Here is a 42,351-nt window from a genome sequence, read left to right as displayed (position 1 = left end):
GTCGACGGCGTGCTCGATGGCCGCGGAGACGACCCGGCCACGGGGCCTTGCGCAGGCGGGCCTTGGGCTCGGCGCCGCCGAGGAGGCCGGCGTCGAGCAACCCGGAGAGCAGGCCCGCCATGAAGGAGTCGCCGGCGCCGACGGTGTCGACGACGTCGACGCGGGGAGCGCGCAGCTGGATGCGGCGGCCCGAAGGGAGGATCGCCAGGGCCCCGGCCGCCCCCAGGGTGCACACCGCGAGGGAGGGGCCGAGGTCGCACCAGGAGCGCAGGACCTCGGCGATGTCGTTGTGGTCGAGGGGCCGCCCGAGGAGCCACTCGAGGTCCTCGTCGCTCGCCTTGACGACGTCGCTCACGGCGACCCGGCGCTCGATCTCGGCGCGAGCGGTCTCGGGGTCGGGGAAGAGCGCCGGACGGCAGTTGGGGTCGTAGGAGACCGTGTGGGTGCGGGCCGCGCCGGACATCGCCGAGAGCACGTCGACGCATCCCGGCCGCAGCAGCGCCCCGATCGACCCGGTGTGCACATGGCCCGGCACCTGCGGCAACGCGGGCAGGCGCCAGTCGATGTCGAAGTCGTAGGTCGCGGCGCCGCTCTCGTCGAGCGTGGCGGTCGCGACCGAGGTGTCCGCGGCGCGGTCGCTGCCGGGCACGAGGTCGACGCCGGCCTCGGCGAGGTGCTCGCCGATCGCGACGCCGTGGGCATCACGGCCGAAGTGGGTCGCGAGCGTCACCGGGTGGTCGAGGCGGGCCAACCCGACGGCGACGTTGAGGGGCTGCCGCCGACGTGCTCGCTGCGCTGCCCGTCCGCCCGACGACGACGTCGACGAGCGACTCGCCGATGACGAGCGTCGGGGCGGGCGGTGCGGAGCGGCGGCGGCGGGGCACGGGACCAGTCGGGTCAGGCGGTCGGGTAGGGGGAGACGCGCTGGACCTTCGTCAGGTTGTGGTGCGCCTCGACGGTGCGGATCGTGCCCGACTTGCTGCGCATGACGAGCGAGTGGGTCGTCGCGCCGCCGGCGCGGTAGCGCACGCCGCGCAGCAGCTCGCCGTCGGTGATGCCCGTCGCGACGAAGTAGCAGTTGTCGGTCTGGACGAGGTCGTCGGTCGTGAGGACCTGGTCGAGGTCGTGGCCGGCGCCGACCGCGTGCTGGCGCTCCTCGTCGTCGCGGGGCCACAAGCGGCCCTGGATGACTCCGCCGAGGCACTTGATCGCGCAGGCGGTGATGATGCCCTCGGGGGTGCCGCCGACGCCGAGCAGCAGGTCGATGCCGGTGTCCGGGCGGGCGGCCATGATCGCGCCCGCGACGTCGCCGTCGGAGATGAAGCGGATCCGCGCCCCGGCGGCGCGGACCTCGTCGGCGAGGTCGGTGTGCCGCGGGCGGTCGAGCATGACGACCGTGACGTCCTCGGGCTGCTGGCCCTTGGCCTTGGCGATGCGCTTGATGTTCTCCTTCACCGGCAGGCGGATGTCGACGACGTCGGCGGCCTCGGGCCCGGTGACGAGCTTGTCCATGTAGAAGACGGCGCTGGGGTCGTACATCGTGCCCCGGTCGGCGACGGCGAGGACGGAGACCGCATTGGTCATCCCCTTCGCCGTCAGTGTCGTGCCGTCGATGGGGTCGACCGCGACGTCGCAGGCGGGGCCGGTGCCGTCGCCGACCTCCTCGCCGTTGAAGAGCATCGGGGCCTCGTCCTTCTCGCCCTCGCCGATGATGACGACGCCGCGCATCTGGACGCTGGAGATCATCGAGCGCATCGCGTCGACGGCGGCGCCGTCGGCGGTGTTCTTGTCGCCGCGACCCACCCACCGGCCCCCGGCGAGGGCGGCGGCCTCGGTGACCCGCACGAGCTCCATCGCGAGGTTGCGGTCGGGGTGCATCACCCCGGCGCTCGGGGTGGACGTCTGGGCCTGGCTCATGCTTCTCCTCAGATACGGCTGGTCGTCGGGCCGAGCCTATCGGCCGGGCCGCCGACAGGTGTCCGGGCCGCGCTGTGGCGCGTGCGACCATGGAAGGCATGAGCTCAGCCCCCGGCGACCAGGCCGCGACCCCCTCCTCGTCGGCTCCCGATCGCGAGTCGACCCCCGAGGAGCTCGCCGCCCAGCAGGGGTCCCGGCACGCGGCGCGAGCCACTACGCCAAGGGCACGAGCGCCAACATGGTCCGCTCGATGGTCGTCATCGTCGGGCTCGCGCTCGCCCTCTTCCTCGTCACCGGGCGCCCCAACAGCGTCACGCCGCAGGCCGTCGACGTCTCCGCCGCCGCGCAGTACCGCGCCGCCGAGGCGGGTGAGCCCTTCGCCTACGCGGACCAGTTGCCCGACGGGTGGACCGCGACGAGCGTGCGCTACGTGCGCTCCAAGGGCGGCGTCATGGTGTGGAATGCCGGCTACACGACCCCCGACGGCGAGTTCGTCTCCGTGCAGCAGGCGGTCGACCCCGGGCAGGCCTGGATCGACACCCAGACCAACAACGGTCGACCCGTCGGCAGCGTCGAGACCTCCGACGGTCGCGAGTGGGCCAAGCGGGACCGCGAGGGCAAGGTCCAACGCAGCCTCGTCAACGTCCCCGACGCGAAGGGGGAGCTGACGACGCTCGTCACCGGCACGGGCAGCTGGGAGCAGCTGCAGGCCTTCGCCGAGCACCTGACCCCCGCGAAGGTGACGAAGGCCGGCGGCAGCGCGAGCTCGAGCGCGTCGCCGTCCTCATGATGTCCTGAGAGGTCCCTCGTTCAGCGGCCCAACGCCGCGGTGACGAGCGGGACCAGACCGGGGTGGGCGAGGTGGAGCCCGCTGATCTCGTCGAGCTGCCACCAGGCGAGGTCGTCGTGCTCCTCGGGCTCGAGGTTGGCCGGCGTGCCCTGCCAGCCGTCGACGACGAAGCTGTGCAGCTCCAGGTCGTCGCCGAGCCGGAGCACGAGCGGGTCGAGCGCCCGCCACCGGGTGACGGTCACGCCGATCTCCTCGCGGCACTCGCGCACGAGCGCCTCCTCGGGTGACTCGCCGGCCTCGATGTGGCCGCCCACCCCGTCCCAGCAGTCGGGATAGTGCTGACGAAGGGGGTGACGGTGCGCCAGCAGCACGCGGTCGCCGGCGACGAGAAGCCCCATCGCGACGCGGTGCAGGCGCCCCGTCACGGCAGCCCGCTCACTCGTCGGTGGTGTCCTGCGACCCCAGGCTCGCCTCGGCCTTGTCGAGCCATGCCTCGCAGTGGGCGGCGAGGGCCTCGCCCCGCTCCCACAGCCGCATCGACTCCTCGAGACCGGCCTGACCCCCTTCGAGCCGGGCGACGAGCTCGATGAGCTCCTGGCGCGCCTCCTCGTAGGACAGGTCGGCGACGTCGGGCTGCTCCTGCTCGGGCTGCGGGTCGGTGGCCATGGCGACCACTGTAGGCGGGGCTGCCGTCAGGAGTCCGTGACCCGCACGGCGAAGTCGCCGTCGGCCACGGTCACCCGCAGCAGGTCGTCGACGGCGAGGGCTGCGCGGGAGGCGACGACCTCCCCTTCGGGCCGCTGGACGATGGCATAGCCGCGCTCGAGGGTCGAGGCGGGGGAGAGGACCCTCGCCTGCGACCGCAGGTGGCCGATGCGGTCGCGCTCGCGGTGCAGCCGGGCCTCGAGGCGGCCATGCGCCCGTCGCCGCAGGGAGGTGACGACCTCGCGCTGCGCCCGGACGAAGGCGGTGCGGTCGGTGAGCACGGGCCGGCTCGTCAGGTGGACCAGGCCGCGGCGTTCGCGCTCGACGAGACGGCCAGCGCGGCTCGGGCCCGGGTGCGGGCGTCGACGACCCCGGCGCGTTCCTGCGCGGCGTCGGGGCAGATGAGCTTCGCGGCGTCGGTGGGGGTGGAGGCGCGCACGTCGGCGACGAGGTCGAGCAGGGGGCTGTCGACGTCGTGGCCGATGGCGCTGACGACCGGGGTGCGCGCGTCGGCGACGGCGCGCACCATCGTCTCGTTGCTGAAGGGCAGCAGGTCCTCGACCGACCCACCGCCGCGGGCGACGACGATGACGTCGACCTCGTCGACGGCGTCGAGCTCGGCGACGGCCGCGGTCACCTCGGTCACCGCGGTCGGTCCCTGCACGGCGACCTGACGGATCTCGAAGGGCAGGCCCGGCCAGCGACGCCGCGCATTTTCGACCACGTCACGCTCGGCGGCGCTCGCGCGGCCACAGACGAGGCCGACGCGGCGGGGGAGGAAGGGGAGCGGTCGCTTGCGCGAGGCCTCGAAGAGCCCCTCGGAGCGCAGGTGCTGCTTGAGGTACTCGATGCGGGCGAGCAGCTCACCGACGCCGACGGGGCGGATCTGCCGCACGTCCATCGACAGCGACCCGCGCTGGGTCCAGTAGCTCGGCTTGGCCTGCACGACGACCCGCGCGCCCTCGCCGAGCGGCGCCGCCATCGCGTCGAGCGCGGTGACCCGCACCATGCACGACAGCGACATGTCGACGTCGGGGTCGCGCAGGGTCAGCCAGGCGGTGCGCGCCCCCGGGCGCCGGGTCAGCTGCACGACCTGACCCTCGACCCAGGTCACCGACATCTTGTCGACGTAGTCGGCGATCTTCATGCTCAGCAGGCGCACCGGCCACGGCTGCTCGGCCGTCGTGTCGGCTGCCTTGTCGGGAAGGGGGGTGCTCACGGCCCACAGTCAAGCAGCCCGTGCCGACGGCCGGACCCCGGCTCGCTGCGAGGCGCGAGCCGGGGTCCGGGGCGAAGGGAGCGTGTGCCCGTGGGTGGGTCAGGGAGCGGTGGTACCGGCCGGGCAGTTGACGCGGTAGTCCCACGCCGTGCCGTCGGGGCCGGTGACGACGACGGTCACCTCAGTGCTCGTCCCCGCGGGCAGGGTGAGCGTGGCCGAGCCGGTGCCTTCGTTGATGTCGTCGCCGACGACACCGGTGTCGTGGATCAGGGCACCCTCGTAGAAGACCTGGAACTGGTCAGGTACGCCATAGGCCTCCCACTCGAAGAGGAAGGAGGTCGGGCCCGCGGCCCCGATGCCGTGGACGGTGGTCGTGACCCCCGCGCCGCCGGACGAGGTCGAGGCATTGCACGGCGTCACCGGCGTCGGGTCGGTGGTGGTCACCGAGTAGAGGACGAGGTAGGAGATGTCCTGGGTCCTGCCCTGCTTGTTGGTGCTGCTGCTGACGCCGGAGGTGCCGCTGCCGTCGTGCGCGAGGGTGGCGGACTTCAGGCACCACGAGGCGTCCTCGAGGGTGAGGTCGGGGTCGCCGCTGGCGAGGGTGAAGCTCGTCCCGGTGATGGTCACGACGACGTCGATCGGGTCGCCGGTGCGGGTGTCGGTGACGGTCACGGTCGTCGGCCCGGCGAGGTCGGCGTCGATCTTCGTCGCGGTCGTGTGGTCGGTGCAGTGCTGGGTGGCGGCCCCGGCCGGTGGCGCGAGGGCGAGGGCGGCGAGGACGAGCGCGAGGGCGGCGAGCAGGGCCGTGCCGACGCGCAGTGGTCGAAGGGGGTCGAGCGTGTGCATGGTGGTTCCTCCCGAGAGCCTCGTCGTCGTCGACGAGGTCCCCGCCAGTGTCGGTCCGCGACGACGGCGCCCGATACCGGTCGAATCTGCCCATTGACACCGGCCCCCGGCCGTGGGATGGGCCACGATCAGGGGCCGTCCAGCCCACTCACCTACGATGGGTGGCATGACGACGAGCGTGACCCCTCCCGCCGAGACCGACGCCCCGCAGGACGCCAAGCGCGTCCTGCTCGCCGCCCCCCGCGGCTACTGCGCCGGCGTCGACCGGGCCGTCGTGACGGTCGAGAAGGCCCTCGAGCTCTACGGTCCCCCCGTCTACGTGCGCAAGGAGATCGTGCACAACAAGCACGTCGTGACGACCCTCGAGAAGCGCGGCGCGATCTTCGTCGAGGAGACCGACGAGGTCCCCGAGGGTGCGACCGTCGTCTTCTCGGCGCACGGTGTCGCCCCGGTCGTGCACGACGAGGCCAAGGCCCTGAGCCTCAAGACGATCGACGCGACCTGCCCCCTCGTCACCAAGGTGCACCGCGAGGCCGTGCGCTTCGCCGACGACGACTTCGACATCCTGCTCATCGGCCACGAGGGGCACGAGGAGGTCATCGGCACCTCCGGCGAGGCGCCCGAGCACATCACCCTCGTCGAGGGCCCCGACGACGTCGCCAACGTCGAGGTCCGTGACCCCGACAAGGTCGTGTGGCTGTCGCAGACCACCCTGTCGGTCGACGAGACGATGGAGACGGTGCGCCGGCTGCGCGAGAAGTTCCCCAAGCTGCAGGACCCGCCGTCCGACGACATCTGCTACGCGACGCAGAACCGTCAGCTCGCCGTCAAGCAGATGGCCAAGGACTGCGACCTGATGATCGTCGTCGGCTCGCGCAACTCGTCCAACTCGGTGCGCCTCGTCGAGGTCGCCATCGAGCACGGCTCGCGCGACGGGCACCTCGTCGACTACGCCGACGAGATCGACGAGTCCTGGCTCGACGGCGTGCGCACCGTCGGCGTCACCTCCGGTGCCTCGGTCCCCGAGATCCTCGTGCGCGGGGTCCTCGACTTCCTCGCCGAGCGTGGCTACGGCGAGCCTCAGCCGGTGACCGCGGCCGAGGAGTCGCTCCTCTTCGCGCTGCCCAAGGAGCTGCGCCGCGACCTCAAGGCCGCAGGCATGAGCGACCAGATGAAGCACGACGCGCGCGCTCGGCGACGCGGGCCAGCTGCACTAGCCCTTCGAGACGGCCGCGGGCGGCCTCCTCAGGGAGCGGCTAGAGCCGCTGGCTGATCCGCGCGGCGGTGTCGGCGCCGACTGCGCGAGGTGGGCGGCGCCCCCTTCGTCGACGTCGGCGGTGCGATAGGTGACCGCCACGGCGGCCACGGGGTGACCGTCGCGGTCGAGGACGGCCGAGGCGACGGATGACAGGTCGGGCGAGACGCTGCCCGCCTCGACGGCGTGGCCACGAGCGCGCACGTCGACGAGGAGCCGGCGCAGCGCCGACGGGGTCGCCGGACCACCCCCGACCATGACCGCTGCGACGGGTAGAGCGCGGTGACCTGCCGCCGGGGAGCGCGGCGAGCATCGCCAGGCCGCTCGCGGTGAGCGTCGCCGGCAGCCGCACCCCGACGTCGGTGACGAGCGAAGGGCGTCCCGCGGCACGTTCCTCGATGACGTAGAGGACGTCGCGACCCGAGAGCACCGCGAGGTGGGCGTTGTGGGTCGTCGCGTCGACGAGGCGCTCGACGAGGGGCCGGGGCGAGCCGCTGCAGCGGGTCCTGGCGTTGGTAGCCGGCGCCGAGCTCGTGCACCGCGGCGCCGATGCCATAGGTGCGTTCCTCCGCGTAGTGCACGACGTAGCCGTGCTCCACGAGCACCGCGAGCAGGTGGTAGGTGCTGCTGCGCGGCAGGTCGAGGGCTCGCGCGAGGTGCGCAGCGGGGATCGGCTCGGCCCGGCTCGCGAGGTGGGTCAGCGCGCGCAGGGCGTGACCGGCGGAGGTGGCATTGGGCATGGGGCTCCTGTCTTGTATCCGAGACACTATCGCCTGCGCGGGCCTCACGAGCCGGGGCGAAGGGGGGTTGCATGGACCCATGAGCACCGACACCACCACCGTCGTCCTCGGCGACCGGCCCCTCACCATCGACGAGGTCGTCGCCGTCGCCCGCCACCACGCCCCCGTCGAGATCAGTGTCGGCGCCTGGGAGCGGGTGCGGGCCGCGCGCACCGTCATCGAGGGCCTCGCGGAGGACACCGTCGCCCACTACGGCGTCTCGACCGGGTTCGGCGCGCTCGCCACGACCCACATCCCCCATGAGAAGCGCGCCCAGCTGCAGCGCTCGCTCGTGCGCAGCCACGCCGCCGGCGCGGGCGCCGAGGTCGAGGAGGAGGTCGTGCGCGCGCTCATGCTGCTGCGTGTGCAGACGCTCGCGACCGGCCGCACCGGCATCCGCGAGGAGACGCTGCGCCTCTACCTCGCCCTGCTGCAGCAGCGGATCACGCCGGTCGTCCACGAGTACGGCTCGCTCGGCTGCTCCGGCGACCTCTCGCCGCTCAGCCACTGCGCGCTCACGCTCATGGGAGAGGGCCGCGTGCGCGTCGACGGCGGCGACGAGGTCGACGCCGCAGGCGCGCTCGCCGACGCCGGCCTGACGCCCGTCGAGCTCCACGAGAAGGAGGGCCTGGCCCTCATCAACGGCACCGACGGCATGCTCGGCATGCTGTGCCTCGCCGTCCACGACCTGCGCCGACTGCTCGCCACCGCCGACATCGCCACCGCGATGAGCGTCGAGGGCCTGCTCGGCACCGACGACGTTTTCGCCGCCGACCTGCAGGCGCTGCGCCCCCAGCCCGGCCAGGCGCTCTCGGCCGCCAACATGCGCGCGGTGCTCGCCGACAGCCCGATCCGTGACAGCCACCGCGACCCGGCCGCCTGCACACGGGTCCAGGACGCCTACTCCCTTCGCTGCGCGCCGCAGGTGCACGGTGGCGCCCGCGACACCGTCGAGCACGCCGCGACCATCGCCGGCCACGAGCTCGCCTCGGCCATCGACAACCCCGTCGTCACCCTCGACGGACGCGTGGAGTCCAACGGCAACTTCCACGGGGCGCCCGTGGCCTACGTCCTCGACTTCCTCGCGATCGTCGCCGCCGACGTCGCGAGCATGAGCGAGCGGCGTACCGACCGCTTCCTCGACGTCAAGCGGTCCAACGGGCTGCCGCCCTTCCTCGCTGACGACCCCGGCACCGACTCCGGTCTGATGATCGCGCAGTACACCGCCGCCGGGATGGTCTCGGAGATGAAGCGCCTGGCCACCCCCGCCAGCGTCGACTCGATCCCGAGCAGCGCCATGCAGGAGGACCACGTCTCGATGGGCTGGGGTGCCGCCCGCAAGCTGCGCCGCAGCGTCGACGCGCTCGCCCGGGTCATCGCCATCGAGCTGCACACCGCCGCGCGGGGGATCGCGCTGCGCGCCCCCCTTCGTCCCGCGCCGCGACGGGTGCCGTCATCGACGCCCTCGCCGAGCACGGGCAGACCGGGCCCGGCCCGGACCGCTTCACCTCGCCCGACCTCACCGCCGCCCACCTCGCCGTCGTCGACGGGTCGGTCCTCGCGGCCGCCCAGTCGGTCACCGGTCCGCTCAACTGAAGGAGCAAGTGATCACCATGGACGGAGCCCGTCCCGTGCGTGCCCCCCGAGGCACCGACCTGACCGCCCGCAGCTGGCAGACCGAGGCGCCGCTGCGGATGCTGATGAACAACCTCGACCCCGAGGTCGCCGAGCGCCCCGACGACCTCGTCGTCTACGGCGGCACCGGCCGGGCCGCGCGGTCGTGGGAGGCCTTCGACGCGATCGTCGAGACGCTCACCGACCTCGCCGACGACGAGACCCTGCTCGTGCAGTCGGGCAAGCCGGTCGGCGTGCTGCGGACCAACCCGTGGGCGCCGCGCGTGCTCCTCGCCAACTCCAATCTCGTCGGTGACTGGGCCACGTGGCCGGAGTTCCGCAAGCTCGAGGCCGAGGGCCTGATGATGTACGGCCAGATGACCGCCGGGTCGTGGATCTACATCGCCACCCAGGGGATCCTCCAGGGCACCTACGAGACCTTCGCCGCGGTCGCGCGCAAGCGGTTCGGAGGCACGCTCGCCGGCACCCTGACCCTCACCGGCGGCTGCGGCGGCATGGGCGGCGCGCAACCGCTGGCCGTCACGCTCAACGGCGGCGCCTGCCTCATCGTCGACGTCGACGAGACGCGGCTGCGCCGGCGCCAGTCGAAGCGCTACCTCGACGAGGTCGAGACCGATCTCGAGGTCGCCCTGGCCAAGGTCATGGAGGCGAAGGGGGAGCGCCGCGCCCTGTCCGTCGGTCTCGTCGGCAATGCCGCCGAGGTCTTCCCCGAGATCCTGCGCCGCCACCGTGCCGGAGAGATCGAGGTCGACGTCGTCACCGACCAGACGAGCGCGCACGACCCGCTGAGCTACCTGCCCGCGGAGGTCGCGCTCGACGAGTGGCAGCGCGAGTCCGAGGCCGACCCGGAGGGCTTCACGAAGAAGTCCCGCGAGTCGATGGCCGCGCAGGTCCAGGCGATGGTCGAGTTCCAGGACGAGGGCGCCGAGGTCTTCGACTACGGCAACAGCATCCGCGACGAGGCCAGGCACGCCGGCTACACGCGGGCCTTCGAGTTCCCCGGCTTCGTCCCGGCCTACATCCGGCCGCTCTTCTGCGAGGGGCTCGGGCCCTTCCGCTGGGTGGCGCTGTCGGGTGACCCCGAGGACATCGCCGTCACCGACGCCGCGCTCAAGGAACTCTTCCCGGAGAACGAGCACCTGCACCGCTGGCTCGACGCGGCCGGCGAGCTCGTCGAGTTCGAGGGGCTGCCGGCGCGCATCTGCTGGCTCGGCTACGGCGAGCGGCACAAGGCGGGCCTGCTCTTCAACGAGCTCGTGCGCGAGGGCAAGGTCAAGGCACCGATCGTCATCGGCCGCGACCACCTCGACTCCGGCTCCGTCGCCTCGCCCTACCGCGAGACCGAGTCGATGCTCGACGGCTCCGACGCGATCGCCGACTGGCCGCTGCTCAACGCGCTGACCGCGACGAGCTCCGGCGCGACCTGGGTGTCGATCCACCACGGCGGTGGCGTGGGCATCGGCCGCTCGATCCACGCCGGTCAGGTCGGCGTCGCCGACGGCACCGACCTCGCCGCGCAGAAGCTCGACCGACTGCTCACCAACGACCCCGGCATGGGCGTGCTGCGGCACGTCGACGCCGGCTACTCGCGGGCCGCGGAGGTCGCCGCCGAGCGCGGGGTGCGCGTGCCGATGGAGCCGGTCGTCCGGGACGCGAAGGAGGCCTGAGCGTGGCCCCCTTCGCCTGGAGCGGACGCAGTGACGGTGACGGCCCCGAGCACCGGCGCTTCTGGAATGTCGTGAGCGAGCCAGAGCGGGGCCGGCAGACGGACGTCGCGCTCGTCGGCTTCGCGAGCGACGAGGGGGTCCGGCGCAACCACGGTCGGGTCGGCGCCGCCGAGGGGCCCGGCGCGCTGCGTGCGGCGCTTGCCTCGCTCGCGGTCCACGAGGACCTCACGGTCGTCGACCACGGGGACGTCGCGGTCACCGACGGTGATCTCGAAGGGGGGCAGCGTCGCCTCGGCGAGGTGATCGCCGCCGCCCGCGAGAGCGCCGACCTGACCGTCGTCCTCGGTGGGGGCCACGAGACGGCCTACGGCAGCCACCTCGGGCTCGGGCCGCGCCCGCGGCTCGGTGTGCTCAACCTCGACGCCCACTTCGACCTGCGGGCGGCCGAGCGGCCGACGTCAGGCACGCCCTTCCGGCAGATCGCGGCCGACCGCCACGAGGCGGGCGTCGACTTCGACTACGCCGTCGTCGGCATCTCGCGCACGAGCAACACGGGCACGCTCTTCGACACCGCCGACGAGCTCGGCGTGCGCTGGCTGCTCGACGACGACAGTCAGGAGCCCGGCGCGCCGGTGCGCTTCGTCGAGTACTTCCTCGCCGGGGTCGACGCGGTCTACCTGACGATCGACCTCGACGTACTCCCGGCCGCCGTGGCGCCCGGTGTGAGCGCGCCTGCGGCACTGGGGGTTTCCCCCTTCGTCATCCAGGCTGTGTGCGACGCGGTCGTCGCCTCCGGCAAGCTCGTCCACCTCGACGTCACCGAGCTCAACCCGCGCTTCGACGTCGACCAGCGCACCGCGCGGGTCGCGGCGCGCCTGGTCCACCGGATCATCACCCGCCACGCGAGCACCCCACGCCACCAGGAGGCCTGAGCATGTCGACCCTCGTGACCAACATCGGTGAGCTCGTCACCTGCGACGGCACGGGCGAAGGGGGCGTCGGCGCCCGCATCGACCACGCTCTCGTCGTCGACGCCGGACGCATCGCCTGGGTGGGACCGGCTGCGTCCGCGCCCGCGGCGGACGAGGTCATCGACGTCGAAGGGCGTTGTGTCACACCGGGTTTCGTCGACAGCCATGCGCACCTCGTCTTCGCGGGCGACCGGTCCGCGGAGTTCGCCGCGCGGATGGCCGGGCAGGCCTACGACGGCGGTGGCATCGGGGTGTCGGTCGCCGCGACCCGGGAGGCGAGCGATGACTGGCTGCGCACTGCCCTCGCCGCACGCGTCGCCGAGATGCGCGCCCAGGGCACGACGACCGTCGAGGTGAAGTCGGGCTACGGGCTCACCGTCGCCGATGAGGAGCGGGCGCTGCGCCTGGCGGCCGAGGTCACCGACGAGGTGACCTATCTCGGGGCGCACGTCGTGCCCGCGAAGGCCCGCGAGGACCGTGCCGGCTACGTCTCGCTCGTCACGGGGGAGATGCTCGCGGCGTGCGCGCCACATGCCCGGTGGGTCGACGTCTTCTGCGAGCCGCACTCGCCGCACGCCTTCACAGGGGAGGAGTCCCGCGAGGTGCTCGTCGCCGGGCGTGACGCCGGGCTGGGGCTGCGGGTCCACGGCAACCAGCTCGGCCACGGGCCCGGGGTGCAGCTCGCGTGCGAGCTCGGTGCCGCGAGCGTCGACCACTGCACCTACCTGTCGGACGCCGACGTCGACGCTCTCGTGCAGTCGGCAGGGACGACGACGGCGACGCTGCTGCCCGGCGTGGAGTTCTCGACCCGCTCGCCGTGGCCGGACGCGCGGGCGCTCCTCGACGCGGGGGTCTCCATCGCGCTCGCGAGCGACTGCAACCCCGGCACCTGCTACTCGAGCTCGATGCCCTTCGTCATCGCGCTCGCCGTGCGCGAGATGGGACTGACGCCGAGCGAAGCCGTCGTCGCCGCGACCCGCGGTGGTGCTCGCGCGCTGCACCGCGAGGACATCGGTCGGGTCGAGGTCGGCGCGCGCGCTGACCTCGCGGTGCTGGAGGCGCCCAACCACCTGCACCTGAGCTACCGGGCCGGTGTGCCGATCGCGCGGGCGTTGGAGGTCTGAGGGCCCCTCAGAGCCAGGCCGGGCGCCAGTCCGGCGACGGGTCCTCGCCGGTGCGTCCGTCGACGGCTTCGCGAAGCATGTCGGCCTGGCCGGTGTGCCGGCCGTACTCCTCGAGCAGGTCGAGCTGCAGGCGGCGCAGGTTGGCCCAGCCGGTCTCGTCGCTGCCCGTCGTGACCCGCTGGTCGATGCCGTCGGCGGCGATCGCGTCGGCCACGCGCTGACGGGCGCGGGCGACCGTCGCGTCGTAGCGGGCGTAGAGCTCGGCGGGCGAGTCCGTCGGGTGGAAGTGCGCCTCCCACGCATCCTGGCTGCGCATCGTGGCCCAGCGCTCGTCGAGGGCCGAGTCGTCGAGCCGGAGCGTGGAGTAGAGGTCCTCCACGAAGGCGAGGTGGTTGAGCAGGCCACCCAGGGTCAGCTCGGAGGCGCCGATGCGCTGGCTGAGGCCGCCGGCGTCGAGACCATCGGCCTTCCATCGGAAGGTCGCGCGCTGCCGGTCGAGCGCGGCCACGATCTGCTCCGCATCGGTGCCGGTGAGCGGTGGTTCCCAGGCCGGGGCGCCGGTGCCGGGTGCGCCCCCGCCAGGCGTGCCGGGGGCGTCGGGCGTGCCGGGGGGCGTCGGGCGTGCCGGGTGCGTCGGTCATGAGGCCTCCTCGCGGGATGTCGTGCGACCACCCTCCTCCTGCGCGCGGGAGCGCGCCACCTGCTCTCGGGGGTCTGCCGCCTGCTCGCGCGGGTGCGGCAGACCGAGGTCGAGGTCGAGCTCGGGCCGATGGTCGGCGACGACGTCGAGGAGCTCGGGGGCGGTGAGCGGCCGCGGTGTCGTCGTCACGGCGGGGACCTCATCGATCTCGTCGCTGCTCAGCCCGATCTCACCCATGCGACGGGCACTGACGAGCACCCGCGACTCGAGCGAGCCGACGAGCCGGTTGTAGTCCTCGACGCTGCGCTGGAGCGAGCGGCCCATGCGCGTCGCGTGCTCGCCGAGCGTGCCGAGCCGCGCGTAGAGCTCGCGACCGACGGTGAGCAGCTCCTGGGCGTCGCGGGTCACGGCATCCTGCTGCCAGGCATAGGCGACCGTGCGCAGCAGCGCGAGCAGGGTGCCGGGGGAGGCCAGCACGACCCGCTCGGCCATCGCCTCCTCGTGCAGGCCCGGCGCGCGCGACAGGGCGGCCGCGAGGGTCGCGTCAGAGGGGACGAAGCACACGACCATCTCCGGCGACGGCTCGAAGGCGGTCCAGTAGGCCTTGCTCGACAGGGTCGTCACGTGCGCGCGAAGGGAGGCGGCGTGCGCCTCGAGCAGGCGGTCGTGCTCCGACGGGTCGATCTCCTCGGCTTGCGCCTGCAGCCAGTGGCTCATCGGTGCCTTGGCGTCGACGACGAGGTGCTTGCCTCCCGGCAGGTGGACGACGACGTCGGGGCGGACCTCGCGCTCGGCAGCGGTCGCTCCACGCGCCTGCTCGTCGAAGTCGCAGCGCGCGATCATGCCCGACACCTCGAGGACCCGACGCAGCTGGACCTCGCCCCAGGCGCCACGCACGGACGACACCCTCAGCGACGAGGCCAGGGAGGAGGCCTCGCGACCCACCCGGGTGGTGGTGTCCTCCACGCGGCCCAGGGCCTCGCGCACCGAGGCGAACTGCGAGACCCGGTCCCGCTCGAGCTGCTCGACCTTGGCCGAGACGCGGCGCAGCGTCTCGCCGAGGGGCGCCAGCGCGGCCGCGGTGCGGTCGTCCTCGTCGGCAGCATGGGCCTGCTCGTCGAGGCGCTCACGCAGTCCCTCGAGCTGCTCGCGCAGCCCGTCGCGCTCGGCGCGCAGGCCGGCGACCTCGGCCCGCACGGCCAGCCAGGCGAGCAGCCCGCCGACGACGAGGCCCACCAGCAGTCCCGTGATCAGGGTCGTGATGTCCATGGGTCCAGCCAACCAGCGACCTCCGACAACGCGCGGATCAGAAGGGCGGCGGGCTGTCGGCGGCCTCCTCGGCTTCGTTCGTCCCCGCCAGCGGGGACGAAGAGGTGTACGGGTCGTGGGTCCCCGTGGGCGGGGACAAAAGGGAGTCCGCGTCGCTGGGCGGGGACGAAGGGGAGTCCGCCTCGTTGGTCCCCGTGGGCGGGGACGAGGCGTTGTCCAGATCGCTCGTCCCCACCGGCGGGGACGAACTCTCCTCCCCTTCGTCCACGGCGTGGACCGGGAAGGTGAGGGCGACGACGCCGCCGGGGGTGATCCACTCGGTCGACCCGTCTTCTCGGAGCCGGTGGCTCCAGCGTGCGGAGTGCTTGACGCGGTGGTGGTGCCGGCACAGGTCCGACAGGTTGGCCGGGCTCGTGCCGCCGTGCGGCCACGGCGTCGCGTGGTCGACGTCGGCCGCCCACCCCAGCCGCCGTGACTGCACCGGGCGCTCGCAGCCCCACATCCGGCAGACGCCATCACGCGTCGCGACGAATTCGCGCTGCGCCTTGGGGATCGCGTAGGCCGACGTCGACGTCTCGAGCAGCGTGCCGGTCCGGGCATCGATCAGTGCCCGGCCCACCCGGGTGTCGAGACGCCGGACGATCGCGGCGACGACGTCCGGCGGCACGTAGCCGACGCCCGGGATCGTCGTCCCGGAGACCCATCGCCCACCGCCCGTGCGGCACGTGCACGGATGGCCGCCCCCGCCCGTGCTGTCCTCGCCGTGGTGGCACGCGTCGGTGGTGCACGTGCAACCGCACCCGACGCGCACCTGCGTCGTCACGTCGTCGCTCATCCACTCCTCGGCGAGGACGTCGACCTGGTCGGCGCCCTCGCCGCTGACGATGCGCACACGCTCGTGATCGACCCGGTCATAGGTGATGCCCTCCTCGAGGAGCCGGCCACAGGGTCCTCCTCGCCACTGCAGATGGGGCACGACGGGTCGTCCACCGGCGCGAAGGTCAGCCGCGAGACCGCCGACGCGATGACGGGCACGCCGAGCCGCACCTCGGCAGTCACCTCGCTGCCGCACAGGACGAGGTCCGCCAGGCCCATCGCACGGGCCGTGCCGATCGGCATCTCCGGGTCGTCGGCCCGCCATCGCTGCCCGGCGGCGTCGACGGCCGCCTTGATCGCCGCGCCGATCTCGCTCGGCAGCACGGCCGTCAGCCACGTCGTGCCGACGGGGCCGGCCTCGGTGCGTACGTCGAGCCTGCTGGCGCGGTTGGCATCGGCCCGCGCCTGCATGAGCTCGGGCTCGAGGCGCGTGATGAGGCGCCGGCAGGTCTTGGCGACCTCGTGCGGCTCCATGTCGATGATCCGGATCGATCCGGGCGCCCCGCGTCGAGCGCCGAGCAGGTGCTTGACGATCGCCTGCGTCGTCTCGGGGGTCGTGTCGCGCGTGTGCTTGTGCACCTGCTCCAGGGCGCGGCGTCCGAGGCGCCCCTCGGCGACGAGCTCGGCCAGGGGCCGCCAGGTCGGTCGCGGCGCGGGAGGCGACGGCGCACCGTCGGCCCGCCTCGGTCGGACCGGTGCCGATGGCGACGGCCACCGCGTCAGGAGCCATCTCGGCGACCTCACCCGCGGGCAACCGCACCTCGCGGTACTGCCCATCCGGTCCGCGCTCCTCGCCCCGGCGTCCGACCTCGGCGACGAGGACGAGCTCGAGGCCGTCCACGGCCCGGCGCACCGCCTCGGTCGCGACGAGTGCCCGCTCCAGCTGCCCGTCGTCGAGCCGTGCGGCATCGCGCACCGCCCGGTCACGGGCCGCGCCCACCGACGCCAGCACCCCGTCGAGCCACTGGTCTGCGACCCGCGATGCGTGCCCGGGCCCGTCTTCGAGTGGCCCCGAACGCACCTCATCGGACCCGTCGTCAGGCCCGTCACCCGGACCCGTCCGAGACCGCACCTCCCCGACCGCCTCGGCCCCCACCGTGTCCACCTGCATGACCGTCACGTCATCCCCTTCGTCATCGTCGACGACCCATGACCCATGCTCTCGCCGAGCACCGACAGCCCACCCGTCCTGTTGACGCCGGCCCGCCGACGCAGGAGCGTGGCTCCATGAGCGAGATCCAGCGGGCGGCAGATGATGGCCGACGACCCGCGGACGCCCGTCGACCCGGTCGGCGACGAACGGCACCTGCTCGGCGAGTACCTGCGGTGGCAGCGCGAGACGCTCGCGGCCAAGTGCGCGGACCTCTCGCCCGAGCAGCTGGCCACGCGTTCGGTCGAGCCGTCGACGATCTCGCTGCTCGGTCTCGTCCGGCACATGGCGCGGGTCGAGCGGGGCTGGTTTCGCCAGTGCGTCGAAGGGGAGGACGTCGCCACCCTCTACCGCGCCCGGGCAACATGGACGGCGAGTGGGACGACGCGGCGGGCACGCAGGAGTGCGTCGACGACGCCTTCGCCACGCGGCGGGCGGAGTGCCTGGCCTCGGACGAGATCATCGCGCGGCACGCGCTGGACGACACCTTCGAGGACCACGGTGGGTGGACATGGAGCGTGCGCGGACTCGTGCTCCACATGATCGAGGAGTACGCCCGCCACATCGGGCACGCCGACCTGCTGCGCGAGCGGATCGACGGCCGGCTCGGGGAGTAGCGGCGCCCTCTGTAGCCTCGTGGCCATGACGAGCGACGAGCCCACCGAGGAAGAGGTCAAGGCGGCGACGACCCGCCCGGACCTCGCGACGGAGGCCGGCCGGCTCGCCTTCATCAAGGTCCTCAACGCCCGCCTGCCCAAGAAGCGCCTCATCGCCCAGGGCCTGCTGCGCGACGAGGACGGACGCATCGCCCTCTGCGAGCTCGTCTACAAGCGCGACTGGGACCTGCCCGGTGGCATCGTCGACCCGGGGGAGTCACCGGCCCACTGCGTGGTCCGCGAGGTGCGCGAGGAGCTCGGCCTCGACGTCACCGTCCGCGGGATGCTCGCGGTCAACTGGCTGCCGCCCTACCGCGGGTGGGACGACGCGCTGCTGTGCCTCTTCGACCTCGGGGCCGTGCCCAGCACCTTGCTCGACGACGCGACCCTGCAGGCCCGCGAGATCAAGGCCGTGCACTGGGTCACCCTGCGACGGTTGCCGAGCGGGTCGCGCCCTATACCGCTGCGATGATCGCCGAGGCAGTCGCGACCGACACGACGCTCTACCTCGAGAACTCCACGGAACGGGCCGACCCGTGAGCGACCCCCTCGACGACCTGAAGGTGCCCCGCCGCCAGCCGACGAACCGGACCCTCCTGTGGCAGATGTGGGGCCGCGAGACGGCCAAGGACTTCATCCTGCTGCTCGCGGCGCTGCCGATCGTGTGCGCTCTGGTCTACGTGCCGGTCATCGCGACGTCCGGCGGGTCGTGGCCGCGACTGCTCGGTCTGCTCGTGCTCTTCGTCGCGATCTGGTGGGCCCTGCGGGCCGTGCTGCGGCGCTGGGTCGCCGCCGGCCGACGGGACGAGGCGGGGAGCCCCCTTCGCCCGGTTAGACTCCTGTCCCCGTGGCACTCTCCATCGGAATCGTCGGTCTCCCCAACGTCGGCAAGTCGACGATGTTCAACGCACTGACCAAGAACAACGTCCTCGCCGCGAACTACCCCTTCGCGACCATCGAGCCCAATGTCGGCGTCGTCCCGCTGCCGGACGCGCGGCTGGGCCGGCTCGCCGAGATCTTCGGCAGCGAGAAGATCCTGCCCGCGACCGTCTCCTTCGTCGACATCGCCGGCATCGTCCGTGGTGCGAGCGAAGGGGAGGGGCTGGGCAACAAGTTCCTCGCCAACATCCGTGAGTCCGACGCGATCTGCCAGGTGGTGCGCGCCTTCGTCGACGACGACGTGACGCACGTCGACGGCAAGATCGACCCCGCCTCCGACATGGAGACCATCAACACCGAGCTCGTGCTCGCCGACCTGCAGACCCTCGAGTCCGCGATCCCGCGGATCGAGAAGGAGGTCAAGGGCAAGAAGACCGACAAGGACGTCCTCGACACGGCGCTCGCCGCCCGCGGGGTCCTCGAGGCCGGCGACACCCTGTTTGCGAAGGGGGCCGCCGCCGGGGTCGACATGACCATCGCCGCCCAGCTCGGGCTGCTCACGACCAAGCCCTTCCTCTACGTCTTCAACGTCGACGAGGACCAGCTGACCGACACCGACCTGCAGGCCCAGTGGCAGGCACTCGTCGAGCCGGCCGAGGCGATCTTCCTCAACGCCAAGCTCGAGTCCGAGGTCGCCGAGCTCGACGACGAGGACGCCCGCGAGCTGCTCGAGGGCGTCGGCATCGACGAGCCGGGCCTGGACCAGCTGGCGCGCAAGGGATTCAACACCCTCGGCCTGCAGACCTACCTCACCGCCGGCCCCAAGGAGTCGCGCGCGTGGACGATCCACAAGGGCGACACCGCGCCCAAGGCCGCCGGCGTCATCCACACCGACTTCGAGCGGGGCTTCATCAAGGCCGAGGTCGTCTCCTTCGAGGACCTCGACACGCTCGGCTCGATGGCCGAGGCGAAGGCCGCCGGCAAGGTCCGCATGGAGGGCAAGGACTACGTCATGGCTGATGGTGACGTGGTGGAATTTAGGTTTAATGTCTAGAAACCGCCAAAAGTACTTGCTGACCTGAGAAAACCGTATGAGCTCCGTAGTTGGCGAAATGCGACTCAGAGCCCGTCTGACATCTGCTTCGGGTCCCAGTCTCGCGTCTGAGGATCCGCGATCGGCGTGCGCAGCCCGGTTGGACGCGGTTGCGAGCGCGTCCGGCCTCCTCGGTCATTCGCCGCGATGCTGACTCATTGTGGTTCTCCGCCGGTGATGTCGTCATCGACTTCGGGCATGTCGCGGGCGACCATGACGACGGCGCGCCGGATGCGGCGCTCCGGGCAGCGATGCGTGCTCGGCTGATAGGGGCGTCCGTCGCTTGTAAAGGTCGTAGTCGTATGGCCGCAGGACATCTTGATGTGCCAGATGTAGGTGGTGGATCTGTCGCCGCTGTACACGACTGCTAAGAGCTGTTCCTTCCCCTTGCCGGTCAGACTGTCGGTCCCGTACGGAAGACTGTCGCCATGAAGAAGGGGTCGGCAGTTTGAATCGAAGAGGTGGGCAGATGCGCGACGAAGGGGGAGCTGCATGGGTGAGGGCGATTCAGATGCGACCGCAGAGATGGTGCGCACATGACTGGCAAGAAGAGCACGGCGAAGCTGCATCACTATGTGCCGCAGGGGTACCTTCGAGGCTTCGCGACGGGCCAAGAGCGCATCAGGGTCGTACCCTTCGACCGCTCCCGGCAGCCATACACGCCGAGCGTGAAGAACGTAGCTGCGCAGAATCACTTCCACACGGTCGGTGAGTTCGATGAGCCGGACGCGTTCGAGAAGGCGCTGAGCGAGGTCGAGGGCCAAGCCCTCGGCATCATCAAGGGCTTCGCCAATGGCGAGTTTCCTCCCTCCGAGGAGAGCAGGTGGGCCTTTGCCCACTACACGGCGTTGCAGAGCGTGCGCGGGCCGGATACTCGGAGGACGACCGAGCATCTCCGCGCGACCATGGTGCGGCTGGAGGTGGGTGCCGGTGGTCGCAAGAATGTCGGTGCGTGGATCCGTGACAATCTCAGGTTCGACCCGACGCCGGAGCAAGAGGATCGAATCTGGAACGAGGCCACCCAGCCCGGTGGGCCGCCGATCGGATTCTCCAACCTGGCTCACATCCAGAACGCAGTCGAGACCGCGATCGAACTGACGCCCTATCTTGCGACCCGCCCCTGGGCACTCGTTCGCTTCGACCGACGCTCCCTCATCACATCGGATGCTCCGGTCGGTCTGGTGCGCCGACCGGACGACGAGCCGTGGGAGGGAGTCGGCTTCGCGACGGCATGGGGCGTCACGTTCCCGCTCACGCGCAAGTTGGGGCTCCTCATGAGCGATCCCATGGCGATGTTGGAGGGCTCCGGAGCGGACGATCCGCGTGTCCAACAGCTCCGCGAGATGGTGCTCGCCGGACGGATAGACCGAATCCAGGCCGGGACGACAGCAATGGAGAAACTGTTCAATCAGCACACCGCGGAGTCGGCTAGGGAGTACGTTTTTCACCACCCCGAGGACGAGCGGTATGTCCCTGTCAATCTGCCCGAGCCGGACCTGATCAACATCAAACCGATCGGAGCACTAGTCGACATGGACTTCGACGGTGAGCCGCTGTTCGCGCCCAACGGAGGTGAGGGCTGACGGGACACGAGGGGAAGCGCGGAGCACCAAGACATGACGATCTCATACGGCTCGGGCTAGCGTCGTCGGCGGCGATGATGTTCCGGTAGAGGAAGTGTGTCGTATGAGCATGGGAGATTCGGTGAGCGACGCGATCGACCCGATGTGGTGGGAGGGCGTGCTGGCGGCGGCGTCGCTTGACGACCGCTATGAACCGCCAGAGTTGTTGTCATCGCATTTCGAGCGGGCGGCGGCCGATCCGGCCGTCACGGGGCTTCACGCACAAGTGCTGCGGGTGTTGGCGATGGTGTCGTCAGCGATGCTGAACGCGGAGGACTGGCTGGAGCCGTTCACACCCGCGATGCAGATCAGTGGCAAGCGGACTGTGGTACCGGCGGACTTCGATGCCGACCAGGTGGCATTACTGGCACGTATCGCTCCTCTCGTCGAACGTGATGATCTGCGGGCACGGGTCGCTGATGTCGTCTGGGTCTACGGGGACCGGTCGGACATCGCGATGTTGGACCGAGCCATCGACGCCTACCGGGCCGCGCCGCTGACGGACGATGTGTGGTTCAGCGTGGGGAAGGACGCGTGGGTTCGGGCCCTCGCGCTTGCATCGCGGCGCGGCGCGGCCGGCAGGGCCCGGGTGCAGGAAATGTCGGACGCGCTGAAGGCTCAGGTCTGGCCGGCCAGGTGACGGACAACTTCAAAACAGTGGGGTTCGCGGAAACCTTGCGCCAGCACGGTCGTGTCGACGCTGCCGGGCGCGCTGAGGTGCGCGAAGCGCTGTTCGCGCTCGCGGCACGGGCGTCGTCGGTAACCCCGCGCCTGTCACGCCATCTCGAGCGTGAGGCGCTCGCATGGCTTGGTGGTTCGGACGCGGCGGCGGCGAACTCTGCGACCGAGCGCGTTGCGCGGACCTACATCGCAGAAGCTGATTCCCGCATTCTGACGGACCCGAAGGCGGGCGCGCTGGTCGAGGGCCATTTCCTGGAGAAGGCCATCGCAGTCCTCCGAACCATCCCGCGCTCCTACCGGCTCGAGAACGGACTCGACGAACTCATCGACGACCTCCGCACTCGGCTGCGTGAGAGCCGGGAGTCGTCGATCGAGCAGATGATACGTATCCAGTCGGACCCGGTTGATCTGACTGAAGCCGTGTCCTACGCGCGGTCGCAAGTCACGGGCCACGCGGACAAGTTCGACGCGCTCGCCGCATTCGCGACGCTCGCACCGCCGCTAGATGAAGCCAGTACGCGCGAGACCGCCGCGAAGATGCTGGAGGGCACCATCAGCCACATGTTTGGATCCTCTACGTTCTCCTCTGACTTCCGGAAGATCGCATCGAGGCCCGGGTCTTCGGGCCAGGCCGACGAGGGCGAGGTGTGGGCCGAGATGGTCCGCACGGTGTTCTTTCATTCCCAATTGCTCGGAAAGGGCATCATCCAGCCTGCGCAAGAGGCCCTGACTACTGAGCACCGGTTCAGTCGGCAGTACATGGTGTCGCTGTGCGTGGAGTCGCCGACAGTGCCCGAGGGGCACGAGACGTTGTGGGGTGACGGGCTGGCGCTCGGCTTGGGCGGAAACTACGGCGCTGCGGTCTCTGTCCTGGTCCCGCAGTTGGAGCAGGTCGTGCGGGTCATGTTGAGGCGGCACGACGTGTACACGTTGTTCGTCGATGAGCACGGCGTGGAGAGTGAGAAGAGCTTGAACGCGCTTCTCGACATGACCGAGACTCAGGACGTCTTCGGCGCAGGGATGGTCATGGAAATGAAGGCAATGCTGGTCGTCCAAGGTGGTCCGAACCTACGCAACGATGTCGCGCACGGCCTTCTCGATGACAACTCGGCGTGGAGCTACTCGGCGCTCTACATGTGGTGGTTCTGTCTGCGGCTGGTGACGTGGCCGGTCATCGAGATGATTAGCCGCGCTCGGACCCAGTCAGCAGAGTCTTGCTGAGACCCGATGGCGAAGGGCACTGACGGCGACCTCGTTCCGTCGGCCGCAGGTGTCTCGTGACCCAGATGTCTCTAGGTGCCTGAATGTGGTGGAGTTCCGCTTCAACGTGTAGCCGGTTTCCGGCCCTCGCTCAGAGCAGCCGTGGCATGGGCTACACGATCGGCTGATCGCGCAGCGCACGCGCCGCGAAGTACCCCTCGATCCGCTCCTCGTCCCAATCGTGCGCCTCGCGCAGTCCCTCGGCGAGCATCGCGAGGTAGGCCGGTCGGGGAGCGGTGTGCGGGACCGCGTGCATGCCGTGGGGCGCGGTGAAGGTGAGCATCGGCAGCCCTTCGTGCTCGCCGACCCGCACGAGCGTCTCGTAGTGGCCGGGCCCAGCCTGGTGGCGCTCGCCGGGCAGCCCGGTGAGCAGCACCTCCTCGAGCGGGTCGTCCGGGTCGGCCGGCCGGTGCATCTCCTGGTTGGCGACGTCGACGAACTGCCCGATCGTCAGCAGGTAGGCGCGGCCGGCGGTCTCGCCGGGGGAGTCGTGGTCGTAGAAGGCGACCCCGCCACCCCAGGTCCGCGACTCGCCGGCGAAGTACAGGCTCCCCGGCAGGGTCACCGCGTGATCGGCCGTCGGCATGGTCCGGTCGCGCGCCCCGGCATAGGTCCTCATCGACCCGGGCGGCGTGCCGCCGGCGATGTAGCAGCCGAGACGGCGGCGGGACATGTTGGAGCCGTAGCTGACGTACCAGAGGTGCGAAGGGAGCATCCCTCCCATTGTCGTCCGCGTCCGTCGGACGGGCACAGGGGCCCCGTTCGGTCCGTCCGCCACGCGGTCTGCGGCACAATCGAGCCCGTGCCGCACCTGCTGGACATCGGATCCCGGAAGTTCTGGACGCTCACCGGTAGATCCGTCGACCTCGGCGGCGCCGAGAGCTGGCTCGACGGCCCCGTGAGCGGCTCACCTCGGGTGGCCTCCGACTGGCTGGCAGCCGAGGCCGAGCGCCACGGCGGCTCGGTGGCCGAGGCGGACCCGAGTGCCGGTCTGCTGCCGTCGATGTCACTCCTCGACGGCCCCGGCTTCGACGCGACCCGGCTGCACCCGGCGGTGCGCGACTTCTACGAGCACACCGCCTCGTGGCAGATGGAGGTCTGGTCGTCCTGGTCCCCGCTCTTCTGGCCGGGCGGGGAGCTGGTCGCCCGGCTGTGGGGGAGGCGGGTCGAGCAGCTGGCCCTGCCGATGCGCCCGCTCGACGTCGCCCACGGCATGGACAGCGTCGTGACCCCGATCCTCGACGGGCAGGGCGAGCAGGTGGCCGCCGCATGGACCCGCGCCCTGCGCGCCACCGGCCGCACCGTCTTCAGCGGTGCCTACTCGACCCGGACCCTCCCCGGGGCCGACCGCTCGAGCGTCCACGTGACCTTCCCCCTCGAGTCGGGCAACCTCCAGGTCTTCCTGCGCCCCACGGTCCTCGACGACGGTGGCTTCCTCCTCGAGTCCCTCGGCGGCCGCTTCGGCGAGGACGGTGCCTACGTCGTCGTCCGGGGGCGACGCAGCCACGCGGCGAAGGTGCCGCTGCGGGAGACCTTCCACATGTACCTCGACCCGCAGGGGGTGCTGCGCACCGATCACGTGCTGCGCATGTGGGACCGTCCCGCCCTTCGCCTGCATTACAAGCTGGAGCCCGCCGCATGATCCACAGCTTCCACCTCGCGCAGGTGCCCGTCCGGGCCGGCGCGGCGGCACTCGTCCGGCCGCCCACCCCGGCGACCGTGCCCGGTCTCGACCGCCTCGAGAGCCTCTCCCTCATGCGGCTCGGGGCGTCCGTCGTCTCGCCGGAGCGGCTCCAGCTGACCCGGCTGGCGGCCTTCGCCCAGTGGCGCGACGAGGAGGCCCTCGCCCAGTTCCTCGAGCGCGACCCGCTGGGGCAGCGGCTCGACACCGGCTGGCACGTGCGGCTGGAGTTCGTGCGGCGCTGGTCGACGATCGCGGCCTTCGACGGGTTGCCGGCCCGCACCGGCACGATGCGTCAGGACGAGCCCGTCGTCGCCGTCACCCTCGCCCGGATGAAGATCCCCGAGCTCCCGCGCTTCCTGCACCACGGGCGGCCGGTCGAGCGCCTGGTCCGCGACCACCCGGGGGTGACGCTCGCTGGGGCGGCACTGCGCCCACCGCGGACGGTCTCGACCTTTTCGATCTGGCGCAGCGTGCGCGAGATGGTCGAGATGGTCCACGGCCGGTCCGAGGTGCCCGAGCCGGATCGGCACTCCGCGGCGATGCGCGAGCGGGAGCGGCGCGACTTCCACCACGAGTTCGCGACCTACCGCTTCCGGCCGCTGTCCGAGCACGGCTCGTGGCTGGGCCGGTCGGACCTCGTGCCGTGGGCTCAGCCATGACGCATCCGCCGGCACTGGCGCTGCGCTACGACCCCGGCCGCGCCGGCCGGCAGGTCGTCGGCTTCGGCGTCGCCGCTCTGCTCATGGTCGCTCTGGGCGCCTCGGCGGGTGGATGATCATCGCCTCCTTCCAGCAGCTGGATCTCGGCGGCCGGATCATCGGCTGCGGCTTCGGGGCCTTCTTCGTCCTGCTCGCCCTCGCGACCCTCGTGAGCGCGGCCGAGGTCTTCATGACGATCCGGCGGGACTCCCGGCAGGAGGAGCCGCTGCTCCTCGTCGACGAGACCGGCGTCGACGGGGCCACCGTCGTCGACGGCATGGTGAGCGCAGGCCAGCCGCACATCGACTGGGGCGAGATCTCGAGGATCGATCTCACCGCCCGGGGGCCGGGTGCGCGGCGCACCTCTGCCGTGGCAGAGCTCGACCCCGAGTTCCGTCTGCGGCAGTCGGTCAAGACCGGCCTCGACCGCACGGCGGGCACGGGCCTGGGGATGCGCGACGGTCACCGAGCCGTCGAGCTGGTGCTCGTCGACGGCAGACGCGGCCACCGCGACCTCACGCTCCCGCTGTCACCCGGGTCCTTCGCCGCCGCTGCGCCGCAGATCGTGGCGATCGCCGAGGCCCACGGCGTCGAGGTGTGGTTGCGGGGCGACGACTTCGGGTGAGGCATGGGCGGGCGCTCAGCCCTCTCCACCCGCTGACCCTGGACCCGGTGGCACCATGGCGACATGGACGCCGCACCGCCACCCACCGGGCACGACCTTGCCGGGTGCCGCTGCCTGCTCCATGACGTCCAGCTCCATCCCCACGACGTCGTCGGCTGACCCGTGCAGAGGATCCGATCCGCGGTCGCGGACCTGCCACCGGGAGCCTTCGCCTTCGTCATGGCGACGGGCATCGTGTCGATCGGGCTCGACCAGCAGGGGCTGCACCTCCCTTCGCTCGTCCTGCTCGTCATCGCCGGCGGCGCGTGGATCGTGCTGCTGGTCGCGCTCGCTGCGCGACTGGTCGCCTACCGCGGCCGGGTGATCACTGACCTGCGCGACCCACGCAAGGCCTTCGGCTTCTACACGATCATCGCCGGCACAGGGGTCGTCGCGGTGCGCCTGCTCGACCTCGACCACACCGTGAGCGCCGTGCTGCTGGCGGTCGCGGCCCCGGTCGGGCTGCTGCTCAGCTATGCCGTCCCGTGGGCCGCCGTGCTCTCCCGCCGAGAGCGGCCGGCGCTCGCCGAGGCCAACGGCACGTGGTTCATCTGGGTCGTCGCCAGCCAGTCGGTCGCGACGACCGCGGCCGGACTCGAGCCGCTCGTCGGCCGCGGGCAGTCCGAGCTCGCCGTTCTCGCCGTCTGCGCGTGGTCGGTCGGGATCGTCCTGTACGCCGCGTGCGCGGTCCTCGTCGCCCTGCGCCTGACGCTCTACCCCCTCGACGTGCACGAGCTCAGCCCGCCCTACTGGGTCTCGATGGGTGCCGTGGCGATCTCGATCGTCGCCGGGGCCAAGATCGTCGAGATGGACTCGACGCCGATCGTCGACGCGACGGGCGGGCTCATCGCCGGCCTCGTCGTGCTCTGCTGGGCATGGGCGACCTGGCTGATCCCCGTGCTCTTCGCCGTCGGCGTATGGCGCCACGTCATCCACCGCATCCCGCTGCGCTACGAGTCGACGTGGTGGAGCATCGTCTTTCCCCTCGGCATGTACGCGGTCGCGGGCATGTACCTCGGTCGCGCCGACGAGCTGCCGCTCGTCGAGCAGATCGGTGCCAGCTGGCTGTGGGTCGCCGTCGTCGCGTGGCTCTACACGGCAGGCACGATGGCTCTGAGCTGGGTACGCCCACGCGGGAGTACGGTCGGGGCGTGAGCACCACAGCGCAGGTCCACGTCCGCTCGGTCCGGGACGAGGCGGCGCCTGGAGACGGCTACCGGGTCCTCGTCGACCGGCTGTGGCCGCGCGGGGTGAGCAAGGAGGCCGCCGCCCTCGACGAGTGGCTCAAGGAGGTCGGGCCCTCCACCGAGCTGCGCAGGTGGTTCGGCCACGACCCGGAGCGTTTCGAGGAGTTCGCGCAGCGCTACGAGCGTGAGCTCGACGGCTCGCAGGCCTGGCAGCAGCTGCAGGACATCGTCGCCGACCACGGCCGGGTCACCCTGCTCTTCGGAGCTGCCGACCACGAGCACAACCAGGCGATCGTCCTGCAGGACCTGCTGACGCGCTGACTCGCGTCAGCTGCTCAGCGCAGCTCCTCCGCCAGCCCCAGCAGGAGCCCCTCGGGTCCGCGGACGTAGCAGAGCCGGTAGGCGTCCTCGTAGCGCACCACCTCGGTGCTCACCATCTCGACTCCCTTGTCCCGCAAGCGATCCAGGGTCTCGTCGAGGTCATCGACGGCAAACATCACCCGCAGGTAGCCGAGGGCGTTGACCGGCGCGGTGCGGTGGTCGGCGACGACCGCCGGCTCGACGAAGCGCGACAGCTCGAGCCGCCCGTGACCGTCGGGGGTGCGCATCATCGCGATCCCGACGCGCTGGTCACCCAGCCCGGTGACGCGACCGGCCCACTCGCCGGCGACCTCCCCTTCGCCCTCGAGCTCGAGACCGAGCTCGCGGAAGAAGTCCACGGTCGCGGCGAGGTCCTCCACGACGATGCCGACGTTGTCCATCCTCAGGCCCATCACCCCAGCGTAGGGCCCGCGGCGGTCAGGGGTCAGTCCTCGGCAGACCGCACCCGCCGGTGCGCCGCCTGCCGCTGCTCGGCGACCCACCGGTGGTCCCGGACGGCGGTCGTGAACTCCGCCACCAGGTCGGCTGCCCCGCGGTCGAGGTGGAGGTTGCGTCGACCGAAGGGGGAGTCCTGCGACCACGGGCGGCTCCCGTCGATCCGCCGCGCCAGGTCGTCGAGGTACTCGGCTCCGCCGGTCTCGTACCCCTCGACCTCCGCGGCGTCGAGCCGGACGAGGCACGAGCCGTCGACCATGCTGCTGCGCACGTAGCGCGACTCGAGGTACAGGTCGCCGTCCGGGTCGCGCGCGAGGAACCACGACCCAGGTCGGTGGTCGAGGTAGCGCATCGCCTCCTCCGCCGCGGCGATGCGGGAGGCATCGCCCCACTGCTCCACGGGCGGGATCGCCTCCATCGGTCGTCGCCTGGCCTCGTCGTACATGACGTGGACGAAGGTGGCCGGCCCCTCCCGGTGGAGGGTGAGCGCGCTGATCCGCCGGCAGGCCGAGCACTCGAGCTGACTCTCCACGCGCTCCATGAGCCCGGAGCGGTGCAGCAGCCGCAGGTCGGCGAGCGGTGCGGGGGAGTAGGTCTCGGTGAGCAGGCCGTCGTCGCGCCTGCGTTGCAGCGCAGCGATGGTCGCGTCGACGACGAGCCCGTCACTGGCAGCTCCCCGCACCGGCAGGCCACCGCAGACCGAGCAGGTGTCGTCGTCCGGCTGGCAGGCGCGTCCCGGCTGGTCGAGGGTGACGGCGAGCTCGACGAGGTTGCCGGGCTCCCTCCAGCGGCCGTCGAAGATGCAGCGCACGAAGCCGCCGTCGCGCTCGAAGTACGCGTACCGCCCGCCGAACCTCGGCCTGGCGTCCACGGCCTTCGACAGGCCGTCCAGCGTCGCTCGTCGGCCGGCTAGGCCGATCCAGTGACGCAGGTCGATCCCCGTGCGGGCGAAGGGAGTCGGCCGCACGTGGAGCAGCACCGCCACGACCGCGCCGTCGTGCAGCACGACCTCCCCGCCCGAGGCGAAGCTCAGCCGCCGCGAGACGTGGGCAGGCTCGTCGACGAGTCGCTCGTCGGTGGTGGCGGGCGTGCCGCCGAGCAGGTCCACGAGCTCCCGCACGGTCGGGTGGTCCTCACCCGCGCCGAGGACGTCAAGGAGCAGCTGGAGGCGGCGCATCAGTTGAGGATCTCGCCCTGCCGCAGCGTCCCGAGGCGCTCGCGCCAGACCTGCCTGGCCTCCGGCGTGAGGTGGGTCCAGTCGTCGACCACCGCCACGACGCGAAGGGGGGGCGTCTCGTTCATGCCCTCAGGCTAGGCCCGCCGGTAGCGTCAGGTCATGGACCGCCTAACAGCTCCCCGTGCCGCCGCGCTCGCCGCGGCGACAGCCCTTCTGGTCGGGTGCTCGGGGGAGGCGCATGACCGCGGCACCTCCAGGTCCGGCACGACGACGTCGGGTGGACCCCCTTCGTCAGCGTCCGGCAGCGCGCCGACCGACGTCGTCACCGACCTCGAGGCGCCCTGGTCCATCGCGATCGACGACGAGACGACGCTCGTCAGCGAGCGCGACTCCGGCCGCGTCCTCGAGCTCACCGACGACGGCACCCGCGAGGTCGGCACCGTCGAGGCCGTCTCCGCGGGCGGCGAAGGGGGCCTGCTCGGCCTCGCCGTGCACGACGACCACCTCTACACCTACTTCACGAGCGCCGACGACAACCGCGTCGTGCGCCACGAGCTCACCGGCGAGCCCGGCGCGCTCGGCCTCGGCGATGCCGAGACGATCCTCGCGGGCATCCCGTCGGCGAGCTTCCACGACGGCGGTCGGATCGCCTTCGGCCCCGACGACATGCTCTACGTGACGACCGGTGACGCCGGCGAGACCGACCGTGCCCAGGACCGCGAGAGCCTCGGCGGCAAGATCCTGCGGCTGACGCCCGAGGGCGAGGTGCCCGAGGACAATCCCTTCGACGACTCGCTCGTCTGGACCCTCGGTCACCGCAACCCGCAGGGCATCGCCTGGGACGACGACGGGACGATGTATGCCAGCGAGTTCGGCCAAGACACGTGGGACGAGCTCAACGTCATCGAGGCCGGCGACAACTACGGCTGGCCGACCGTCGAGGGCACCGCCGACGACGACCGGTTCACCGACCCCGTGCAGCAGTGGTCGACCGACGAGGCGAGCCCGAGCGGCATCGCCGTCGCCGAGGGCAGCATCTGGATCGCCAACCTGCGCGGCGAGCGACTGCGCGAGGTGCCGCTCGACGACCTGACGACGTCCACCGAGCACCTCGTCGGCGAGCACGGGCGGCTGCGCGACGTGGCCGTCGCGACCGACGGCTCGCTGTGGGTGCTCACCAACAACACCGACGGCCGCGGCGACCCCGACGACGGCGACGACCGCATCCTGCGCTTGGGCGTCGTCAGGAAGGCCTGACGCCGCCGTAGCGCTGGTGCGCTGCAGCGAGCAGCTCATAGAGGCGCCGCCGCCCACCGACGTACCCGGCTTCGAGGACGTACCCACCGGGCCCGAGGAGCCCGTAACGGGGCGGGCGCCGACCCGCGGCCACCATGGCGCGGTCCCTGGCCTCGATCGCCGCCGGAGTCAGCACGTAGGTCACCGAGCGGGGGGCGAAGTTGTCGTAGGGGCCGGTCACCCTCTCGAAGCCGACGCGCTCGATGCCGGTCCACGGCACGTGTGAGCGGATGACGCCACCCGACTCCGTGGCCAGCCCCCCGTGGGTGACGACGAGGGCCTCACGGCGGTGGAGCCGCACCGCGATGACCACCGGCAGGAGGGCACAGGCCACGACGGCGATGGTGCTGGCCCAGGTCACCGGATGCGCGAGCACCACGCCCATCCGGACGCGGCGCAGCCGTCGGCGACGGCGAAGACGAGCCAGGCGAGCAGCCCCGCTCCGACGAGCAGACCCAGCACGAGGAGGCCGATCGCGTAGCCGCGCGAGCGCGCGACACGCACCTGCCGCCCGCGTCGAGCACGGCGATCGCCTGGTGCAGGGGGTGGCGGGCCGCTCATCGCCCGGTCCGCTCGACGTCGGCCATGAGCACCGCGGGCCAGCGGTCGACCTCGGCCCGGGGTGCTCGCCACCTGCAGGGTGGCGCGGGGGAGCAGGTCGAGCAGCGCCCCGGCCGTCGACAGCGGGTGCGCCGGATCGTCCGTCCAGGCGAGGATCGTCGTCGGCAGGTCGATCGAGCGCAGTGCCTTGCGGTCGGGCAGGTCGCTGCGGGCGGCTCCGCGGAAGACCCACGGCAGCAGGTCGGTCCGCACGTCGGGCACGGTGTCGGGTGCCCCGGCGGTCGCCGGCGCGCCGGCGCCGCTGCCTGGGCCCGCAGCAACAGCTCGAGACCATGGGCCTCGACAGCCTCGGCGGAGCGCTCGTAGTCGTGCGCCTTGGCCGCGCGGGTCTCCCAGGCCGTCGGCGGCACCATGAGGGTCAGCCCGCTGAAGCGCCCGGGGTCGAGCAGCGCCGCGTGCAGCAAGGTCGCGCAGCCCATCGACGGCCCGACCCCGTGCACGCGCTCGCCCGGGAACCACACGTCGAGCAGGGCGAGCAGGTCCTGGGCGAGCCGGGGCCACCGGTAGTCGTCGCCCACCGGCCGGCCCGTCGACCGACCGTGCCCGCGGGCGTCGTAGCGCAGCAGCCGGGTACCGCTCAGGCCGCGACCGAGGTCGAGGTCGAGGACCCGGTCGCGCTCCAGGCTGGAGGTCAGGCCGTGGAGCTGGACGACGGGGTGGCCCCCTTCGTCGCTGTACTCCAGCCGCAGCCGCGCACCGGGGACGTCGAAGCTGGTCACGGGTACCTCCTCGCCCGGCGCGCGGGCGGCACCGTGCGGCTACGGTAACCGCCATGAGGCTGTCCAACGTCGCCCACCTGCGGCTGCCCTTCGGGAGGCTCCTGGGCTACGACGTCACCGCCCACTGCACAGGACGCGCCCTGCCGCTCTCCTTCGACCAGCGTCGCCACGTCGGTGGCGGCGACCGGCCCGGCTCGTGGATGGCGATCTGCTTCACCCTGCCCGCCCCCGTTGCGCGCCAGCGGCTCTCGGCCGCCTGGCTCGCCGTCATCGCGCGACACGGCACGTTGCGGTCGGGCTTCGCACCCGGTCCCGACGGGGTGCCCGTGCTCGAGGAGCTCGAGGTCACGCCGGGGCAGTGGGTCGAGCACCCCGTCGCCTCGGGGCAGGCGGTCAACGACTGCGTCCGGGACGTGCTCGACGCGACGTGCACCCCCTTCGCCACGCCCTCGCACCGACTCCTCGTCCTCGAGACCGCGCAACGTCCCACGGTGGTCATCGGCGCCGATCACGCCCACGTCGACATGTGGTCGATGCTCGTCGTCATCCGCGACCTCCTCGCGGCGCTCGACCTCACCGACGGCGAGAGCATCCCCGAGCTGACGCTCGTTCCTCCCTTCGCCGACCACACCGCGGCCCTGGCCGACCGTGACCCCGCGCCCGACGACGTCCGCCGGCGGTGGGCCGAGGTGCTCGCCGCCAGCGGTGACGTCATGCCCCGCTTCCCGCTGCCGCTCGGGGAGCCGGTGCCGCACGCCGAGCGCGTCGAGTTGCGCGACGTGCTCGACGTCGACGACGCGGCCGCGCTCGCCGCACAGGCCCGCGGTGACGGTGTCTCGATCCTGACCACCGTCGTCGCCGCGATGACCGCCGTCACCCGCGACCTCGCCGACTCACCGCTGCGCGCCGTCTTCCCCGTCCACTCGCGATACGACGCGAGGTGGCACGACTCGGTCGGGTGGTTCATCGCCAACTCGGTCCTCGAGTCGTCCGACCCTGACCCGCAGGCCTGCGCCGCCGCCGTCAGAGAAGCGGTGCACCTCGGCTCGTGGCCGCTCGACGACGTCATGCGTCCGTGGGGCGGCATGCCGGAGGCACCCGGCATGTTCGCCGTCTCCTGGCTCGACCTGCGGCGGCTGCCGGTACGGGTCGACGCGGCGGGTCTGGACGCCCAGTACGTCGGGGCGACGATCCGCTCCGACGGGGTGATGCTGTGGTTCATCCTCGACGAGGCCGGCCTTCACCTGCGCTGCCGATACCCCGACACCGACGAGGCCCGACGGCACGTCGGCGGCTGGCTCGACGCCCTCGCGCTCGATCTGAGGGCTCGGGCAGCCGAGTCCGTCGGCGGGGTCCTCGAGCTCGGGGAGCGTCGCTACCGCGTCCGCCGAGCGGTGCGCACCGATGTCGCGTCGATCGTCGCCCTGCTCGCCGACGACGAGCTCGGCGCCACCCGCGAGGGCACCGACCTCGCCCACTACGAGCGGGTCTTCGACGCGATCAGCCGTGACCGCGCGCAGTACCTCGCCGTCGTGCGCGACGAGCAGGACCGCGTCGTCGCGACGATGCAGTTGTCGATCGTGCCGGGACTCTCGCGCAACGGCGCGACCAGACTGCAGGTCGAGGGGGTGCGCGTCGCCGGGAGCGAGCGGTCCATGGGACTCGGTGCCGCGATGCTCGAGTGGGCCCACGAGCACGGGCGCGCGCACGGCGCGGTCCTGTCCCAGCTGACGACCGATCGGGTGCGCACCCGGGCGCATGCCTTCTACGACCGACTGGGCTACGAGGCGAGCCACCTCGGTTTCAAGCGTCCGCTGTGAGCGACCCCGCCGTCAGGGCAGGCGACCGGTGCGCATGAGCTGCTCGAGTCGCCCTTCGTAGGGCTCGATGTCGATGCCCTCGTCGGCCAGCCACTGCGGGGAGTAGTACTTGTCGAGATAGCGCTCGCCCGGGTCGCAGATGAGCGAGACGACGCTCCCGGTCTCGCCGGCCCGGACCATCTCCGAGACGATCCGCAGCGCGGCCCACAGACTCGTGCCGGTCGAGGCGCCGGCGCGCGTGCCGATGAGCTGCTCGAGCAGCCGCACCGCGGCGACCGCGGCGGCGTCGGGCACCCGCATCATCCGGTCGATGCTCGCGGCGATGAAGCTCGTCTCGACCCGCTGGCGCCCGATGCCCTCGATGCGCGAGCCGACCGAGGTCGTCACCGACGGGTCGTCGTCGCGCCACCCGGGGAAGAAGGCGGAGTTCTCCGGGTCGGCGACGCAGATGCCCGTGTCGCGGCCCGTGTAGCGCACGTAGCGGGCGAGGGTCGCCGACGTGCCGCCGGTGCCCGCTGTCGCGACGATCCACGTCGGCTCGGGGTGCTCCTCCATCGACATCTGCTGGAAGATCGACTCGGCGATGTTGTTGTTGCCGCGCCAGTCGGTGGCCTGCTCGGCGTAGGTGAACTGGTCCATGTAGTGACCGCCGGTCTCCTGCGCGAGGGACTGGGCGACGGCGTAGACCTCGTGGGCGTTGTCGACGAAGTGGCACCGGCCGCCGTGGAACTCGATGAGGTCGACCTTCTGCCGGCTCGTCGACCGGGCCATGACGGCGAGGAAGGGCACGCCGATGAGCGAGGCGAAGTAGGCCTCCGACACGGCCGTCGAGCCGCTCGACGCCTCGATGACCGGCCGGTCCGGCCGGATCCAGCCGTTGCACAGCGCGTGGAGGAAGAGCGACCTGGCCAGCCGGTGCTTGAGCGAGCCGGTGGGGTGCACCGACTCGTCCTTGAGGTAGAGGTGCACGCCCCACTCCGCCGGCAGCGGCACCCGCACGAGGTGCGTGTCGGCCGACCGCGTGGCGTCGCTGCGGACGGTCCGGATCGCGGCGGCCAGCCAGCGCCGGTAGTCGGGGTCGTAGCGGTTGACGTCTTCCTCGACGTCGACGAAGGGGTCAGCGTGGTCGAGCGGCATGCCGCCCATTGTGCGAGATCGCTGGGCCACGTGGCGGGCGGGCGATGGAATGCCGTGCCCGTCCGTGCGAGTTGCACCGAGCATGCGCGCCATCACCTATGACCAGTACGGCACCACCGACGAGCTGCACCTGAGCGACCTGCCGGTCCCCAAGGTGGGCCCGAGCGAGGTCCGCATCCGGGTCACCCGGGCCGGGGTCAACCCCGTCGACTGGAAGGCCATGTCCGGCGGTCTCGACCCGATGCTCTCCGCCGACTTCCCGGTCATCCCCGGCTGGGACGTCGCCGGTGTCATCGACGCCGTCGGCCCGGACAGCCCCGAGTTCAGTCCCGGCGACCGGGTCGCCGCCTACGCCCGCAAGCAGGTCCTGTCGGCCGGCACCTTCGCCGAGTACGTCACGGTCCGCGTCGATGACGTGGCAGCCGTCCCCGACGAGGTCACCGACGACGTCGCTGCGGCCCTCCCGCTCGCCGGGCTCACCGCCCTTCGTGTCCTCGAGACCCTGGCCGTGACGAAGGGGGACACCCTCCTCGTCCACGCCGCCTCCGGTGGCGTCGGCTTCGCCGCCGCCCAGCTCGCGGTCGCCGCCGGGGCCACCGTCGTCGGCACCGCCTCCGCGGCCAACCACGACAAGCTGCGCGACATCGGTGTGACGCCGGTGGAGTACGGCGACGGGCTCGAGGAGCGGCTGCGCGAGGTGGCGCCCGAGGGCTTCGACGCGGTCGCGGACCTCGTCGGCGGCGTCCTCGACGTCAGCCGGGCGGTGCTGCGTGACGGCGGACGCCTCGCCTCGATCACCGACCCCGGCGTCGAGGAGCACGGCGGCCGCTGGGTGTGGGTGCGACCTGACGGCGCACGGCTCGCCGACCTGCTCGACGAGGTCGCCGCCGGCAGGCTGCGGGTCGACGTCGACCGGACCTTCGCCCTCGAGGACGTGCCGCAGGCCTTCGCGGCCAGCCAGTCCGGCGCCGCCCGCGGCAAGCTCGTCATCGAGGTCGCCGACTAGGGTGCGGCCATGCAGCCGCTGACCATCCGCCACAGCCGTCCCATGGGCATCACCTTCGTCGCACTGGGCGTGCTCATCGCGCTCGTGTCCCTGCTGACCTCGGCCTGGGTCACCGTCGCGGCGGGCGTCGTGCTCACCGCCCTCGGCATCCTCCAGCTCGTCAACCCGATGCTGCGGATCGAGCCGCACGAGGTGCGCATGTGCAACCCCCTGGGCATGACCCTGCGCCGGTTCCCCCTCACCGAGCCCCGTGACCTCGTCCTCGACGGCAAGAACCTGCTCCACGTCCCGACCGGCAAGCGGGTCGCGGCGCTCGGCTTCGGGGTGCACCAGCCCGACGTCGAGGCCCTGCGGCAGGTCGTGCCCGTCGTGCCGCATGGCTGACGAGGTCTCCTCCCGAGCCCGCCTGGCCGCGCGCTCCTAGGGTGGGTGCCATGGACGAGACCAAGGTCGTGACCGCCTCCACCACCATCCCCGCCGCGCCCGAGGCGGTCTTCGAGGAGATCGCCGACCCCGCGCGCCAGCTCGCGTGGGACGGCAACGACAACCTCGGCGCGTCCGCACCCGGCCAGCGGGTCCACGCGGTCGGCGACGTCTTCATGACGACGACGACCTCGGGCAACGACCGCTACAACCACGTCGTGGACTTCGAGGAGGGGCGCCGCATCGCCTGGCGTCCGGCGGCGCAGGGGCAGGCCCCCTTCGGTCACCAGTGGGGGTGGGAGCTGACCCCGACCGACGACGGCGCCACCGAGGTCACCCACACCTACGACTGGCGTGAGCTGACCGACGAGTCGCGCTTCGAGCGGGCGCGCAACACGACCGAGGCCAACCTGCGCTCGTCCCTCGACCGGCTCGCCGCGCTCTTCGGCTGACCTGCACCGGCCCGGCCACGTGCGCTCGGTCAGTGCCCGCCGCCGAGCTCGAGCAGCAGCACACCGACCATGATCAGGCCGATCCCGGCAGCCATCCGCCGGGTGAGGACCTCGCCGAAGAGCACGCGCGAGCCGATGGCGGTCAGCGCGACCCCGGCCGCGGCCCAGGTCCCGTAGGCGACGCCGAGGGGCATGCCGCGCGCGAGGCCCGTCGACAGCGCGGCGAAGGCCGTGACGTAGCCGAGGGCCACCGCGGCGTACCACCGACGGTCGGTGTGCACCGCCGTGCGCAGCGACAGCGTCCCGGCGACCTCGGCCGCCACGGCGACGACCAGCCACACCCAGGCGGTCATCACGGCTCCTCGGGCGCTGTCGTCGCGCTCGGGGCGCCCGTCTCCACGAGCAGGACGCCTCCGATGACGAGCACGACGCCGAGCCCCATGAGGGGGGTGAAGGCCTCGCCGAGCAGCAGGGTCGACAGGACGGTGGTCAGGGCGACACCACAGGCCGACCAGATCCCGTAGGCGATGCCCAGCGGCATGCCTCGCCGGAGCACGACGGCGAGCAGGCCGAAGGACAGGGCGTACCCGGTCACGACGACGACGTAGAGCGCCGGCCGGTCGAGCGCCGCCTTGAGGCTCAGGGTGGCCGCGACCTCGCAGGCGATGGCGGCGGCGAGCAGCTGCCAGGTCGTCATGCCCCGACCCTAGGCTGGACGCATGAGCGCCACGCCGCCGCCGGCCGACCACGACACCCGTGACTGGACCTTCGTCGTCGACGACGGGTGCGACGAGTGCGGCTACGTCCCGCACGACCCGGCGACGACGAGTGCCCGGCTCCTCGCCGGCGTGCCCCGCTGGGCCGCGGCCCTGCAGCGTCCGGGGGTGGGCGAACGGCCGGCCCCGGGGGTGTGGTCACCCCTCGAGTACGCCTGCCACGCGCGCGACCTCGTCCGGGTCCTCGGCGAGCGGGTGGGCGCCGTGCTCGCACGGGAGGGCGCCCCCTTCGCGAGCTACGACGGGGAGGCCGAGGCGGTGCGCCAGGAGTTCTGGGCCAGTGACCCGCAGGCCGTGGCGCGCCAGATCGCCGAGGAGACCGAGCGCACCGTCGCCGTCCTCGACCGCGTGCGCGATGAGGCGTGGGCGCGCGCCGGCACCCGGGGTGACGGCGCGCCCTTCACGATCGCCGGCCTGAGCCGCTACCTGCTCCACGACGTGGAGCACCACCTGCACGACGTCGGGGCCTGACGGCGGTGCCAGCGGCTCAGCTCGCCTGGTCCGCCTGGCACTGCGCGATCGCCATGCCGAGCCCCTCGTCGAGGATGGGGAAGTCGGCCTCGCCCAGGAAGGTGATCGCCGTGGGCGTTCTGCCCTGCGGGTTGTTGTGGAGCGCGCCACCACCCACGGTCGCCTTCGAGTGGATGAGCGGCACCGAGGTCGCGCCGGTCTCGGCCATCCAGTGGTCGATCGCGACGGAGGCGTAGCCGGCGCACTCCGGCATGCCGATGTCCTCGGCGATGATCATGCTGCCGAGCGTGGTCAGCGACATCCACGGGGTGCCGCCCTGCGAGAGCTGGGCGTAGGCACGCTCGTTCCAGTCGACCTTGTAGCAGTGGTGGGCCGAGGCCATGCTGGCCGTCGCCAGGCCGAGGGCCGCTGCGGCTGCCGTCGTGGTCGCCGCCCGACGCAGGATGTGGTGTGACATGTCTGCTCCTCTCCCGGGCCGCCGCTCCGCTGCGGCGGCCTCGGACCCAGCAGACTCCTGCTGCGCCGGGCGCCGCTATTGGCAGTTCTACCCACAGGGGGAGGGCCCGGCCGAGTCGTGGTGGCGGCCAGCCGTGGCCCCGGACCAGCCGGTCGTGGCTCGCCCTCAGCCCGTCGCGAGCAGACCGATCCGCTGCGCCTTGACGACGGCGCTCAGCCGATCGGTGACGCCGAGCTTGGCGTAGATGTGGGCGAGATGGCGGTGGACCGTGCGCTCGGAGCAGCCGGCGTGACGGGCGATGGTCGCGGCCTTGTGGCCGGCGGCCAGCAGGCAGAGGACCTCGTGCTCCCGCTGGGTCAGCTGGGCGACGTGCAGGGTGGGCGGCGCCAGGTGCTCCGGCTCGAGCAGACGCACGAGCCCGGCGACGACGGGCTGCACCGCGGTGAGCAGCGCGAGGTCGCGCTCGCCGTAGTCCTCCCCGCGGCGCCCCACGAGGAAGGCGACGAACTCGGTGCCGGACCGCACGGGCAGGGCGGCGACCTGGTCGATGCCCCAGATCTCGAGGCTGCCGCGGCACTTGCCGGAGGCCTGCCACGCGGCCTGGCCGCCGTAGGCGAGGCCGGCGGTCGTCGGCTCGAGGTCTCCGGCACGGATCGGGTCGAGCAGCGGGTCGGGGCCACCCGTGATGCGCAGCTCGTCGCTCATCCGGGCGCGGGCCGCCGGTGTCGCGGCGCTGCCCACGGCGCGGACCTCGAAGCCGTCGGGGGCCCCGTGGACCATGAGCCCGGTCGGTGAGGAGAGCAGGTCGACGAGCAGGTCGCTCATCCGCGCCAGCCGGGCGTCGACGTGCTCGGAGGCGCCAGCGACCCCCGTGACGAGCCTGACGACCGTCGCGTACTCGTCGATGCCCTTCCCCGACATGGGGGACATCTTCCTCGCGCGTCGGGGGATGGTAAAGGTGTGGTCAGCAGATGGTCACGGGTGCTGCCACCGCCGCTGCTCGTGGAAGTGGTGCACCGGCCCGGCGCCGACCCGATCCCGAGTGACTCCCCCGTGCCGCAGGGCCTCGGTGAGCCAGTCGCGCGCCTCCCGCACGGCCGGCAGCCACCCCTCGTGCCGGGGGCGAAGGGCGGCGATGGCCGAGCTGAGCGTGCAGCCGGTGCCGTGGGTCGCGGTCGTCGGGACCCGCGGACCGCGCAGCGCGAACGGTCCGTCGTCGTCGAGCCAGAGGTCGACCGCCTCCGGGCCGTCGAGGTGGCCACCCTTGAGCAGCACCGGCGGCACCGAGCGCGCGCAGCCGCCCGGCCTGCTCCGGCAGGTCCTCCTCGCTGCCGGCCGGGGACGCGTCGAGGAGGACGGCGGCCTCGGGCACGTTGGGGGTGATGACGTCGGCGCGGGGGAGCATCGCGCGCACGGCGTCGACGGCCTCGGGGGCGAGCAGGCGCGACCCCGAGGTCGAGACCATGACGGGATCGAGGACGACCGGCGTGGTCGCGAGGGGTCCGCTCGTCAGCAGCTCGTGCACGGTCTCGACGAGTTCCGCGGAGGCGAGCATCCCGACCTTGACGACGTCGATGCGCACGTCCTCGACGAGCGTCTCGACCTGGGCGCGCACGACGTCGACGGGCACCTCGTGCACGAGCGTCACGCCCCGCGTCGACTGCGCCGTCAGGGCCGTGATGACGCAGGTGCCGTAGGCGCCCAGGGCACTGAAGGTCTTCAGGTCGGCCTGGACCCCGGCACCGCCCGACGGGTCGGAGCCGGCGACGGACAGGGCGACCGGCGGTCGCGGGAGGGCGGTCATGGTCGCACCGTAACGGTGCCCGGCGGGGCACCGACGGCGTGTGGTTGGATCGGGGTACCCCGCGGGAGCCCGGGCACGGGCTGAGATCGGACTGCTGCCGTCCGGACCGTCTGAACCTGTCCGGATCATGCCGGCGAAGGAAGAGGAGGCGCCCGCGTGCGCACACCCGTCGAGTCAGAGCTCCACCCCCAGCACCGTCGCGAAGAGGTCGTCGACCCCCACGACCCGTCGATCAGGGTCGCGGTCACCGCGATCTCCCTGGCCGACAGCCCCGACGGCACCCCCAACGAGGACGTCCACGTCTACCGCACCAGCGGGCCCGGTGCCGACCCGGAGGTCGGCCTGCCCGACCACCGGGGTGCGTGGATCACCGGTCGCGGTGACGTCGAGCCCTACGAAGGGAGACCCCGTCACCTCGCCGACGACGGCCGTGCGGCGCAGCGGCGCGGTGCTGCTGCGGCGGCGTGGCAGGGCCCGGCGCGTCGCCCCCTTCGTGCCGTGGCCGGCAGCACGGTGACCCAGCTGCACTACGCCAGGCGCGGCGAGATCACCGCGGAGATGCGCAGCGCCGCACTGCGAGAAGGCTGCTCGCCCGAGCTCGTCCGCGACGAGGTCGCCGCCGGCCGGGCGATCATCCCGGCCAACGTCAACCACCCGGAGTCGGAGCCGATGGTCATCGGCCGGGCGTTCCTCACGAAGATCAACGCCAACATCGGCAGCTCGGCCGTCACCTCGTCGATCGCCGAGGAGGTCGACAAGCTCACCTGGGCCACCCGCTGGGGTGCCGACACGGTCATGGACCTGTCGACCGGCGACGACATCCACACGACGCGCGAGTGGATCATCCGCAACAGCCCCGTACCGATCGGCACCGTGCCGATCTACCAGGCCCTCGAAAAGGTGGACGGGAAGGCGGAGGAGCTCACCTGGGAGATCTTCCGCGACACCGTCATCGAGCAGTGCGAGCAGGGCGTCGACTACATGACGATCCACGCCGGGGTGCGGCTCGCCTTCGTGCCCCTGACGGCCGAGCGGGTCACCGGCATCGTCTCCCGGGGTGGGTCGATCATGGCCGGCTGGTGCCTGGCCCACCACGAGGAGTCCTTCCTCTGGACGCACTTCGACGAGCTGTGCGAGATCTTCGCCCGCTACGACGTCGCCTTCTCGCTCGGCGACGGGCTGCGGCCGGGGTCGGTCGCCGACGCCAACGACGAGGCGCAGCTCGCCGAGCTGCGCACCCTGGGCGAGCTGACCCTGCGGGCCTGGGAGCACGACGTGCAGGTCATGGTCGAGGGCCCGGGCCACGTGCCGCTCCACCTCGTCAAGGACAACGTCGACCTCGAGCAGGAGTGGTGCCACGGGGCGCCCTTCTACACGCTCGGCCCGCTCGTCACCGACATCGCGCCCGGCTACGACCACATCACCTCGGCGATCGGCGCGACCGAGATCGCCCGCCACGGCACGGCGATGCTCTGCTACGTCACGCCCAAGGAGCACCTCGGCCTGCCCGACCGCGACGACGTGCGCACCGGGGTGGTCACCTACAAGATCGCCGCGCACGCCGCCGACCTGGCCAAGGGGCATCCGCGGGCACGCGAGCGCGACGACGCGCTCAGCCGGGCGCGCTTCGAGTTCCGCTGGCACGACCAGTTCGCGCTCGCCCTCGACCCGCCGCGCGCGATGGCCTTCCACGACGAGACCCTGCCGGCGGAGCCGGCGAAGACCGCGCACTTCTGCTCGATGTGCGGACCGAAGTTCTGCTCCATGCGGATCAGCCAGGACATCCGCGACGCCTACGGGTCCGGTGCGGCGCAGCAGGCCATCGCCGAGGCCGGCATGGCGGCGAAGTCGCGTCAGTTCGTCGAGCTCGGCTCGAGCGTCTACGTGCGCGACGAGGCGACCCGGTGAGCCTCGTGCCCGGGCTGCCGCCGACCGGCCGCGCGGCGTGCGCGCCGGCATCGTCGGCAACTACGTCGACCAGATCAACATCTTCCTGCCCGTCGTCGCGCTCGCCCCGGCGCTGGCGACCCTCGCCGGCCCGCACGCGGGCGTCACCGCGGGCGCCCGTCGTCATCGTTCGCGACGCTCCTCGGGCGGCCGATCGGCGCG

General features: G+C 72.1%; 48 protein-coding genes, 4 pseudogenes and 1 riboswitch. Of the genes and pseudogenes, 25 read left to right on the top strand and 27 right to left on the bottom strand.

Annotated elements, in window-relative coordinates:
- A partial coding sequence (locus AC2W7J_RS00475) for a PfkB family carbohydrate kinase (RefSeq protein WP_485980898.1) occupies window positions 1-751 on the bottom strand: 751 nt, incomplete at its 3' end.
- 146 nt (window positions 752-897) lie between these two features.
- Window positions 898-1,917, bottom strand: coding sequence for a class II fructose-bisphosphatase (gene glpX, locus AC2W7J_RS00470; RefSeq protein WP_255185393.1), 1,020 nt, complete (start codon window positions 1,915-1,917; stop codon window positions 898-900).
- On the opposite strand from glpX, the gene AC2W7J_RS00465 reads away from it, so the two are divergent.
- A complete protein-coding gene (locus AC2W7J_RS00465; protein WP_485980897.1) occupies window positions 1,916-2,707 on the top strand; it encodes a DUF4245 domain-containing protein in 792 nt (263 codons plus the stop codon). The genes glpX and AC2W7J_RS00465 overlap by 2 nt on opposite strands.
- 20 nt (window positions 2,708-2,727) lie before the next feature.
- Here AC2W7J_RS00465 and AC2W7J_RS00460 read toward each other — a convergent pair whose 3' ends face one another.
- The 5 genes from AC2W7J_RS00460 to AC2W7J_RS00440 all read right to left on the bottom strand — a co-directional run bounded on the left by AC2W7J_RS00460 (window position 2,728) and on the right by AC2W7J_RS00440 (window position 5,477).
- A complete protein-coding gene (locus AC2W7J_RS00460) occupies window positions 2,728-3,105 on the bottom strand; it encodes an NUDIX hydrolase (RefSeq protein ID WP_485980895.1) in 378 nt (125 codons plus the stop codon).
- A 37-nt stretch (window positions 3,106-3,142) separates the two neighbouring features.
- Complete coding sequence (locus AC2W7J_RS00455; protein WP_255185396.1) at window positions 3,143-3,373, bottom strand: exodeoxyribonuclease VII small subunit; 231 nt, start codon at window positions 3,371-3,373, stop codon at window positions 3,143-3,145.
- Window positions 3,374-3,399: 26 nt separating this feature from the next.
- Window positions 3,400-3,813, bottom strand: coding sequence for an exodeoxyribonuclease VII large subunit (locus AC2W7J_RS00450; RefSeq protein ID WP_485980900.1), 414 nt, complete (start codon window positions 3,811-3,813; stop codon window positions 3,400-3,402).
- A complete protein-coding gene (xseA, locus tag AC2W7J_RS00445; RefSeq protein ID WP_485980894.1) occupies window positions 3,705-4,631 on the bottom strand; it encodes an exodeoxyribonuclease VII large subunit in 927 nt (308 codons plus the stop codon). The genes AC2W7J_RS00450 and xseA overlap by 109 nt, the downstream gene beginning before the upstream one ends.
- A gap of 99 nt (window positions 4,632-4,730) precedes the next feature.
- Complete coding sequence (locus AC2W7J_RS00440) at window positions 4,731-5,477, bottom strand: hypothetical protein (protein ID WP_485980893.1); 747 nt, start codon at window positions 5,475-5,477, stop codon at window positions 4,731-4,733.
- Between the two features lie 166 nt (window positions 5,478-5,643).
- Here AC2W7J_RS00440 and AC2W7J_RS00435 point away from each other — a divergent pair, with 166 nt between their 5' ends.
- Window positions 5,644-6,750, top strand: a complete 1,107-nt coding sequence (locus AC2W7J_RS00435) for a 4-hydroxy-3-methylbut-2-enyl diphosphate reductase (protein ID WP_485980891.1) — start codon at window positions 5,644-5,646, stop codon at window positions 6,748-6,750.
- Here the strand turns inward: AC2W7J_RS00435 and AC2W7J_RS00430 are convergent.
- Both AC2W7J_RS00430 and AC2W7J_RS00425 read right to left on the bottom strand, forming a co-directional pair.
- On the bottom strand, window positions 6,734-7,288 hold the full coding sequence (locus AC2W7J_RS00430; RefSeq protein WP_485980890.1) for an IclR family transcriptional regulator domain-containing protein: 555 nt from the start codon (window positions 7,286-7,288) through the stop codon (window positions 6,734-6,736). The genes AC2W7J_RS00435 and AC2W7J_RS00430 overlap by 17 nt on opposite strands.
- Before the next feature lie 82 nt (window positions 7,289-7,370).
- Window positions 7,371-7,472, bottom strand: a pseudogene (locus AC2W7J_RS00425) (IclR family transcriptional regulator); the annotation flags it as partial.
- A 79-nt stretch (window positions 7,473-7,551) separates the two neighbouring features.
- Between AC2W7J_RS00425 and hutH the strand changes: the two are divergent.
- From hutH to hutI, 4 genes and pseudogenes are all read left to right on the top strand, one after another.
- Window positions 7,552-9,107, top strand: a pseudogene (gene hutH, locus AC2W7J_RS00420) (histidine ammonia-lyase).
- Window positions 9,108-9,118: 11 nt separating this feature from the next.
- The gene (hutU, locus tag AC2W7J_RS00415) at window positions 9,119-10,813 is read left to right on the top strand and encodes a urocanate hydratase (protein WP_427802260.1); all 1,695 of its coding nucleotides are present in this window, start codon (window positions 9,119-9,121) and stop codon (window positions 10,811-10,813) included.
- 2 nt (window positions 10,814-10,815) lie between these two features.
- Entirely contained in the window at window positions 10,816-11,745 is a 930-nt protein-coding gene (gene hutG, locus AC2W7J_RS00410; protein ID WP_485980888.1) for a formimidoylglutamase, read from the top strand.
- A gap of 2 nt (window positions 11,746-11,747) precedes the next feature.
- Window positions 11,748-12,908 (top strand): imidazolonepropionase, encoded by a 1,161-nt coding sequence (gene hutI / locus AC2W7J_RS00405; RefSeq protein WP_485980886.1) that lies wholly within the window; start codon window positions 11,748-11,750, stop codon window positions 12,906-12,908.
- 7 nt (window positions 12,909-12,915) lie between these two features.
- Here the strand turns inward: hutI and AC2W7J_RS00400 are convergent, their stop codons facing one another.
- The 4 genes from AC2W7J_RS00400 to AC2W7J_RS00385 all read right to left on the bottom strand — a co-directional run bounded on the left by AC2W7J_RS00400 (window position 12,916) and on the right by AC2W7J_RS00385 (window position 16,272).
- The gene (locus AC2W7J_RS00400; RefSeq protein WP_485980884.1) at window positions 12,916-13,416 is read right to left on the bottom strand and encodes a mycothiol transferase; all 501 of its coding nucleotides are present in this window, start codon (window positions 13,414-13,416) and stop codon (window positions 12,916-12,918) included.
- Window positions 13,417-13,545: 129 nt separating this feature from the next.
- Window positions 13,546-14,817, bottom strand: a complete 1,272-nt coding sequence (locus AC2W7J_RS00395; RefSeq protein WP_255185406.1) for a DNA recombination protein RmuC — start codon at window positions 14,815-14,817, stop codon at window positions 13,546-13,548.
- A 37-nt stretch (window positions 14,818-14,854) separates the two neighbouring features.
- Complete coding sequence (locus tag AC2W7J_RS00390) at window positions 14,855-15,709, bottom strand: HNH endonuclease signature motif containing protein (protein ID WP_485980883.1); 855 nt, start codon at window positions 15,707-15,709, stop codon at window positions 14,855-14,857.
- Window positions 15,649-16,272: a hypothetical protein gene (locus AC2W7J_RS00385; RefSeq protein WP_485980881.1), complete on the bottom strand. Its 624-nt coding sequence runs from the start codon at window positions 16,270-16,272 to the stop codon at window positions 15,649-15,651. The genes AC2W7J_RS00390 and AC2W7J_RS00385 overlap by 61 nt, the downstream gene beginning before the upstream one ends.
- Before the next feature lie 673 nt (window positions 16,273-16,945).
- On the opposite strand from AC2W7J_RS00385, the pseudogene AC2W7J_RS00380 reads away from it, so the two are divergent.
- The 4 genes and pseudogenes from AC2W7J_RS00380 to ychF all read left to right on the top strand — a co-directional run bounded on the left by AC2W7J_RS00380 (window position 16,946) and on the right by ychF (window position 19,432).
- Window positions 16,946-17,460: pseudogene (locus AC2W7J_RS00380) on the top strand (DinB family protein).
- A gap of 25 nt (window positions 17,461-17,485) precedes the next feature.
- Window positions 17,486-17,971, top strand: a complete 486-nt coding sequence (locus tag AC2W7J_RS00375) for an NUDIX domain-containing protein (protein ID WP_485980880.1) — start codon at window positions 17,486-17,488, stop codon at window positions 17,969-17,971.
- A gap of 64 nt (window positions 17,972-18,035) precedes the next feature.
- A complete protein-coding gene (locus AC2W7J_RS00370; RefSeq protein ID WP_485980878.1) occupies window positions 18,036-18,413 on the top strand; it encodes a hypothetical protein in 378 nt (125 codons plus the stop codon).
- On the top strand, window positions 18,347-19,432 hold the full coding sequence (ychF, locus tag AC2W7J_RS00365) for a redox-regulated ATPase YchF (RefSeq protein ID WP_485980876.1): 1,086 nt from the start codon (window positions 18,347-18,349) through the stop codon (window positions 19,430-19,432). Before AC2W7J_RS00370 ends, ychF begins: the two co-directional genes overlap by 67 nt.
- 194 nt (window positions 19,433-19,626) lie before the next feature.
- Here ychF and AC2W7J_RS00360 read toward each other — a convergent pair whose 3' ends face one another.
- Window positions 19,627-19,833 carry a hypothetical protein gene (locus AC2W7J_RS00360; protein ID WP_485980874.1) on the bottom strand — a complete coding sequence of 69 codons (207 nt, stop codon included), beginning with the start codon at window positions 19,831-19,833 and terminating at the stop codon, window positions 19,627-19,629.
- Between the two features lie 174 nt (window positions 19,834-20,007).
- Between AC2W7J_RS00360 and AC2W7J_RS00355 the strand changes: the two genes are divergently transcribed.
- The 3 genes from AC2W7J_RS00355 to AC2W7J_RS00345 all read left to right on the top strand — a co-directional run bounded on the left by AC2W7J_RS00355 (window position 20,008) and on the right by AC2W7J_RS00345 (window position 22,995).
- Window positions 20,008-21,054 (top strand): DUF4238 domain-containing protein, encoded by a 1,047-nt coding sequence (locus AC2W7J_RS00355; protein WP_485980872.1) that lies wholly within the window; start codon window positions 20,008-20,010, stop codon window positions 21,052-21,054.
- A gap of 121 nt (window positions 21,055-21,175) precedes the next feature.
- Complete coding sequence (locus AC2W7J_RS00350; RefSeq protein WP_485980870.1) at window positions 21,176-21,733, top strand: DUF7380 domain-containing protein; 558 nt, start codon at window positions 21,176-21,178, stop codon at window positions 21,731-21,733.
- Window positions 21,730-22,995 carry a DUF4209 domain-containing protein gene (locus AC2W7J_RS00345; RefSeq protein ID WP_485980868.1) on the top strand — a complete coding sequence of 422 codons (1,266 nt, stop codon included), beginning with the start codon at window positions 21,730-21,732 and terminating at the stop codon, window positions 22,993-22,995. The genes AC2W7J_RS00350 and AC2W7J_RS00345 overlap by 4 nt, the downstream gene beginning before the upstream one ends.
- A 151-nt stretch (window positions 22,996-23,146) precedes the next feature.
- Here AC2W7J_RS00345 and AC2W7J_RS00340 read toward each other — a convergent pair whose 3' ends face one another.
- Window positions 23,147-23,749, bottom strand: coding sequence for a histone deacetylase (locus tag AC2W7J_RS00340; RefSeq protein WP_485980867.1), 603 nt, complete (start codon window positions 23,747-23,749; stop codon window positions 23,147-23,149).
- 87 nt (window positions 23,750-23,836) lie between these two features.
- Between AC2W7J_RS00340 and AC2W7J_RS00335 the strand changes: the two genes are divergently transcribed.
- From AC2W7J_RS00335 to AC2W7J_RS00315, 5 genes are all read left to right on the top strand, one after another.
- Window positions 23,837-24,676, top strand: a complete 840-nt coding sequence (locus tag AC2W7J_RS00335; protein ID WP_485980865.1) for a hypothetical protein — start codon at window positions 23,837-23,839, stop codon at window positions 24,674-24,676.
- On the top strand, window positions 24,673-25,377 hold the full coding sequence (locus AC2W7J_RS00330; RefSeq protein WP_485980863.1) for a hypothetical protein: 705 nt from the start codon (window positions 24,673-24,675) through the stop codon (window positions 25,375-25,377). The genes AC2W7J_RS00335 and AC2W7J_RS00330 overlap by 4 nt, the downstream gene beginning before the upstream one ends.
- A gap of 112 nt (window positions 25,378-25,489) precedes the next feature.
- Window positions 25,490-26,041: a hypothetical protein gene (locus AC2W7J_RS00325; protein ID WP_485980862.1), complete on the top strand. Its 552-nt coding sequence runs from the start codon at window positions 25,490-25,492 to the stop codon at window positions 26,039-26,041.
- Between the two features lie 162 nt (window positions 26,042-26,203).
- Window positions 26,204-27,235: a tellurite resistance/C4-dicarboxylate transporter family protein gene (locus AC2W7J_RS00320; protein ID WP_421007143.1), complete on the top strand. Its 1,032-nt coding sequence runs from the start codon at window positions 26,204-26,206 to the stop codon at window positions 27,233-27,235.
- Window positions 27,232-27,588 carry a DUF488 domain-containing protein gene (locus AC2W7J_RS00315; RefSeq protein ID WP_255185415.1) on the top strand — a complete coding sequence of 119 codons (357 nt, stop codon included), beginning with the start codon at window positions 27,232-27,234 and terminating at the stop codon, window positions 27,586-27,588. The genes AC2W7J_RS00320 and AC2W7J_RS00315 overlap by 4 nt, the downstream gene beginning before the upstream one ends.
- A gap of 14 nt (window positions 27,589-27,602) precedes the next feature.
- On the opposite strand, the gene AC2W7J_RS00310 is transcribed toward AC2W7J_RS00315, so the two are convergent.
- The 3 genes from AC2W7J_RS00310 to AC2W7J_RS00300 are packed head-to-tail and all read right to left on the bottom strand — an operon-like array spanning window position 27,603 to window position 29,385.
- Window positions 27,603-28,040: a VOC family protein gene (locus AC2W7J_RS00310; RefSeq protein WP_485980860.1), complete on the bottom strand. Its 438-nt coding sequence runs from the start codon at window positions 28,038-28,040 to the stop codon at window positions 27,603-27,605.
- 32 nt (window positions 28,041-28,072) lie between these two features.
- On the bottom strand, window positions 28,073-29,260 hold the full coding sequence (locus AC2W7J_RS00305) for a hypothetical protein (RefSeq protein ID WP_485980859.1): 1,188 nt from the start codon (window positions 29,258-29,260) through the stop codon (window positions 28,073-28,075).
- Window positions 29,260-29,385: a hypothetical protein gene (locus AC2W7J_RS00300; protein WP_485980857.1), complete on the bottom strand. Its 126-nt coding sequence runs from the start codon at window positions 29,383-29,385 to the stop codon at window positions 29,260-29,262. The genes AC2W7J_RS00305 and AC2W7J_RS00300 overlap by 1 nt, the downstream gene beginning before the upstream one ends.
- 34 nt (window positions 29,386-29,419) lie before the next feature.
- Between AC2W7J_RS00300 and AC2W7J_RS00295 the strand changes: the two genes are divergently transcribed.
- Window positions 29,420-30,517, top strand: a complete 1,098-nt coding sequence (locus tag AC2W7J_RS00295; protein WP_485980856.1) for a PQQ-dependent sugar dehydrogenase — start codon at window positions 29,420-29,422, stop codon at window positions 30,515-30,517.
- Here AC2W7J_RS00295 and AC2W7J_RS00290 read toward each other — a convergent pair.
- Genes AC2W7J_RS00290 through AC2W7J_RS00280 form a run of 3 tightly spaced genes read right to left on the bottom strand, consistent with a single transcriptional unit; the run spans window position 30,504 to window position 31,896 of the window.
- Window positions 30,504-30,917 carry a hypothetical protein gene (locus AC2W7J_RS00290; RefSeq protein ID WP_485980854.1) on the bottom strand — a complete coding sequence of 138 codons (414 nt, stop codon included), beginning with the start codon at window positions 30,915-30,917 and terminating at the stop codon, window positions 30,504-30,506. The two genes, AC2W7J_RS00295 and AC2W7J_RS00290, sit on opposite strands and share 14 nt — an antisense overlap.
- A complete protein-coding gene (locus AC2W7J_RS00285) occupies window positions 30,914-31,060 on the bottom strand; it encodes a hypothetical protein (protein WP_485980853.1) in 147 nt (48 codons plus the stop codon). Before AC2W7J_RS00285 ends, AC2W7J_RS00290 begins: the two co-directional genes overlap by 4 nt.
- Before the next feature lie 53 nt (window positions 31,061-31,113).
- On the bottom strand, window positions 31,114-31,896 hold the full coding sequence (locus AC2W7J_RS00280; RefSeq protein WP_485980851.1) for an alpha/beta fold hydrolase: 783 nt from the start codon (window positions 31,894-31,896) through the stop codon (window positions 31,114-31,116).
- A gap of 53 nt (window positions 31,897-31,949) precedes the next feature.
- On the opposite strand from AC2W7J_RS00280, the gene AC2W7J_RS00275 reads away from it, so the two are divergent.
- The gene (locus AC2W7J_RS00275) at window positions 31,950-33,716 is read left to right on the top strand and encodes a GNAT family N-acetyltransferase (RefSeq protein ID WP_485980850.1); all 1,767 of its coding nucleotides are present in this window, start codon (window positions 31,950-31,952) and stop codon (window positions 33,714-33,716) included.
- A gap of 12 nt (window positions 33,717-33,728) precedes the next feature.
- Here the strand turns inward: AC2W7J_RS00275 and AC2W7J_RS00270 are convergent, their stop codons facing one another.
- Window positions 33,729-34,853: a PLP-dependent cysteine synthase family protein gene (locus AC2W7J_RS00270; protein ID WP_255185422.1), complete on the bottom strand. Its 1,125-nt coding sequence runs from the start codon at window positions 34,851-34,853 to the stop codon at window positions 33,729-33,731.
- An 82-nt stretch (window positions 34,854-34,935) separates the two neighbouring features.
- Here AC2W7J_RS00270 and AC2W7J_RS00265 point away from each other — a divergent pair, with 82 nt between their 5' ends.
- Genes AC2W7J_RS00265 through AC2W7J_RS00255 form a run of 3 tightly spaced genes read left to right on the top strand, consistent with a single transcriptional unit; the run spans window position 34,936 to window position 36,734 of the window.
- On the top strand, window positions 34,936-35,859 hold the full coding sequence (locus tag AC2W7J_RS00265; protein ID WP_485980848.1) for an NADP-dependent oxidoreductase: 924 nt from the start codon (window positions 34,936-34,938) through the stop codon (window positions 35,857-35,859).
- 9 nt (window positions 35,860-35,868) lie between these two features.
- On the top strand, window positions 35,869-36,243 hold the full coding sequence (locus tag AC2W7J_RS00260) for a hypothetical protein (protein WP_421007134.1): 375 nt from the start codon (window positions 35,869-35,871) through the stop codon (window positions 36,241-36,243).
- 50 nt (window positions 36,244-36,293) lie between these two features.
- Window positions 36,294-36,734, top strand: coding sequence for an SRPBCC family protein (locus AC2W7J_RS00255; RefSeq protein WP_485980846.1), 441 nt, complete (start codon window positions 36,294-36,296; stop codon window positions 36,732-36,734).
- A 29-nt stretch (window positions 36,735-36,763) separates the two neighbouring features.
- Here the strand turns inward: AC2W7J_RS00255 and AC2W7J_RS00250 are convergent, their stop codons facing one another.
- Together AC2W7J_RS00250 and AC2W7J_RS00245 are read right to left on the bottom strand one after the other, a co-directional pair.
- The gene (locus tag AC2W7J_RS00250) at window positions 36,764-37,087 is read right to left on the bottom strand and encodes a DMT family transporter (RefSeq protein WP_485980845.1); all 324 of its coding nucleotides are present in this window, start codon (window positions 37,085-37,087) and stop codon (window positions 36,764-36,766) included.
- Window positions 37,087-37,431: a DMT family transporter gene (locus AC2W7J_RS00245; RefSeq protein ID WP_427802130.1), complete on the bottom strand. Its 345-nt coding sequence runs from the start codon at window positions 37,429-37,431 to the stop codon at window positions 37,087-37,089. The genes AC2W7J_RS00250 and AC2W7J_RS00245 overlap by 1 nt, the downstream gene beginning before the upstream one ends.
- Window positions 37,432-37,453: 22 nt before the next feature.
- Between AC2W7J_RS00245 and AC2W7J_RS00240 the strand changes: the two genes are divergently transcribed.
- A complete protein-coding gene (locus AC2W7J_RS00240; RefSeq protein WP_485980843.1) occupies window positions 37,454-37,981 on the top strand; it encodes a DinB family protein in 528 nt (175 codons plus the stop codon).
- A 16-nt stretch (window positions 37,982-37,997) separates the two neighbouring features.
- Here the strand turns inward: AC2W7J_RS00240 and AC2W7J_RS00235 are convergent, their stop codons facing one another.
- From AC2W7J_RS00235 to thiD, 3 genes and pseudogenes are all read right to left on the bottom strand, one after another.
- Entirely contained in the window at window positions 37,998-38,438 is a 441-nt protein-coding gene (locus tag AC2W7J_RS00235) for a hypothetical protein (RefSeq protein WP_485980841.1), read from the bottom strand.
- A gap of 165 nt (window positions 38,439-38,603) precedes the next feature.
- Window positions 38,604-39,359 carry a helix-turn-helix transcriptional regulator gene (locus AC2W7J_RS00230; protein ID WP_255185431.1) on the bottom strand — a complete coding sequence of 252 codons (756 nt, stop codon included), beginning with the start codon at window positions 39,357-39,359 and terminating at the stop codon, window positions 38,604-38,606.
- Window positions 39,360-39,413: 54 nt separating this feature from the next.
- Window positions 39,414-40,242, bottom strand: a pseudogene (gene thiD, locus AC2W7J_RS00225) (bifunctional hydroxymethylpyrimidine kinase/phosphomethylpyrimidine kinase).
- A gap of 51 nt (window positions 40,243-40,293) precedes the next feature.
- Window positions 40,294-40,401, top strand: a riboswitch (TPP riboswitch).
- Between thiD and thiC the strand changes: the two are divergent.
- On the top strand, window positions 40,399-42,150 hold the full coding sequence (gene thiC, locus AC2W7J_RS00220) for a phosphomethylpyrimidine synthase ThiC (protein ID WP_485980838.1): 1,752 nt from the start codon (window positions 40,399-40,401) through the stop codon (window positions 42,148-42,150). (Overlaps the previous riboswitch by 3 nt.)
- The last annotated feature ends 201 nt before the right edge of the window (window positions 42,151-42,351 follow it).

The sequence above is a fragment of the Janibacter sp. CFPM2_SD2 genome (assembly GCF_057364645.1).
The sequence above is the reverse complement of the archived record's forward strand: the minus strand, read 5'-3'. Positions and strand labels throughout refer to the sequence as shown.

Excerpts from the sequence above, each read along its gene's own strand:
- AC2W7J_RS00465 (WP_485980897.1), top strand. The coding sequence starts at position 1,916 with ATGCTTCTCCTCAGATACGGCTGGTCGTCGGGCCGAGCCTATCGGCCG.
- glpX (WP_255185393.1), bottom strand. The coding sequence starts at position 1,917 with ATGAGCCAGGCCCAGACGTCCACCCCGAGCGCCGGGGTGATGCACCCC.
- AC2W7J_RS00460 (WP_485980895.1), bottom strand. The coding sequence starts at position 3,105 with ATGGGGCTTCTCGTCGCCGGCGACCGCGTGCTGCTGGCGCACCGTCAC.
- AC2W7J_RS00455 (WP_255185396.1), bottom strand. The coding sequence starts at position 3,373 with ATGGCCACCGACCCGCAGCCCGAGCAGGAGCAGCCCGACGTCGCCGAC.
- AC2W7J_RS00440 (WP_485980893.1), bottom strand. The coding sequence starts at position 5,477 with ATGCACACGCTCGACCCCCTTCGACCACTGCGCGTCGGCACGGCCCTG.
- AC2W7J_RS00435 (WP_485980891.1), top strand. The coding sequence starts at position 5,644 with ATGACGACGAGCGTGACCCCTCCCGCCGAGACCGACGCCCCGCAGGAC.
- AC2W7J_RS00430 (WP_485980890.1), bottom strand. The coding sequence starts at position 7,288 with ATGGCATCGGCGCCGCGGTGCACGAGCTCGGCGCCGGCTACCAACGCC.
- hutI (WP_485980886.1), top strand. The coding sequence starts at position 11,748 with ATGTCGACCCTCGTGACCAACATCGGTGAGCTCGTCACCTGCGACGGC.
- AC2W7J_RS00395 (WP_255185406.1), bottom strand. The coding sequence starts at position 14,817 with ATGGACATCACGACCCTGATCACGGGACTGCTGGTGGGCCTCGTCGTC.
- AC2W7J_RS00375 (WP_485980880.1), top strand. The coding sequence starts at position 17,486 with ATGACGAGCGACGAGCCCACCGAGGAAGAGGTCAAGGCGGCGACGACC.
- AC2W7J_RS00355 (WP_485980872.1), top strand. The coding sequence starts at position 20,008 with ATGACTGGCAAGAAGAGCACGGCGAAGCTGCATCACTATGTGCCGCAG.
- AC2W7J_RS00340 (WP_485980867.1), bottom strand. The coding sequence starts at position 23,749 with ATGCTCCCTTCGCACCTCTGGTACGTCAGCTACGGCTCCAACATGTCC.
- AC2W7J_RS00330 (WP_485980863.1), top strand. The coding sequence starts at position 24,673 with ATGATCCACAGCTTCCACCTCGCGCAGGTGCCCGTCCGGGCCGGCGCG.
- AC2W7J_RS00325 (WP_485980862.1), top strand. The coding sequence starts at position 25,490 with ATGATCATCGCCTCCTTCCAGCAGCTGGATCTCGGCGGCCGGATCATC.
- AC2W7J_RS00310 (WP_485980860.1), bottom strand. The coding sequence starts at position 28,040 with ATGGGCCTGAGGATGGACAACGTCGGCATCGTCGTGGAGGACCTCGCC.
- AC2W7J_RS00305 (WP_485980859.1), bottom strand. The coding sequence starts at position 29,260 with ATGCGCCGCCTCCAGCTGCTCCTTGACGTCCTCGGCGCGGGTGAGGAC.
- AC2W7J_RS00300 (WP_485980857.1), bottom strand. The coding sequence starts at position 29,385 with ATGAACGAGACGCCCCCCCTTCGCGTCGTGGCGGTGGTCGACGACTGG.
- AC2W7J_RS00295 (WP_485980856.1), top strand. The coding sequence starts at position 29,420 with ATGGACCGCCTAACAGCTCCCCGTGCCGCCGCGCTCGCCGCGGCGACA.
- AC2W7J_RS00275 (WP_485980850.1), top strand. The coding sequence starts at position 31,950 with ATGAGGCTGTCCAACGTCGCCCACCTGCGGCTGCCCTTCGGGAGGCTC.
- AC2W7J_RS00270 (WP_255185422.1), bottom strand. The coding sequence starts at position 34,853 with ATGCCGCTCGACCACGCTGACCCCTTCGTCGACGTCGAGGAAGACGTC.
- AC2W7J_RS00265 (WP_485980848.1), top strand. The coding sequence starts at position 34,936 with ATGCGCGCCATCACCTATGACCAGTACGGCACCACCGACGAGCTGCAC.
- AC2W7J_RS00260 (WP_421007134.1), top strand. The coding sequence starts at position 35,869 with ATGCAGCCGCTGACCATCCGCCACAGCCGTCCCATGGGCATCACCTTC.
- AC2W7J_RS00255 (WP_485980846.1), top strand. The coding sequence starts at position 36,294 with ATGGACGAGACCAAGGTCGTGACCGCCTCCACCACCATCCCCGCCGCG.
- AC2W7J_RS00250 (WP_485980845.1), bottom strand. The coding sequence starts at position 37,087 with ATGACCGCCTGGGTGTGGCTGGTCGTCGCCGTGGCGGCCGAGGTCGCC.
- AC2W7J_RS00245 (WP_427802130.1), bottom strand. The coding sequence starts at position 37,431 with ATGACGACCTGGCAGCTGCTCGCCGCCGCCATCGCCTGCGAGGTCGCG.
- AC2W7J_RS00240 (WP_485980843.1), top strand. The coding sequence starts at position 37,454 with ATGAGCGCCACGCCGCCGCCGGCCGACCACGACACCCGTGACTGGACC.
- AC2W7J_RS00235 (WP_485980841.1), bottom strand. The coding sequence starts at position 38,438 with ATGTCACACCACATCCTGCGTCGGGCGGCGACCACGACGGCAGCCGCA.
- AC2W7J_RS00230 (WP_255185431.1), bottom strand. The coding sequence starts at position 39,359 with ATGTCGGGGAAGGGCATCGACGAGTACGCGACGGTCGTCAGGCTCGTC.